This window comes from Streptomyces sp. NPDC040432 (genome assembly GCF_055595445.1).
The window spans coordinates 1-41,542 of sequence record NZ_JBVIVP010000039.1 but is presented as its reverse complement, the minus strand read 5'-3'; the positions used below and the strand labels follow the sequence as shown (position 1 = coordinate 41,542).

The following is a 41,542-nucleotide window of genomic DNA, read 5'->3' as shown; positions in this document are numbered from 1 at the left end:
AACGCCTTCGCACACTCATCGATCCGCCGCGCGAACACCACCGACGAATCCAACAGACCCGCAGCCATACCCACCCACTGCGAACCCTGACCCGGGAACACGAACGCCGTCTTCCCACCCACCACCGACCCGGTCACCACACCCGCGGCCATCACACCCGACGCCACCGCACCCACACCCGCGACATGATCACCCAGCACCACCGCCCGATGATCCAAACCCGCACGCGACGACACCAACGACCAACCCACATCAACCGGATCCACACCCGAAGCACCCGAAGCACCCGAAGCACCCGGCAACCAACCCGCCAGACGCCCCGCCTGCGCCCGCAACGCCGCCGCACTCCGACCCGACAACACCCACGGCACCACCGGCAAACCCACACCCGACCCAGGAACCCCCGGCACCCCGACCTCCGACACCCCGACCTCCGGCACCCCGACCTCCGGCGCCTGCTCCACGATCACGTGCGCATTCGTCCCACTGAACCCGAACGACGACACACCCGCACGACGCGGGTGGCCCGTCTCGGGCCACGTGGTGCGGTCCGTGAGGAGCTCGACCGCGCCGGACTCCCAGTCCACGTGGGGCGAGGGCTCGTCGACGTGCAGGGTTCGGGGCAGTACCCCGTGTCGCATCGCCAGCACCATCTTGATCACGCCGGCGACGCCCGCCGCGGCCTGGGTGTGCCCGATGTTCGACTTCACCGAGCCCAGGAGCAGCGGCTGTCCCTCGGGGCGGTCCTGGCCGTAGGTGGCGATCAGTGCCTGCGCCTCGATCGGGTCACCCAGCGAGGTTCCCGTGCCGTGGGCCTCCACCACGTCGACCTGATCGGTGGAGAGCCGTGCGTTGGTCAGGGCCTGGCGGATGACACGCTGCTGGGACGGGCCGTTCGGGGCCGTCAGACCGTTGCTCGCGCCGTCCTGGTTGATGGCGGAACCGCGGACCACCGCGAGGACCGGGCGGCCGTTCTTGCGTGCGTCGGAGAGCCGTTCCAGGAGCAGGACGCCCACTCCTTCCGCCGGGCCGAAGCCGTCGGCGTTCGCCGCGAACGCTTTGCAGCGGCCGTCCGTGGACAGCCCGCGCTGCTTGCTGAACTCGACGAAGAGCCCCGGCGTGGACATCACGTGGACGCCACCGGCGACGGCCAGCGAGCACTCCCCCGCCCGTAGGGCCTGCACCGCGAGGTGCAGCGCGACGAGGGAGGCCGAGCAGGCGGTGTCGACGGTGACGGCGGGGCCTTCGAGCCCGAAGGTGTAGGAGAGCCGGCCGGACAGCACGCTGGAGGCGTTTCCGGTGCCGAGGTGGCCCGCGTAGTCCTCGCTCGCTTCGAGCAGCGGCGTGAGGTAGTCGGAACCGTTCATCCCGACGAAGACGCCGCTTCGGCTGCCGCGCAGGGTGTGCGGGTCGATGCCGGCGCGTTCGAACGCCTCCCAGGACGTTTCCAGCAGCAGCCGCTGCTGCGGATCCATCGCCATGGCCTCGCGCGGCGAGATCCCGAAGAAGTCGGCGTCGAACGCGGAGGCACTTTCGAGGAACCCGCCCTCGCGGGTCGTCGTGGTGCCCTGGTCGTCGGGGTCGTCCGAGAAGAGGTGGTCCAGGTCCCAGCCGCGGTCGGTGGGGAATTCGGTGAGGGCGTCGCTGCCGGCGGCGAGCAGGTCCCACAGTTCCTCGGGTGAGCGGACGCCGCCGGGGAACCGGCAACTCATGGCCGTGATGGCGACGGGCTCGTGGGCCTGGCTCTCGATGTCCCGCAGACGTCCGTACGCCTCGTCGAGATCCGTCGTGACCTTCTTGAGGTATTCGCGGAGCTTTGCTTCGTTCGCCACTGGCGCTTCACCTATTCGCGTGATCGAGACCGTGGAGGGACGGCTCAGGAATTCGGGGAGTTCGGGAGGTCCGGGGAGTTCCTGGGGCTGCCGGGCAGTTCAGGGAGTTCGGGGACTTCGGGCACTTCGGAAGTTCGGAGGGGACCGGGACGTCGGGGAGCCGGCGGACCCGAGGATATTTGAGGGATATCGGGAAGCCCGTGGCCGTACCGCCGGAACAGGGGTTCCGGCGGTACGGCCTGGGGGTGGTTGGGGTTCAGCCCTGGCCGAACTTCTTGTCGATGAGCGCGAACAGCTCGTCGTCGCTCGCGTCCTCGATCTCTCCGGCGCCCGTCTCGTCGTCCGTGCCACGGGCGTCGTTCCACTGCGCCAGCAGTGTCTGGAGACGCACCGCGACCCGTGCGTGGGCGGCGTCGTCGCCGGCCGCGGAGGCCAGTTCCGTCGGGTCCATGGACGAGAAGGTGCTTTCGAGGCGGTCGAGTTCCTCCAGTACGGACAGCTTGCGGCCGCTCGTCCCTTCGGGGGCCAGCTCGGCGAGCACCTGCCGGGCCAGCGCGGCCGGCGTCGGGTAGTCGTAGATCAAGGTGGCGGGCAGTCGGAGCCCGGCGGCGGCTCCGAGCCGGTTGCGGAGTTCGACCGCGGTCAGCGAGTCGAAGCCCAGGTCCTTGAACGCCTGCTCCTCCCCGATCTGTTCGGCCGACCCGTAGCCGAGTACCGCGGCGACCTGGCCGCGCACCAGGTCCAGTACTGTCCGCTCCCGCTCGGCGGGCGACAGCCCGGCGAGTCGCTGCGCCGGCGACTGCTCCCCCGACCCCTCGGTCGTGGTCGCGCCGTCCGTGCCGTCCGTGCGGTGCGCGTCGGGCATCGATGTCGCCCGTCGCCTCTGTCGGACGGGGGTGCGCACCAGGCCCCGGAACATCGGGAGGATCCCGCCGTCCGCCGCCCGGGCCCGCAGGGTCGGCAGGTCGACGGCGACGGGCAGCAGGACCGGCTCGCCGTCCACCGCGAGAGCGGCGTCGAACAGCGCGAGCCCTTCTTCCGCCGACAGCGGTGCGACACCGCCGCGCGCGGCGCGTTCCCGCTCCGCGTCGGTGAGCCTGCCCGCCATACCGCGTTCCTCCGCCCACATGCCCCACACCAGGGACAGCGCGGCGAGGCCTCCGGCCCGGCGGTGTCGGGCGAGGGCGTCCAGGAAGACGTTCGCGGCACCGTAGTTGGCCTGACCGGCGCCACCGAGGGTGCCGGCGGCCGCGGAGAAGAGGACGAACGCCGACAGGTCGAGGTGGCGGGTCAGCTCGTGCAGGTGCAGTGCCCCGTCGACCTTGGGTCGCATCACCCGGTCGACGCGCTCGGGCGTGAGGAGGTCCACCACCCCGTCGTCGAGGACGGCCGCCGTGTGGACGACCGCCGTCAGCGGACGCTCGGCGGGTACGGACTCCAGGAGCGCGGCGAGCGCGTCCCGGTCGGCGACGTCGCACGCCGCCCATGTGACGTGGGCGCCCAACGCGGTCAACTGCGCGGTGAGCGCGGCGGCCGTGTCGGTGTCACCACCCTTGCGGCCGGTGAGCAGCAGGTGCCGTACGCCGTGTTCGGTGACGAGGTGGCGGGTGAGGAGACCGGCGAGGCCGCCGCCCGCTCCGGTGACGAGGACCGTGCCGCGGGTGTCGATACGGCCCTTCGTGTCGTCTCCGGCCGGCGCGGTGTCGACGGCGTCGACCCGTGCCAGGCGCGGAACGTACAGCATGCCGTTGCGTACGGCCAGTTCGGGCTCCTCACAGGTCAGGGCTGCCGCGAGGGCCCGTCCGGAGGCGTCGGTCCCGTCGAGGTCGACGAGTACGAACCGGTCGGGGTGCTCGGTCTGAGCGGCACGCAGCAGGCCCCATACCGAGGTGTGGGCGAGGTCGGCGGCCTCGGTGTCCGTGTGCGCGGCCACGGCGCCCCGGGTGACGACGGCCAGGCGGGTACCGGCGAAGCGGCCGTTGTCGAGCCAGCTCTGCACGGTCGCGAGCGCCCGGTGCGTCACCTCGTGCACCTCGTGCGCCGTCGGAACGACGGGGCTACCGCCGGTGTTCGTCATGAACGGCACGATCACGGTGTCAGGCGCCGGCCGGCGTCCGAGGGTGACGGCATCGTCCAGCGCCGCCAGGTCCTCGTACGTGGTGACGGGAACCCCGTTGCCGCCGAGGGCGGCGGCGAGGTACGCGGTGGCGTCCTCTGCGGTCCCGATGACCGCCGGGGACGCGGAGCGTGCCCGCACCGACGGCGTCGTCCGCACCCAGTCGAGGCGGAACAGCGAGTCGTGGACCCCGTCGGGGGCCGCCACGGCGAACCGCTCCACGTCGAGGTCCCGGGTCACCAGCGCCTCGACGGTCGCGACGGGCGCGCCTTGTGCGTCAGCAAGCTCCACGGACACGGTGTCCGCGCCGACCGGGGTGATCCGCAGGCGCAGCATGCCCGCTGCGTCCGGTGCGCCCGTCGTGCCGGGCGTGCCGGTCGTGCCCGCTCCGGGCGCGTGCAGCCGTACGCCGCGCCAGACGAACGCCTCCCGTGCCACGGCGCTGTCCCCGCCCGTGGAGGTGGGGGTGGCCGCGAGGGCCTGCAACGCCGTGTCGAGCAGGGCGGGGTGCAGGGCGAACCCGTCGGCCGAGGAGCTCAGTTCGCCGGAGAGCCCGATTTCCGCGAAGACCTCGTCGCCGCGCCTCCAGATCCGGTTCAGGGTCCTGATCTCCGCCCCGCGGTGGATCCCCGCAGCGGCGAGGCGCGCGTGCACTTCGTCGACGGAGACCTCCTCGGCGTCGGCGGGCGGCCACTCCCCCGCACCGAGGACGTCACCGGCACCGACATGGGCATCGGTGAGGAAGCCCGTGGCATGGCGGGACCAGGTCCCGCCGTGCTCGGTGTGCCCGTCCGCCGCTTCGGGCCGGCTGTGGACCTGCACGGTGCGGCGTCCCGCGTCGTCCGCTCCGCCGACGGTGAGCCGCAGTTGCACGGCCCCGTCCTCCGGCAGTACGAGCGGTGCCTCGTCGGTCAGCTCCTCCAGCAGGCCGCAGCCCGCGTCGGCCGCTGCCCGCAGGGCGAGTTCGACGAAGGTCGCGCCGGGCACGACCACCGAGTCGGCCACGACGTGCCCGGCCGTCCAGGGGTGGGTTCGGCGGGACAACCGGCCGGTGAACAGGAACCCTCCTGTATCCGGCAGTTCGACCGCCGCGCCGAGGAGCGGGTGTCCGGCCGACTCGATGCCGAGCGAGACGGCGTCCTCCAGCGCCGCGAAGGAGTCGATCCAGTAGCGCTCGCGCTGGAAGGCGTACGTCGGCAGGTCAACGCGCTGGGCGCCGGCACCTGCGTAGAAGGCGGTCCAGTCGACGGTAACGCCCCGGACGTGAGCCTGCCCGAGGCCGGTGACGATGGTCGTCGCCTCGGCGCGGGAGGCGCGGAGCAGCGGCAGGAACGTGGCCGTCCCGTCGGTGAGGCAGTCCTGGGCGAGGGCGGAGAGGATCCCGTCGGGCCCGAGTTCGAGGTACGTCGTCACCCCCGCGGCCTCCAAGGTCCGGACGCCGTCGAGGAAACGGACCGTTTCGCGGACGTGCCGCACCCAGAACTCCGCCGAACCCATCTCACCATCGGTGATCAGCGCACCGGTCAGGTTGGACACGACCGGAATGCGCGGAGCCCCGTACGACAGCCCCTCGACCACCTTGCGGAAGTCGGCGAGCATGCCGTCCATGTGCGGTGAATGGAACGCGTGACTGACCGCGAGCCGCTTGGTCTTGCGGTCCGGGAAGGCCGCCACGACCGCCGTCGCCGCGTCCTCGTCACCCGCGATGACCACCGACTGCGGACCGTTGACCGCCGCGATGCTCACCCGGTCCGTCAGCAGCGGCAGAACCTCCGCCTCCGACGCCTGAACGGCGACCATCACGCCACCCGCCGGCAGCGCCTGCATCAGGCGACCACGCGCCGCCACGAGCGTGCACGCGTCGTCCAGCGACAACACGCCCGCGACGTGCGCGGCGACGATCTCACCGATCGAATGCCCGGACACGAAGTCCGGCCGCACACCCCACGATTCGAGGAGCCGGAACAACGCCACCTCGACCGCGAACAACGCCGGCTGCGTGTACTCCGTCCGATCCAGCAACTCCGCGTCCGACCCGAACAGGATCTCCTTCAGCGGGAGGTCCAGCAGTTCGTCCGTCCGGGCGCAGACCGTGTCCAGCGCGTCGGCGAACACCGGGAAGGTTGCGTACAGTTCGCGCCCCATCCCGATCCGCTGGCTGCCCTGCCCGGTGAACAGGAAGGCCACCTTCTGTTCCGCGCTCGCCACGCCCCCGGTCAGCTCGGCGACGGAGTCGCCCGCCGCCAGCGCCGTCAGCGCCGCCCGGTAGTCCTCGCGGGCTCCCGCGAGGATCACGGCTCGGTGGTCGAGCAGGGCCCGGCCTGCCGCGAGGGAGTGGCCGACGTCCACCGGTCGCACGTCGTCGTGCCCGGCGAGGTGCCCGAGGAGTCGGGCGGCCTGGTCGCGCAGAGCCGCCTGCGTACGACCCGACAGGATCCACGGCCAGGCGCCGGAGGTCTCCGTATCCACCGGCTCGGGTGCCTCGGGTGCGTCAGGTGCCTCCTCCAGGATGGTGTGCGCGTTCGTGCCGCTCACACCGAACGACGAGACGCCGGCCCGGCGCGGTCGGCCGGTCTCCGGCCATGCCCGCTGCTCGGTGAGGATCTCGACGTCACCGGCCGTCCAGTCGACGTGCGGGGTGGGTCCGTCCACGTGCAGGGTCCGCGGAAGCGTCCCGTGGCGCATCGCCATGACCATCTTGATGACGCCGGCGACACCGGCGGCGGCCTGCGTGTGCCCGATGTTGGACTTGATCGAGCCGAGCAGCAGCGGCTGCCCCTCGGGCCGGTCCTGACCGTAGGTCGCCAGCAGGGCCTGCGCCTCGATCGGGTCCCCCAGCTTCGTGCCCGTACCGTGCGCCTCGACGGCGTCCACCTCCGCGGCCGACAAGCCGGCACCGGCCAACGCCTGCCGGATCACCCGCTGCTGCGACGGCCCGTTCGGCGCGGTGAGGCCGTTGCTCGCACCGTCCTGGTTGACGGCCGAACCACGCACCACCGCGAGCACCGGGTGGCCGTTGCGACGGGCGTCCGACAGCCGCTCCACGAGCAGCATGCCGACGCCCTCACCCCAACCCGTACCATCCGCACCCGCCGCGAACGCCTTGATCCGACCATCCGCCGCAAGGCCGCCCTGGCGGGCGAACTCGACGAAGGCACCGGGCGTCGACATGACCGTCACACCACCGGCAAGGGCGATGGAGCATTCGCCGCTGCGGAGGGCCTGCACGGCGAGGTGCAGGGCCACGAGCGACGCCGAGCAAGCGGTGTCCACGGTGACGGCAGGGCCTTCGAGGCCGAAGACGTAGGAGAGCCGGCCGGAGACGACACTCGCGGAGTTGCCGGTGCTCATGAAGCCGTCCCCGCCGTCGGCGGAGTTCAGCACGAGCGAGAGGTAGTCCTGGCCGTTGGTACCGACGAACACACCGGCCTGACTGCCGCGCAGCGACGACGGATCGATGCCGGCACGCTCGAACGCCTCCCACGACGTTTCCAGCAGCAGGCGCTGCTGCGGGTCCATGGCGAGGGCCTCGCGCGGCGAGATCCCGAAGAATCCGGGGTCGAACTGCGCCACGTCGTAGAGGAATCCGCCTTCGCGGGCGTACGGGGTCTCCTGCTCGGACCGGGGCCCGAAGAGTTCCTCCGCGTCCCAGCCCCGGTCGGCGGGGAACTCGCCGATGGCGTCGCCTCCGGCCGCCAGCAGTTGCCACAGGTCTTCGGGGGTGCGTACGCCGCCGGGGAAGCGGCAGCTCATCGCGACGATCGCGATCGGATCGTCATCGGCCGCCGTGGTCGTCGCCGTGGTCAGGGAGGACACCAAGGCGTCGGTGCCGAGGAGTTCCGCGCGCAGGTGGTCCGCCAGGTCCGCGGAGGTCGGGTAGTCGTAGATCAGCGTGGCCGGGAGCCGCAGTCCGGTGGTGGAGCCCAGCCGGTTACGGAGCTCGACAGCAGTCAGCGAGTCGAAACCGAGCTCCTTGAACGCCCTTCCGGCGCCGACGCTTTCCGCTCCGGTGTGGCCGAGGACCGCGGCGACCTCCTTGCGGACGAGGTCAAGCAGCAGCCGGTCCCGCTCGGCGACGGGGAGTCCGACCAGCCGTGACACCAGGGAGTGCCGATCCTCACCCGCTCGGCCGACGGAACCCGCGCCGGCCCCACGTGCGGCGAGCACGTGGCGGGCCTCGGGGAGTTCGGCGAGGAGGTTACCGGGGCGCGCGGCGGTGAAGCCTGCGGCGAACCGGTCCCAGTCCACGTCCACGACGGTGACGACGGTGTCGTTCGCGTGTACGGAGCGGTGGAGGGCGTCGATGGCGGACCCGGCTGCCATGGGCGGCACGCCACCCTTGCGCATGCGGACGTCCATGGCGCCGTCGGCGGCCATACCGCCGTCGGCCCAGGGGCCCCAGGCGATCGACGTCGCGGCCAGACCATCGGCTCGACGCTGCTCGGCCAGAGCATCCAAGTAGGCGTTCGCAGCTGCGTAGTTCGCCTGACCCGCCGTGCCCCACGTGCCCGTGACGGACGAGAACAGGACGAACGCCGAGAGTTCGATACCGAGCTCGACCGTCAACTCGTGCAGGTTGAACGCGGACGTGGCCTTGGCCCGCAGCACGCTCTCGAACCGCTCCGGCGTCAACGCATCCAGAACACCGTCGTCCAGAATCCCCGCGGTGTGGATCACCGCGGTCAGCGTCTCCGCCTCCGCCGCGAGCAGGGCACGCAGCGCATCCCGGTCGGCGGCATCACACGCCACCACCGAAACCTCCACACCCAACCCCGACAGCTCCGCCACCAGCTCACCGGCGCCCGGGGCATCCGCACCCCGCCGGCTGGTCAGCACCAGGCGCTCCGCACCAGCCTCGGCCAACCACCGGGCAACCCGACCACCCAGAGCACCCGTACCACCGGTCACCAAAACCGTCCCGGACGGAACCCAGGAGGAGTCGCCCTGAACGGCGGCAGCACGGACCAGACGACGCCCGAACACACCGGAGGAACGAACCGCGAGCTGGTCCTCACCGGTGGCGCCACCGGCCAGGACACCCACCAGACGGGCCATGGCCCGCTCGTCCCACACCTCGGGAAGATCAACCAGACCACCCCAACGCTCAGGGACCTCCAGGGCCGCGACCCGACCCAGACCCCACACCTGCGCCTGAACCGGCGACACGAGTCGATCCGAACGCCCCACACTCACCGCACCCCGGGTCAGGCACCACAACGGCGCCCCCACCCCGGCATCACCGAGCGCCTGGACGAGGGCGGCCGTGGCGACGACTCCGGCGGACTCGTCCCAGGCGAGCAGGGACACCACACCGGCCACAGTCCCCGCCTCGGACAACAGCCCGGCCAGAGCATCGCGACCGGTACCGGACGGCACCACCACACGCCGGACCTCGGCCCCGCGCCCGACCAGAGCGGCCACCACGGCCGTGTCGTCCACGCCCTCGGCCGGAACGACCACCAGCCAGGACCCGGAGAGGGTTCCACCCGATCCGGCATCGGCCAGCGGCTTCCATGTGACCCGGTAACGCCATCCGTCGATCTCCGAACGCGTACCCGCCCCGTCGCGTCGCACCAGCGCCGCTTCCGGCCAGTACCGGCTGCGCTGGAAGGCGTACGTCGGCAGGTCGACGCGTACGGCGCCGGTCCCGTGGACCGCCCGCCAGTCAACGTCGATCCCACGGACGTGGCTGCCGGCCAACGCGGCCAGCACCGTTTCCGACTCGGATCGTCCCTTGCGGATGACCGGCGCGAACACTGCGCCGTGTTCCGTGAGGCAGTCCTGTCCGAGGGCGGACAAGATCCCGTCGGGGCCGAGTTCGACGTACGTCGTCACCCCGGCGGCCTCCAGAGCCCGCATGCCGTCGAGGAAGCGGACGGCCTCACGGACGTGCCGGACCCAGAAGTCGGCCGAACCCATCTCACCGCCGGTGACCAGCGCACCGGTCAGGTTGGAGACGATCGGAATGCGCGGAGCGGAGAACGACAGCCCCTCCACCACCCGACGGAACTCATCGAGCATGGCATCCATGTGCGGCGAATGGAACGCATGGCTCACGGCGAGCCGTTTGCTCTTGCGGTCACCGAGAGACTCCACCACCGCGACAGCGGCATCCTCGTCACCGGCGATCACCACCGACTGCGGACCGTTCACCGCCGCGATGCTCACCCGATCCGTCAGCAGCGGCAGAACCTCCGCCTCCGACGCCTGCACCGCGATCATCACACCGCCCGCCGGCAGCGCCTGCATCAACCGGCCACGCGCCGCGACCAGCGCGCACGCGTCCTCCGGGGACAACACGCCCGCGACATGCGCGGCAGCGATCTCGCCGATCGAGTGCCCGGACAGGAAGTCCGGTCGCACACCCCACGACTCCACGAGCCGGAACAACGCCACCTCGACCGCGAACAGAGCCGGCTGCGTGAACCGCGTCTCGTCCAACAGACCCGCATCCGACCCGAACAGCACATCCTTCAAAGGCAGTTCGAGGTCGAGCCGGGCGCAGACGGCATCCAGGGCGTCCGCGAACACCGGGAACGCGTCGTACAGCTCACGCCCCATCCCCAGCCGCTGACTCCCCTGACCGGTGAACAGGAAGGCAAGCTTCCCGCCGACCGGCGAGCCCGTCACCACGCCCGCAGCCGGTTCCCCGTCCGCGAGTGCCGCGAGACCGGCCAGCAGGCCTTCGCGGTCCGTGGCGACCACGGCCGCCCGCTCGTCGAACGTCGAGCGGCCTGTCGCCAGGGTCCTGCCGACGTCGGTCAGCGACAGCTCGGGGTCCGCGTGGAGCCGGGTCCGCAGGTTGTCGGCCTGGGACCGGAGTCCCGGCACGTTCTTCGCCGAGATCACCACGGGCAGCGGCAGCGACGGGGTGCTCCGGTCCACAGATCCGGCATCGTCCGTGCCGGGTGCCGGTTGTGGAGCCTGCTCGATGATCGTGTGGGCGTTGGTACCGCTGAAGCCGAACGAGGACACGCCGGCCCGTCGCGGACGACCGGTCTCCGGCCATGCCCGCTGCTCGGTCAGCAGCTCGATGTCGCCCGCCTGCCAGTCCACCTGCGGGGAGGGTTCGTCGATGTGCAGGCTCTCCGGGAGTACTCCCTCCTGCATGGCCATCACCATCTTGATGACGCCGGCGACACCGGCGGCGGCCTGCGTGTGCCCGATGTTCGACTTGATCGAGCCGAGCAGCAGCGGCTGCCCCTCGGGCCGGTCCTGACCGTAGGTGGCCAGCAGGGCCTGCGCCTCGATCGGGTCCCCGAGCGTCGTGCCCGTACCGTGCGCCTCGACGGCGTCCACCTCCGCGGCCGTCAGACCGGCGCCGGCCAACGCCTGCCGGATCACCCGCTGCTGCGACGGCCCGTTCGGCGCGGTCAGACCGTTGCTCGCACCGTCCTGGTTGACGGCCGAACCACGCACCACCGCCAACACCGGATGCCCGTTGCGGCGCGCGTCCGACAGCCGCTCCACGAGCAGCATGCCGACACCCTCACCCCAACCCGTACCATCCGCACCCGCCGAGAACGCCTTGATCCGACCATCCGCCGCAAGCCCACGCTGACGACTGAACTCGATGAACGTGCCGGGTGTGGACATCACGGTGACACCGCCCGCCAGAGCCAGGTCGCACTCGCCCTGCCGCAGTGCCTGGATCGCCCAGTGCAGGGCGACCAGCGACGACGAGCAGGCCGTGTCGACCGTGACCGCGGGGCCTTCGAGGCCGAACACGTAGGACAGTCGGCCGGAGACGACGCTTGCGGCGTTGCCCGTCCCCAAATGCCCTTCCAGTCCTTCTGGTTCCTCCAGCAGCACGGAGAGGTAGTCCTGGCCGTTGGTCCCGACGAACACACCGGCCTGGCTGCCGCGCAACGTCTCCGGGTCGATGCCGGCGCGCTCGAACGCCTCCCACGACGTTTCCAGCAGCAGGCGCTGCTGCGGATCCATGGCGAGGGCCTCGCGCGGCGAGATCCCGAAGAAGTCGGCGTCGAAGTCGGCGACGTCGTAAAGGAATCCGCCCTCGCGGGCGTACGAGGTGCCCTGCGTGCTCGGGTCGGCGTCGTAGAGCGCGTCGAGGTCCCAGCCGCGGTCGAGGGGCAGGTCGGAGATCGCGTCGGTGCCGGACGCCAGCAGCTGCCAGAGGTCTTCGGGGGTGCGTACGCCGCCGGGGAAGCGGCAGCTCATCGCGACGATCGCGATCGGGTCGTCGTCGGCGACCTTGGCAGCCACGGAGCCGGTGGTCTCGACCTGGGTTCCGAGGAGTTCGGAACCCAGGTGTGCGGCGAGCGCGGCCGGGGTCGGGTAGTCGTAGACGAGGGTGGCCGACAGGCGCAGTTCGGTGGCGGCGCCGAGGCGGTTGCGGAGCTCGACCGCGGTGAGCGAGTCGAATCCGATCTCACGGAAAGCCCGTCCCGCCTCGACGTCCTGGGCCCCGGCATGTCCGAGGACCTCGGCCACCTGTGCGCGCACGAGGTCGAGGAGGAAGGCCTCCCCGTCGCCGGCGGGCAGGCGCCGCAGCTGCTCGGCGAGCGACGAACCCGCCCGCTCGGTGCTGTCGCCCGTCCGTTCCGCACCGCGGGTGACCGCTTCGGCCTCGGGCAGGTCGGTGAGCAGCTTGCCGGCGCGCACGGCCGTGAAGCCGGGCGCGAACCTCGTCCAGTCGAAGTCGGCGATCGTCAGCACCGCCTCGCCCGCGCCGACGGCCTGGCGGAGTGCGGTGATCGCGAGGTCGGCGTCCATGGGCGGTACGCCGCCACGGCGCATCCGGGCCTCAAGGGCCTCGTCGGCGGCCATGCCGCCATCGGCCCAGGGACCCCAGGCCAGGGACGTCGCCACCAGACCGGAAGCACGACGCTGCTCGGCCAAAGCATCCAGGTACGCGTTCGCAGCGGCGTAATTGCCCTGCCCGGCAGCACCGACGGTCCCGCTCATCGAGGAGAACAGGACGAACGCCGAGAGTTCGATACCGAGCTCGACCGTCAACTCGTGCAGGTTGAACGCGGAGACCGCCTTGGCCCGCAGCACGCTCTCGAACCGCTCAGGCGTCAACGCACCCAGAACGCCATCGTCCAGGATCCCGGCGGTGTGGATCACCGCGGTCAGCGTCTCCGCCTCCGCCGCGAGGAGGGCACGCAACGCGTCCCGGTCGGCGGCATCACACGCCACCACCGAAACCTCCACACCCAACCCCGACAACTCCGCCACCAGCTCACCGGCGCCAGGCGCATCCGCACCCCGCCGGCTCGTCAGCACCAGACGCTCCGCGCCGGCCTCGGCCAGCCACCGGGCAACCCGACCGCCCAGAGCACCCGTACCACCGGTCACCAGAACCGTCCCGGACGGGGTCCAGGAGCCCGTGATCCCGGCCACGGCGCGGACCAGGCGACGCCCGAAGACACCGGAGGTCCGGACCGCGACCTGGTCCTCACCGGTGCTGCCACCGGACAGGACACCCACCAGGCGGGCCATGGCCCGCTCGTCCCACACCTCGGGAAGATCGACCAGACCACCCCAACGCTCAGGGACCTCCAGCGCCGCAACCCGACCCAGACCCCACACCTGCGCCTGAACCGGCGAGGCCAGGACATCGGAGCGACCCACACTCACCGCACCCCGGGTGACGCACCACAACGGCGCCCCCACCCCGGCATCACCCAACGCCTGCACGAGGGCGGCCGTGTCCACCAGACCCGCCGCCCCGTCCAGGGCAAGCAGCGACACCACGCCGGCCACAGCCCCGACGTCCGACAGCAGATCGGCCAGGCCCTCCCGACCCGTGCCGACCTCGACCACGACCCGACGCACCTCGGCGCCGCGCCCGACGAGCGCACGTGTCACGGTCCCGTCATCGGTCTCGGTGGCGGGAACCACGACCAGCCAGGTACCCGACAGCCGCGCGCCGGTGCCGGCGTCCGTCAGCGGCTTCCACGTCACCCGGTAGCGCCAGCCGTCGACCGTCGACTGCTCCTGTCCCTGCCGGCGCCAGGCCGACAGGGCGGGGACGAGGTCGCTGACGCGCGCGTCGCCCGCCATGTTCAGTTCGGATGCGAGCGACGTGAGGTCGCCGCGCTCCACCGCGTCCCAGAACCTCGCGTCCACCGCGTCGACGGCCGGCGCGGGGGCGGCGGCGCCGTTCCAGAGGATGGTTTCGGGCCAGTAGCGCTGCCGCTGGAAGGCGTACGTCGGCAGTTCCATGCGCTGGGCGCCCGTACCGGCGAAGTAGGAGGCCCAGTCGACCTCCACACCTCGGACGTGTGCCTGGGCGACAGCGGTGAGGAGCGACTCCGCCTCTCCCCGGTCCGCACGCAGAACGGGGACGAAGGCGGTGTTCGCGTCGCCCGTCAGGCAGTCCTGGGCGAGGGCGGACAGGACTCCGCCGGGACCCAGCTCCACGAACGTCGTTGCACCTGCGGCTTCCAGGGCGCGTACGCCGTCGAGGAAGCGGACGGTCTCGCGGACGTGCCGGACCCAGAACTCCGCCGTACCCATCTCACCGTCGGTGACCAGGGCACCGGTCAGGTTCGACACGATCGGAATGCGCGGGGCGCCGAATTCCAGGCCCTCCACGACCCGGCGGAAGTCGTCGAGCATGGCGTCCATGTGCGGCGAGTGGAACGCGTGGCTCACCGCGAGCCGCTTGCTCTTGCGCTCACCGAGAGACTCCAACACCGCGACGACGGCATCCTCGTCACCGGCGATCACCACCGACTGCGGACCGTTGACCGCCGCGATGCTCACCCGATCGGTCAGCAGCGGCAGAACCTCCGCCTCCGACGCCTGCACCGCGATCATCACACCGCCCGCCGGCAGCGCCTGCATCAACCGGCCACGCGCCGCCACCAGCGCGCACGCGTCCTCCAGCGACAACACACCCGCGACATGCGCGGCAGCGATCTCACCAATGGAGTGCCCGGACAGGAAGTCCGGCCGCACACCCCACGACTCCACGAGCCGGAACAACGCCACCTCGACCGCGAACAACGCCGGCTGCGTGAACCGCGTCTCGTCCAACAGAGCGGCATCCGACCCGAACAGCACATCCTTCAGCGGCAGTTCGAGGTCGAGCCGGGCGCAGACGGCATCCAGGGCGTCCGCGAACACCGGGAACGCGTCGTACAGCTCACGCCCCATCCCCAGCCGCTGACTCCCCTGACCGGTGAACAGGAAGGCGAGGCCGCCGCTCGACGCCACGCCCTGTACGAGGCCCGGTACGGATTCCCCTGCGGCCAGGGCGGTCAGGCGGCCGAGGAGGGCGTCGCCGTCCGACGGCGGGGCGAGCACGACCGCGCGGTGTTCCAGGGCGGCGCGGTGTGTGGCGAGGGTGTGGCCGAGGTCGAGGGCACCGCGGGTTCCCGTGGCGGCCAGCGCGTCGGCCGCGGCCGGGCGCAGGTGCTCCGCCTGGGCGTGCAGGGCGGCCTCGGTGCGGCCGGAGACGAGCCACGGCAGCACCGGGAGGCCGGGTGCGGTCGGTGCCGTCCGCACGGGGTCGACGGCGTGGTCGGGGGCCTGCTCGATGACGGCGTGCGCGTTGGTCCCGCTGTATCCGAACGAGGAGATGCCGGCCCGGCGCGGGCGACCGGTCTCAGGCCATGCGCGCTGCTCGGTCAGGAGCTCGATGTCACCGGCCGTCCAGTCGACGTAGGGGGTCGGTTCGTCGATGTGGAGGGTCTGGGGCAGCACGCCGTGCCGCATCGCCATGACCATCTTGATGACGCCGGCGGCGCCGGCGACGGCCTGGGTGTGCCCGATGTTCGACTTGACGGAGCCGAGCAGCAGGGGTCGGTCGGTGGGCCGGTCCTGGCCGTAGGTCGCGAGGAGGGCCTGGGCCTCGATGGGGTCGCCGAGCCGGGTTCCCGTGCCGTGGGCCTCGACGGCGTCGATGTCGGTGGTGGTCAGGCCGGCGTCGGCGAGGGCTTCGCGGATGACGCGCTGCTGGGACGGGCCGTTGGGGGCGGTGAGCCCGTTCGAGGCGCCGTCCTGGTTGACGGCGGTACCGCGGACGACGGCAAGGACGGGGTGGCCGTGGCGGCGGGCGTCGGAGAGCCGCTCCAGGAGGAGCAGGCCGACGCCCTCGGACCAGATGGTGCCGTCGGCTGCGGCGGCGAACGCCTTGATGCGGCCGTTCTCGGCGAGGCCGCGTTGACGGCTGAACTCGGTGAACGCGCCGGGCGTGGACATGATGGTCACGGCGCCCGCGAGCGCCATCGCGCATTCGCCGCTGCGCAGGGCCTGCGCGGCGAGGTGCAGGGTGACGAGCGACGAGGAGCAGGCCGTGTCGACGGTGACGGCCGGGCCTTCCAGGCCGAACGTGTAGGAGATGCGGCCGGAGACGACGCTGGCGGCGTTGCCGGTGCCGAGGTGTCCTTCGAGGCCGTCACCGTCGTTCAGCCACAGCTGGAGGTAGTCCTGGGCGTTGGAGCCGATGAACACGCCGGTGCGGCTGCCGCGCAGTGCGGTCGGGTCGATGCCGGCGCGCTCGAACGTCTCCCAGGTGGTTTCCAGCAGGAGGCGCTGCTGCGGGTCCATGGCGAGGGCCTCGCGGGGTGAGATCCCGAAGAAGGCGGCGTCGAAGGCAGCCGCCTCGTGGAGGAATCCGCCCTCGCGGACGTAGCTGGTGCCTTCGCGGTCGGGGTCGTCGCTGTAGAGGGTGTCGAGGTCCCAGCCGCGGTCGGCGGGGAAGGCCGTGATGCCGTCGCGGCCCTCGGCGAGCATCCGCCACAGGTCCTCCGGGGACCGGATGCCGCCGGGGAAGCGGCAGTTCATGGCGACGACGGCGATCGGGTCGTCGTCCTCGGCGGCGGTGGCGGCCGTCCTGCGGGTCGTGGGGCCGGTCGTGCCGGCGTCGTCGGCGAGGTCGCCGACGATCTCCTGGCGGAGGTACTGGGCGAGGGCGGTGGCCGTCGGGTAGTCGAAGACGAGGGTGGCGGGCAGGCGGCGGCCGGTGGCCTCGCCGAGGAGGTTGCGGAGTTCGACGGCGGTGAGCGAGTCGAAGCCGAGCTCCTTGAACGACCGGCCCGGTTCGACGGAGGCGGCGCCCGGGTAGCCCAGCGCCGAGGCGACCTGCTTGCGTACGAGGTCGAGGAGCGTACGGTCCTGCTCGGCGGCCGGCAGGCCGGCGAGGCTCGCCCGCAGGCCGGAGGCGCCCGCCGCCGCGGACCTGCCGCCGGCGGAGCGGCGTACGGGGACCCGGACGAGTCCGCGCAGCAGCGGGGACAGGGCTCCCGCGCGGGCCTGGTTGCGCAGGCCGGCGAGGTCGACGCGCATCAGGACCGGTACGGGTTCGTCGATGCGGTGGGCGAGGTCGAAGAGGTCGAGGCCTTCCGCCGTGGTGAGCGGGGGCAGTCCGCCACGGGTCATGCGGGCGACGTCGGCGTCGGTCAGGCTGCCGGCCATGCCGGATCCGTCGGCCCACAGCGACCAGGCGAGGGAGGTGGCGGGCAGTCCCAGGGAGCGGCGGTGCTGGGCGAGGGCGTCGAGGAAGACGTTCGCGGCGGCGTAGTTGCCCTGGCCGGCGCCGCCGAGGATGCCGCCGATGGACGAGAACAGCAGGAAGGCGGACAGGTCGAGGTCGCGGGTCAGTTCGTGGAGGTTGCAGGCCGCGTCGGCCTTGGGGCGCAGTACGGCCGACAGGCGTTCGGGCGTGAGGGAGGTGACGATGCCGTCGTCGAGGACACCGGCGGTGTGGACGACCGCGCCGAGCGGGTGCTCGGCGGGTATCGCCTCCAGTACGGCGGCGAGGGCATTCCGGTCGGCGACGTCGCAGGCCGCCCAGGTCACCGACGCGCCGGCGGTGGTGAGTTCGGTGGTGAGCAGCTGCGCTTCGGGGGTGGATCCGCCGCGGCGGCCGACGAGCAGCAGGTGCCGTACCCCGTGCTCGGCGACGAGTCGGCGGGCGATCAGTCCGCCGAGGAGCCCGCCGGCGCCGGTGATCAGTACGGTCGCCTCCGGCGCGTACGTGACGCCGGCGGTGGCGGGCTGTTCCGTGTCGGTTTGCGGGGTGTCGCGGGCGACACGGGTGAAGCGGGGCACGTGGACGGTTCCGGCGCGCAGGGCGAGCTGCGGCTCGCCCGCGGTGACGGCGGTGGCGAGGGCGGCGGGCAGGGCCCGGGCCGAGTCCTCGGTGTCGTCGGTGTCGAGCAGCAGGATCCGGTCGGGGTGTTCGGCCTGCGCGGAGGACAGCAGGCCGCGAACGGCCGCGTGGACGGGGTCGGTGACCGTGCCGGTCATGGCGTCGCCGTCACTGTCGCCGTTGCCGGCCGCGACGGTGCCGCGGGTGAGGACGACGAGGCGGGTGCCGGCGAACCGGTCGCCGGCGAAGGGCTCGGCGTCGAGCCAGGCGCGGGCGAGCGAGAGGGCGTGGTGCGTGGCCCGGTGCACGGCCGCGGCGGAGACCTCCGGCGCGGTGACGTGCGGACCGTCGGCGTGTGCGCCGTCGGAGCCGACGGCGTCCGGGCCGATGGCGTCCGGGCCTTCGATGGCGGCCTGTCCGTAGGCGGAGAACACCCTGTCGGGGACGGGTGCTCCGGCGTCGACGGCGGCCGCCAGTTCGGCCAGGTCCGCGTGGACGGTGATCGTGGCGCCGGCGCCGGCGCCGCGGAGGGCGGCGGGGACCGCGCTGCCGAGGACCGCCCAACGGCTTCCCGTCGGGGCGGGGGCGGAGGCAGCGGGAAGCCGCGTCCACTCCGTGCGGAACACGGACTCGTGGTGGGTGGTGGCCGCCGCCTGGACCTGCTGGGCCGATACGGCCCGCAGGACGAGCGAGTCGACGGTCGCGACGGGCGCGCCCGTCGAGTCCGCGATCTCCAGTCGGATGCCGCCGCCCTTCCCCGTCGGGGTGAGGCGCACGCGCAGCGCGTCGGCGCCGGCGGCATGGAGGGTGACACCGCTCCACGCGAACGGGAGACGGCCTTCGCCGTCGGTACCGCCGAGGACTCCGAGGCCGAGCGTGTGGAGCGCGGCGTCGAGGAGGGCCGGATGCAGGCCGAAGTCCCCGGCCGAGCCGGCGGTCTCCTCGGGCAGGACGACATCGGTGTAGACGCTGTCGCCCTGCTGCCAGGCAGCGGTGAGACCGCGGAACACCGGGCCGTAGCCCATGCCGACCTCGGCGAGGTCCGCGTAGAGGCTCTCCGTGGGAAGGGGCTCGGCACCCGCGGGGGGCCACGGTCCGGCCGCGAACGGTGTCGGGGCGGCGGCGAGGGTTGCGGGGGCCAGTACACCGCCGGCGTGCCGCGTCCAGGGCTCGTCGGGTGCGCTGTCCTTCGCGCGGGAGGAGAGGCTGAGGGAACGGCGGCCGCTTCCGTCGGCGTCGGGCGCGCTCACGTGCATCTGGAGTTGTACGCCGCCGCGTTCGGGCAGGACGAGCGGTGCTTCGAGGGTGAGTTCCTCGACGGTTCCGCAGCCGACCTGGTCGCCGGCCCAGATCGCCAGGTCGACGAAGGCGGTGCCGGGGAGCAGGACGCTGCCCATCACGGCGTGGTCGACGAGCCAGGGGTGGGTGGTCGACGAGAGCATCGCGGTGAAGACGAGGCCCCCGGAGTCGGCGAGGGCGACCGTCGCACCGAGCAGCGGGTGCGCGGCGCCGTCCAGTCCGGCCGCGCCGAGGTCACCGATCGGGCTTCCGGGCTCGATCCAGTAGCGCTGCCGCTGGAAGGCGTAGGTGGGCAGGTCGTCGACGCGTCCGGCACCGGTGCCGGAGAAGAAGGCCTGCCAGTCGACCCGGGCGCCGTGGACGTGGACCCGTGCGAGGGCGGTGACCAGCGTCTCGGCCTCGGAGCGGCCCTTGCGCAGGACGGGTGCGAGGACCGGTCCCCGGGTGGCGGATTCCGGGTTGAGGCAGTCCTGCGCGAGTGCGGACAGGATCCCGTCGGGGCCGAGTTCGACGTACGTCGTCGCACCTGCGGCTTCCAGGGCGCGCATGCCGTCGAGGAAGCGGACGGCTTCGCGGACGTGCCGGACCCAGAACTCCGCCGTACCCATCTCACCGTCGGTGATCAGGGCGCCGGTCAGGTTGGAGACGATCGGAATGCGCGGGGCGCCGAATTCCAGGCCCTCCACGACCCGGCGGAAGTCGTCGAGCATGGCGTCCATGTGCGGCGAGTGGAACGCGTGGCTCACCGTGAGCCGCTTGCTCTTGCGGTCACCGAGAGACTCGACCACCGCGAGAGCGGCATCCTCGTCACCGGCGATCACCACCGACTGCGGACCGTTCACCGCCGCGATGCTCACCCGGTCCGTCAGCAGCGGCAGGACCTCGTCCTCGGACGCCTGCACGGCGATCATCACGCCACCCGCCGGCAGCGCCTGCATCAGGCGACCACGGGCCGCGACCAGCGTGCACGCGTCCTCCAGGGAGAACACGCCCGCGACATGCGCGGCAGCGATCTCACCGATCGAGTGCCCGGACAGGAAGTCCGGCTTCACACCCCACGACTCCACGAGCCGGAACAACGCCACCTCGACCGCGAACAACGCCGGCTGCGTGAACCGCGTCTCGTCCAACAGAGCGGCATCCGACCCGAACAGCACATCCTTCAAAGGCAGTTCGAGGTCGAGTCGGGCGCAGACGGCGTCCAGGGCGTCCGCGAACACCGGGTGGGCGTCGTAAAGCTCACGCCCCATCCCCAGCCGCTGACTGCCCTGACCGGTGAACAGGAAGGCGAGCTTCCCGCCGACCGGCGAGCCCGTTACGAGCCCCGACGTCGAGCGGCCCTCGGCCAATGCCGTGAGGCCGGCGAGGAGGCCGTCGCGGTCGGGGGCGACCACCACGCCGCGGTCCTCGAACACCGCCCGGCCGACCGCCAGCGACCCGGCGATGTCCACGGGGCTCGCCCCGGGGTGTTCCGCGGCGTGCGCGAGCAGCCGTCCTGCCTGTGCGCGCAGGGCGTCGGTGCCCTTCGCGGAGAGCAGCCACGGTACGACCGGGGCAGCCGCGGGCGCGGGCGTTCCGGCATCGGCCTCGGGGGTCCGGTCGGCCTCGGGGGCCTGCTCGATGATCGTGTGTACGTTGGTGCCGCTGACGCCGAAGGCGGAGACGCCGACGCGGTACGGGCGCCCGGTCAGTGGCCAGGGCTGCTGCTCGGTGAGCAGCTCGACCGCGCCCGCCGACCAGTCGACGTGCGAGGACGGCTCGTCGACGTGGAGGGTGCGGGGCAGCACGCCGTGCCGCATCGCCATGACCATCTTGATGACACCGGCGATTCCGGCGACGTTCTGGGTGTGGCCGAGGTTGGACTTCAGGGAGCCCAGCCACAGGGGTCGGTCCGCGGGGCGGTCCTGCCCGTAGGTGGCCAGCAGGGCCTGGGCCTCGATCGGGTCGCCCAGGGTGGTTCCCGTGCCGTGCGCCTCCACGGCGTCGATGTCGCCGGGGGTGAGGCGGGCGCTTTCGAGGGCCTGGCGGATGACGCGCTGCTGTGCGGGGCCGTTCGGTGCGGTCAGGCCGTTGGAGGCGCCGTCCTGGTTGACGGCGGAACCCCGGACGACGGCCAGGACGCGGTGGCCGTTGCGGCGGGCGTCGGAGAGGCGTTCGACGAGGAGGACGCCGACGCCCTCCGACCAGCCTGTGCCGTCGGCGGCCTCGGCGAACGACTTGCAGCGGCCGTCGGGCGACAGTCCGCGCTGGCGGCTGAACTCGACGAAGACCTCCGGGCCGGCGAGGACGGTGACACCGGCGGCCAGGGCCAGTGAGCACTCCCCCTGGCGCAGTGCCTGGACGGCCATGTGCAGGGCGACGGAAGACGACGAGCAGGCCGTGTCGACGGTGGCGGCGGGGCCCTCCAGGCCGAAGACGTAGGCGAGGCGGCCGGAGACCACGCTGGAGGCGGTACCGGTGAGGAGGTGCCCCTCGACGCCGTCGGGCAGTTCGCCCGAACCGGCTCCGTAGGCGTTGGCGGACGCGCCGACGAACACCCCGGCCCGGCTGCCGCGCAGGGTCGCCGGGTCGATGCCGGCCCGTTCGAAGGCTTCCCACGAGGTTTCCAGCAGCAGGCGTTGCTGCGGGTCCATGGCGAGGGCCTCGCGCGGGGAGATCCCGAAGAAGGAGGCGTCGAAGTCGGGTGCCTCGTGGAGGAATCCGCCGTGGCGGGCGTACGTGGTGCCGGCGTGGTCGGGGTCGGGGTCGTACAGCGATTCGATGTCCCAGCCGCGGTCGGTGGGGAAGCCGGAGATGGCGTCGCCGCCGCTCTCGACGAGCTTCCACAGGTCCTCGGGGGATCCGATCCCGCCGGGGAAGCGGCAGCTCATGCCGACGATCGCGATGGGTTCGCGGGAGGCGTCGGTGAGCTCCTGGTTCCGGCGGCGCAGCCGTTCGGTTTCCTTGAGGGAGGCCCGCAGCGCTTCAACGACTTTTTCGTTCGGGGTGGTCATCAGTTACTCCGCACTTCGGGCAGGTCAGAAGTTGCTGTTGCTGGTGGTGTCGCCGGTGGGGCCGTCGTCGTCGGGCCCGCCACCGTCGAGGGCGAGGTCGAGGAGGTCCTGGAGGTCCATCGTGTCGATGGACCCTGCGGCGTCGGCGGCTTCCGGACCGGGGCCGGAGGCCGTGGTGTCGGGGGCGGCGAGCCTGAGGAGGGTGTCCAGGAGTCCCGCTTCGCGGATCCGGCCGATGGGGATACCGGCCAGGGTGCGGCGCAGTTCCGCGTCCTGCGGGTCGCTGTCCAGGTCCGTGACGGACGGAACACCCGTGGCGCCGTTGTCCCCGGGGAAGAGGGTGTGCAGCAGGTGGCGGGTGAGGGACTGCGGGTTGGGATGGTCGAAGACCAGGCTGGAGGGCAGTCGCAGGCCGCAGGCGACGCCGAGGCGGGTGCGCAGTTCGACCGCGGTGAGCGAGTCGAAGCCCAGGTCCTTGAAGGCCCGGTCGGGTGCGACGGCGTCCGCGGAGGGGTGGCCGAGGGCCGCGGCCGCGTGCTCGCGCACGAGGTCGAGGAGGGCCGTCTCCCGGTCGCCGCCGGACAGGTCCGTGAGGGTGCGCAGGAGGGCCGCAGCGGTGTCGGCCGCCGTGGCACCGGAGTCGGGGGCCGCTCCGCCGGGTGCGTCGCCGCGCAGTGCGTCGCGTACCTCGGGCAGGTCGCCGATGAGGGGGCGGGGGCGTGCCGCGGCGAACACCGGGGCGAACCGTGCCCAGTCGACGTCGGCGACGGTGACAGTCGCGTCCCCGCCGGTCAGGGCGCGTTCCAGGGCGGTCAGGTTGGTGGCGGGGGCGACGGGCGGCAGCCCGCGCCGGGTGAGCTGTTCCTCGGCGTCGCCCTCGGCGGCCATGCCGCCGTCCGCCCAGGGCCCCCAGGCGACCGCGGTGGCGGCGAGCCCGCGGGTGGCGCGGCGCTCGGCGAGCGCGTCGAGGAAGGTGTTGGCGGCTGCGTACGCCGATTGTCCGCCGCTGCCCCAGGTGCCGGCGATGGACGAGAAGAGGACGAACGCGTCGAGGGAGTCAGGCGTGTCGAACAGGGCGTCGAGGTGGACGGCGCCCGCGGTCTTGGCGGTGACGACCCGGGCGAAGCCGGGCAGGTCGGTGCCGGTACCGGGCGGCTGCGAGATGCCGGCCGCGTGGACGACGGCGCGTACGGGAGTGCCGTCGGCCGCCAGGCCCGCGACGAGCGTCCGCAGGGCGTCCCGGTCGGTGACGTCGCAGGCGGCCAGGGTGACGGCCGCTCCGAGCGCTTCGAGTTCCGAGCGGACCTCGCCTGCGCCGGGTGCGTCGGCGCCGGCCCGGCTGACGAGGACGAGGTGTCGCGCGCCGCGTTCGGCGAGGCGTCGGGCCACATGGCGGCCCAGGGCGCCCGTGCCGCCCGTGATGAGCACGGTGCCGTCCGGGGTCCAGCGGCCGTCGGTCGTGTCCGCCGGGACGGCGGCGCGTACGAGGCGTCGCACGAACGGGCCGGCTGCGCGCAGGGCGAGCTGGTCCTCGTCGCCGGCGGCGGTGAGGGCGGCGGGCAGCCGGGTCAGTACGCGTTCGTCACAGACCGCGGGCAGGTCGAGGAGTCCGCCCCAACGCTCGGGGTGCTCCAGCGCGAACACCCGGCCCAGGCCCCAGATCTGTGCCTGGGTGGCGCCTCCGAGGGTGTCGCCGGGGGCGGCGGCGACGGCGTCGCGGGTGACGCACCACAGGGGTGCGTCGGCGCAGCCGCTGTCGCGTGCCTCCGCGGTGGAGGTGAACTCCTCCGACGTGAGTACGGAGGTCAGGGCGTTGGTGAGGGCGAGCCCGACGGGGACTCCCGGGTGTTCGGGGTGCGGTCGTTCGTCCAGTGCCAGGAGCGACAGGACTGCGGTGACCGGTCCGGTGACGGGGTCCGCCGCGGCCTCGCGGAGCCGCTCGTCGAGGTGGGTGCGCAGGACCGTCGGGTCACCGTGGGCCATGTCGAGCGGGAGCGGCAGGATCGTGGCGCCTTGACCGCTCAGCCGGTCGGTCAGGGTGCGGACCCACGGGTCCGTGGCCTGCGGCGCGGATACGGCGACGAGCCAGGTGCCGGTGGTCGGCGTACCCCTGTCCCGGCCTTGGCCGGTCCACGGCTGCCAGGTGACGCGGTAGAGGAGCGAGTCGGCTTCCGCCTGCGCCTGCCGGTTCCGCCGCCAGGCGGAGAGGGCGGGCAGTACGGCGCTGAACGGCCTGTCGCCGTCGACGTCGAACTCGTCGGCGAGCGCCGTCAGGTCGGCCTGCTCGATGACGTCCCAGAACCGGGCGTCGGCCCCGTTCCCGTCGGCGGGCCCGGCCTGCGCCACCGCACCGGGGTGCGCGGCGGTGGGCTCGGGCCAGTGGCGCCGGGACTGGAAGGGGTAGGTGGGCAGGTCGACGCGCCGCGCGTGGTGCGCGATGGCGGCGAAGTGGGCCCGCCAGTCGAGGGCGACACCGCGGGTGTGGGCGTGGGCGAGGGCTGTCGTGACGGTGCCGGTTTCGCCCTCGGGGCGGCCGGCGCGCAGGACGGGCACGAGTGCGGCGTCCGCAGGGTTGGTGAGGCAGTCCTGGGCGAGGGCGGAGAGGATCCCGTCGGGCCCGAGTTCGAGGTACGTCGTCACCCCCGCGGCCTCCAGGGCGCGGACGCCGTCGAGGAAGCGGACCGTTTCGCGGACGTGCCGGACCCAGAACTCCGCCGAACCCATCTCACCGTCGGTGATCAGCGCGCCGGTCAGGTTGGAGACGACCGGGATGCGCGGAGCCCCGTACGACAGGCCCTCGACCACCTTGCGGAAGTCGTCGAGCATGCCGTCCATGTGCGGCGAGTGGAACGCGTGACTGACCGTGAGCCGCTTGGTCTTGCGGTCCGGGAAGGCCGCCACGACCGCCGTCGCCGCGTCCTCGTCACCCGCGATGACCACCGACTGCGGACCGTTGACCGCCGCGATGCTCACCCGGTCCGTCAGCAGCGGCAGAACCTCCGCCTCCGACGCCTGCACCGCGATCATCACGCCACCCGCCGGCAGCGCCTGCATCAACCGACCACGCGCCGCCACCAGCGTGCACGCGTCGTCCAGCGACAACACGCCCGCGACGTGCGCGGCGACGATCTCACCGATCGAATGCCCGGACACGAAGTCCGGCCGCACACCCCACGATTCGAGGAGCCGGAACAACGCCACCTCGACCGCGAACAACGCCGGCTGCGTGTACTCCGTCCGATCCAGCAACTCCGCGTCCGACCCGAACAGGATCTCCTTCAGCGGGAGTTCATGGGCGATCCGCTCGCACACCGCGTCCAGGGCGGCGGCGAAAACGGGATGCGCCTCGTACAGTTCCCGGCCCATGCCGAGGCGTTGGCTGCCCTGACCGGTGAACAGGAAGGCGGATGATCCGCCGGACACCGTCCCGAGGACCGTCCCCGGGGCGGGGTCGTCGGCCGCGAGGGCCGTGAGCATGCGGAGGAGGTCGTCGCGGTCACCGGCGGCGAACACCGCGCGGTGTTCCAGGCCTGCGCGGCCGGTGGCGAGGGAGTACGCGAGGTCGACGGGCTCGGCGCCGGACCCGTCAGCGGTGCGGGCTTCGGCCACGGGGAGCAACCGGGCGGCCTGGTCGCGGAGCGCCTGGGGCGTCCTGGCCGACAGGACGAAGGGCACCGGTCCGGTGGTCGGGTTCGTCGGTGCGGGAAGGTCGGTGTCCTGCGGTGCCTCCTCGATGATCGTGTGCGCGTTGGTGCCGCTGATGCCGAACGAGGACACCGCGGCTCGGCGCGGCCTCCGGTTCGCCGGCCAGGCCGTGGCCTCGGTCAGCAGGGAGATGTCGCCGGCCGTCCAGTCGACGTGCGGGGTCGGCTCGTCGACGTGGAGGGTGCGGGGAAGCGTCCCGTGGCGCATCGCCATGACCATCTTGATGACGCCCGCCACGCCCGCGGCGGCCTGGGTGTGGCCGATGTTCGACTTGACGGTGCCGAGCAGCAGGGGCTGTCCGTCGGGCCGGTCCTGGCCGTACGTGGCGAGCAGCGCCTGGGCCTCGATCGGGTCGCCGAGGCGGGTGCCCGTGCCATGGGCCTCGACGGCGTCGACGTCTGCGGCCGACAGGCCCGCGTTGGCGAGGGCGGCACGGATGACCCGCTGCTGCGAGGGCCCGTTCGGGGCGGTGAGGCCGTTGCTCGCACCGTCCTGGTTGACGGCGGAACCACGGACCACCGCGAGGACGGGGTGGCCGTTGCGGCGGGCGTCCGACAGCCGCTCCACGAGCAGCATTCCGACACCCTCACCCCAGCCCGTACCGTCGGCTGCCGCGGCGAAGGCCTTGCAGCGGCCGTCGGGCGAGAGTCCGCCCTGGTGGCTGAACTCGGTGAAGGTGCCCGGCGTCGACATGACGGTGACACCGCCCGCGAGGGCGAGGGTGCATTCGCCGGCGCGCAGGGCCTGGATCGCCCAGTGCAGGGCGACCAGCGACGACGAGCAGGCCGTGTCGACGGTGACGGCCGGGCCCTCCAGGCCCAGGACGTACGAGACGCGGCCGGACATGACACTGCCCGCGTTGCCGGTCATCACGTGGCCGAGGACGGCGTCCTCGTCGGCGGAGCCTTCCAGTTGGGCGTCGTAGCCGGTGTAGGCGGCGCCGACGAACACGCCGGCGCGGGTGCCGCGCAGCGACGACGGGTCGATGCCCGCCCGTTCGACCGCCTCCCAGGATGCTTCCAGGAGCAGGCGCTGCTGCGGGTCCATGGCGAGGGCCTCGCGCGGGGAGATCCCGAAGAAGTCGGCGTCGAACGAGTCGGCTTCGTACAGGAATCCGCCCTCGAAGGCCCGCCCCCGACCGGTCCGGCCGTCCTGACGGTCCTGGCCGGCGTACAGCTCGGCGGTGTCCCAACCCCGGTTTCCGGGGAGGCCGGCGATGGCGTCGCCGCCGGTCTCGACGAGCCGCCACAGGTCCTCGGGGTTGCCGACCCCGCCCGGGTACCGGCAGCTCATGGCGACGATCGCGATGGGGTCGTCGGCGTCGGCGGCCCGCCCGTGACCTTGGGCCGGGTGTCCGTCCCGCTCACCGGTGTCCGCTTCCTCGCCGAGCAGTTCGACGAGGAGGTGTCGTGCGAGCGCGGTGGGCGACGGGTGGTCGAAGACGAGGGTGGTGGCCAGGCGCAGTCCGGTGGCGGCGCCGAGGCCGTTGCGCAGTTCGACTGCGGTCAGCGAGTCGAAGCCGAGGTCCTTGAACGCTTTGGCGGGTTCGATGCGTTCGGCCGAGGCGTGGCCGAGTACGGAGGCGACCTGTGCCCGTACGAGTTCCAGCAGGGCCCGGTCCTGTTCGGGGCGGGTGAGGCCGGTCAGTCGTGCGGTGAGCGAGGTGCCGGCGTCGTCGCGGGTGTGCGCGGTGCGGCGTCCCGCCGGGCCCAGGAGGTCCCGGAACACGGGGGCCACGGGGCCGGGTGCGGCGGAGGCGCGCAGGGCGGCCGGGTTCAGTCGGGCGGGGACGAGGACGGGGCGGCCGGAGGCCAGTGCCGCGTCGAGGAGGGTCATGCCGTCGGCGGCGGAGAGGGCTCCCATGCCGTGCTGCTCCATGCGGCGCAGCTGGGTCTCGTCGAGTCCGCCGATCATGCCGCCGGGTTCGGCCCACAGGCCCCAGGCGAGGGAGGTGGCGGGCAGGCCCTGGTGGTGGCGGTGTTCGGCGAGAGCGTCCAGGTGGACGTTGGCGCAGGCGTAGTTGGCCTGGCCCGCGGCGCCGAGCGTGCCGGCGATGGCCGAGTAGAGGACGAACGCCGTGACGGGCAGGTCACGGGTCAGTTCGTGGAGGTGGAGTGCGGCGACGGCCTTCGGCCGCAGGACGGCGTCCAGGCGTTCGGGGGTGAGGGAGGCGATGACGCCGTCCTCAAGTACGCCCGCCGTGTGGACCACCGTGGTGAGGGGGTGTTCGGTGGGGATCTCCGCCAGGACGGCGGCGAGGGCGTCGCGGTCGGCGGCGTCGCAGGCGGCCCAGGTGACCTCGGCGCCCAACGCGGCGAGTTCGGCGGTGCGTTCGGCGGCTCCGGGGGCGTCGGCGCCGCGCCGGCTGAGCAGCAGCAGGTGGCGTACGCCGTGGGCGGCGGCCAGGTGGCGGGCGACGATCCCGGCGAGGCTGCCGGTGCCGCCGGTGATCAGGGCGGTGCCGTTCGGGTCGATGCGGACGCCGTCCGCAGGGCCCGCAGGGGCGGGGGGCGGGGTGCGGCGCAGGCGCGGCACGTGGACGGTCTCGTCGCGGAGCAGCAGCTCCGGCTCGCCGGAGTCGAGGGCGGCGGCGAGCAGGGCCGCGCCGGCCGGCTCGGTGAGGTCGGCGAGGTCGGTGACGTCGGCGAGGACGAATCGGCCGGGGTTCTCCGTCTCCGCGGACCGCAGCAGTCCGCGGATGGCGGCGTGCGGCAGGTCTGCGACGCCTTCGCCGGGCCCGGCGACCGCGCCGGCGGTCACGACGACCAGGCGGGACGTCTCGAACCGGTCGTCCGCCAGCCAGTCACGGGCCAGGCCGAGGGCCCGGTGCGCGGCCAGGTGCAGGGTTTCCGGCGTGGAGCCGTCGGCCTGTCGGTGGAAGGGAGCCAGGACGTACGCCGGTACGGGCGTGCCCGCGTCGATCGCGTCGGCGAGCTCCGCGAGGTCGGCGTAGCCGGGGGCCGGTCCGGTGCCGGTGGTGCCGAGGACCGCCCAGCGGCCTGCGGGTTCGGCCGCGGTCGGGGCGGCGGGAGCGGGCAGCGGCGTCCAGTCGAGTTGGAACAGCGCGTCGCGGACGACGGCCGGGCCGGGGGCCGTGCCACCGGTGTCGGTGGTCGCGGCGGTGAAGGGGTTCGGCGCGAGCCGGCCGATGGTGGCCACCGGGTCGCCGAGGTCGTCGGCGAGGTCGAGGGCGTACGTCCCGTCGCCGGCCGGCCGGACGCGTACGCGCAGGGCGCCCGCGCCGACGGCGTGCAGGGTCACGTCGGACCAGGTGCTTCCCGGTCCGACGCCGACGCCGTCGGATCCGTCGCCTGTCGCGGCACCGGTCAGGGCCACCGCGGCGTGCGCGGCGGCGTCCAGGAGGACGGGGTGCAGGCCGAACCCGGCCCCCTGCGGGGCGTCTTCGGGGAGGCGTACCTGTGCGAACCACTCGCCGTCGAGGTGCCAGGCGGCCTCCACGGCCCGGAACACCGGGCCGCGTGCGGGGGCGTGGGCGCCGTGACGCCCGTCGGTGGCGTAGAGGTCATCGGTGTCGACGGTTTCGGCGCCGGCGGGCGGCCACGGTCCGCGGGCGGCTGCCGGGGCGGTACCGGCCCCGGGGGTGAGGACGCCCCGGGCGTGGCCGGTCCAGCCGCTGTCGCCGACCGTCGCTCCGGCCTCGTCGTCCGGGCGGGAGGACACGGTGAAGGCGCGATGGCCGTCCTCGTCGGGAGTGTCGACGAGGACCTGGATACGGACGCCGCCGTCGGCGGGCAGCGCGAGCGGCGCGTCGAGCACGAGTTCCCGGACGGTTCCGCAGCCGGCCAGGTCACCGGCGCGTACGGCGAGTTCGACGAACGCCGCACCCGGCAGCACCGCCGTACCGGCCACGGTGTGCCCGGTGAGCCAGGGGTGGGTGCGGGCCGAGAGCCGGCCGGTGCACAGCACCCGGTCGGAGCCGGCCAGGGTGACGGCGGCGCCGAGCAGCGGGTGCGCCGCGGGGTCGAGTCCGGCGACGGCGACGTCGCCGGCCGTGCCGGTGGCGGGCTCCAGCCAATACCGTTCGTGCTGGAAGGCGTAGGTGGGGAGGTCGACGCGGCGGGCGCCGGTGCCCGCGTAGTACGCCGTCCAGTCGACGGCGGCGCCGTGCGCGTGGGCGCCGGCGAGCGCGGACAGGGCCGTCTCGGGCTCGGGCCGGCCACCGCGCAGCGTGGGGAGGAAAACGGCTCCGTCGCCGGTGACGCAGTCCTGGGCGAGGGCGGACAGGACGCCGTCGGGGCCGATCTCCACGTAGGTCGTCACGCCGGCGGCTTCCAGGGCGCGGACACCGTCGACGAACCGGACCGCTTCGCGGACGTGGCGGACCCAGAACTGTGCCGAGGCCATCTCGTCGGAGACGAGGGCGCCGGTCAGGTTGGAGACGACGGGGATGCGCGGGGCGGCGTACGTGAGTCCTTCCGCGACCTGACGGAAGGCGTCGAGCATGCCGTCCATGAGCGGCGAGTGGGAGGCGTGGCTGACCGCGAGCCGCTTGGTCTTGCGGCCCCGCGCCCGGAAGTCGGCCTCGATGCGGGCGGCGGCGTCCTCGTGTCCGGCGATGACGACCGACCGCGGTCCGTTGACGGCGGCGATGTCGACCCGGTCCGTCAGCAGCGGCAGGACCTCGTCCGGTGTCGCCTGGACGGCGATCATGGCGCCGCCGGGCATCTCCTGCATCAGCCGTGCCCGTGCGGCGACGAGCCGGCAGGCGTCGTCGAGCGGGAGGACCCCCGCGGCGTGCGCGGCGGAGATCTCACCGATGGAGTGACCGCAGAGGTAGTCCGGGCGCAGGCCCCAGCTCTCCACGAGCCGGAACAGGGCCGCTTCCACGGCGAACAGTGCGGGCTGCGTGTACTCCGTGCGGTTCAGGAGTTCCGCGTCGGCGGCGAACAGCACGTCCTTCAGGGGATGTTCGAGGTAGGCGTCCATGTGGCCGCAGACGTCGTCCAGGGCGGCGGCGAACACCGGGAAGGTTTCGTACAGTTCGCGACCCATGCCGAGACGCTGGCTGCCCTGCCCGGTGAACAGGAACGCGGTCCGGCCCTCGGTGGCGGTGCCCGTGATCAGGCCCTGCGCCGTCTCGCCCGCGGCGAGCGCCGCCAGTACCGTGTCGAGACCGGCGTCCGTACGGGCGAGGAGGACCGCGCGGTGCTCCAACGCGGCGCGGGTGGTCGCGAGCGAATGCCCGACGTCGAGCGCCGGGACGTCGGCGGCCCCGCCGGCGCGGGCGGCGATCAGTCGTGCGGCCTGGGCGCGCAGCGCGGTGATGCTGCGGCCGGACAGGGTCCAGGTCAGGAGCGCCGGCCGTACCGGACCGGTGGCGGGCTCCGCGCCGGCCGGGGCGTCGGCCTGCGCCGGCTCCTCCTGGGGGGCTTCCTCGATGATGGTGTGGGCGTTGGTGCCGCTCACGCCGAACGCGGAAACGGCCGCGCGGCGGGGTGCGCCGGTCTCGGGCCAGGCCATCGGTTCGGTGAGCAGCGACACCGCTCCGGCCGTCCAGTCGACGTCGGGGGTCGGCTCGTCGACATGGAGGGTCTGCGGCAGGACGCCGTGGCGGATCGCCATGACCGTCTTGATGATGCCGGCGACACCGGCCGCGGCCTGGGTGTGTCCGAGGTTCGACTTCAGGGAACCCAGGCGCAGCGGCCGGCCGGCCGGGCGGTCCTGCCCGTACGTGGCGAGGAGCGCCTGCGCCTCGATGGGGTCGCCGAGACGGGTGCCCGTGCCGTGCGCCTCGACGGTGTCGATCTCGGCGGCGGAGAGCCGGGCGTTCTCCAGGGCCTGGCGGATGACGCGCTGCTGGGCGGGGCCGTTGGGGGCGGTGAGCCCGTTGCTGGCGCCGTCCTGGTTGACGGCGGAACCGCGGACCACGGCGAGGACGGGATGGCCGTTGCGGCGGGCGTCCGACAGTCGTTCGACGAGGAGTACGCCGACGCCTTCGGACCAGCCGGTGCCGTCGGCGGCGGCTGCGAAGGACTTGCAGCGGCCGTCGGCGGCGAGACCGCGCTGGCGGCTGAACTCGACGAACACGTCGGGGGTGGGCATCACGCACACGCCGCCGACGAGGGCGAGCGAGCACTCGCGCTGGCGCAGGGCCTGACCGGCCAGGTGCAGGGCCACGAGCGACGACGAGCAGGCCGTGTCGATGGTGGCGGCGGGGCCCTCCAGGCCCAGGACGTAGCTGACGCGGCCCGACAGCACGCTCGTCGCGCCCCCCGTCAGCAGCAGCCCCTCCAAGCCCTCGGGGACCTCTTTGAGGTCGGCCCCGTATCCCATGGCGCCCGCGCCGATGTAGACACCCGTGCGGCTGCCGCGTACGGACGCGGGGTCGATCCCGGCGCGTTCGAAGACCTCCCAGGAGGTTTCCAGGATCTGGCGTTGCTGCGGGTCCATGGCGAGGGCCTCGCGCGGCGATATGCCGAAGAATCCGGGGTCGAACGCGGTGGCGTCGGCGAGGAAGCCACCGCCGGTGTTGTAGAAGGTGCCCTTGCGGTCGGGGTCCGGGTCGGCGAGGGAGGTGATGTCCCAGCCGCGGTCCTCGGGGAACCCGGTGATGGCGTCGCCGCCTTCGGACACCAACCGCCACAGGTCCTCGGGCGACCGCACCCCGCCGGGAAAGCGGCAGCTCATCGCGACGATCGCGAGGGGTTCGTGGGCGTCCTGCTCGACCTCCTGGAGACGGCGGCGGGCCCGCCGCAGCTCCGTGGTCATCCACTTCAGGTTTTCGAGAAGCTTTTCTTCGTTCACGCCGGCCACTGGAACGTCACCTCCTGGAGAAATGCGGATTGCATGCGGACTGCGGCTGAGAATTCAACGAACGCGTCGATTCCACAGCCCGTCGAATACGGCAGGTTCGGCATATTCGACGGATTCGACGGATTCGACGGGTTCGATGGGGGCATCGGATCGGGCATCAAGGTCAGGCTTTTCCGAATTCGTTGTTGATGATGTCGAAGAGGTCCTCGGCGGATGCCGATTCGATGACCGTTTCCTCGTCCTCCTGTGCGAGCGCGGCCCGTTCCGTCCTGTTCCAGTTCGCCAGGAGCGCTTCGAGCCGTGCCGTGACGCGGGCCCGTTCGCCTGCGTCCTCCTCGGGTACCGAGGAGAGGGCGAACTCCAACTTGTCGATCTCGGCGAGCGCCGGGAGGACGGGCTCCGTGTCCCCGCCGAGGAGTTCCGCGTGGATGTGCGCGGCCAGGGCGGCGGGCGTCGGGTGGTCGAAGACGAGGGCGGCGGGCAGTCGCAGTCCGGTCGCCGCCCCGAGGCGGGTCCGCAGTTCGACGGCGGTCAGGGAGTCGAAGCCCAGCTCCTTGAAGGCGCGTCCCGCCTCGACCGTGCCGGCCCCGTCGTGCCCGAGGACCGCCGCGACGTGCGTACGGACCAGGGTGAGCAGGATCCGTTCGGCCTCGTCCGGGCTCGCGCCCCGCAGTTCGGCCGCCAACCCGTCGACGGCGGCCGCGGTGCCGTCGTCGCCACCACCGGCGTGCTCCTCGGCATCGCGTACCCGGCGCACCTCGGGAAGGTCGGCGATGAGCGGCCGCGGCCGGGCGGCCGTGAAGGCCGGGACGAACAGGTCCCAGTCGACGTCGGCGACCGTCACGGTCGTGTCGTCCGCGTCCAGCGCCTGCTGGAGCGCGGCGACGGACCGGGCGGGGGCCATCACCGGCAGGCCGCGACGCCGGAGTTGCCCGGCCGCCTCGTCGTCGGCGACCAGCCCGCCCTCGCCCCACGGTCCCCAGGCGACGGCCGTGGCCGTCAGCCCGCGGTCGCGGCGCCGCTGCGCCAGGGCGTCGAGGTGGGCGTTGGCCGCCGCGTAGGCGCCCTGCCCGCCGCTGCCCCACACACCGGCGATGGAGGAGAAGAGCACGAAGGCGTCCAGCTCCGTGTCGCCGAGCAGCTCGTCGAGGTGCTCGGCCCCCGACACCTTGGCGGCGAGGACCGCGGCGACCTCGTCCGGCGCCGTCGTGGCGAGCGGCGTCAGCTGACCGACGCCTGCCGTGTGGAAGACGGCGCTGAGAGCCGGCGTCGAGGTGTCGTCCCGCAGCGTGGTGAGGAGCTCGGCCACGGACCGCCGGTCGGTCACGTCGCATGCGACGGCCGTGGCGCGGGCACCCAGTTCGGCGAGTTCCGCGACGAGCGCCCCGGCGCCGGGCGCCTGCGGTCCGCGCCGCCCGACGAGCACCAGGTGCTCGGCGCCGTGCGCGGCGAGCCAGCGGGCGACGTGCGCACCGAGCGCACCCGTACCGCCGGTGACCAGGACGGTCCCGCGGGTCCGCCACGGAGCCCGCGCCGCGGTGGCGGGCGAGGGGGCGGCGGTCGAAGCGCCCGCCGGCGCCGCGGTGTCCGGCGACGCGGCGTGCTCGATGCGGCGCACGAGGAGACCCGCGGACCGTACCGCGATCTGGTCCTCGTGGGTCCGCCCGGCAGCCCCGCCCAGTACGGACAGCAGCCGGTCGAGCGTCCGCCCGTCCACGCCGACCGGCAGGTCCACCAGACCACCCCAACGCTCGGGGTGTTCGAGGGCGACGACCCGGCCGAGCCCCCAGACCTGCGCCTGGGCGGCGCTGCGCACCCGGTCGACGGGGCCGGTGGCCACGGCACCGGAGGTCACGCACCACAGCGGCGCGTCGATGTCGGCGTCACCGAGAGCCTGTACCAGGGTTCCGGTCAGCAGCAGGCCCGCCGACGCCGCAGTGTGCGTCGCGTGGGGGGCTTCGGCGAGTGCCAGCAGCGACACCACACCGTCGGCCCGGTTCCCCGCCAGCGCCGAACGCAGCCGGTCGGCGGCGGCGGCCCGGCCCGTGTCCGCGGGGTCGAGGGCGACGTCCCGAACGTCCACGCCCCGCGCCCGCAGGGCGTCCGCGATCCCGGGGAGCCCGGCCCCGTCGCCGGTCGCCGCGGTGACGACCAGCCACGTTCCGGCGGGCCGGGCGGCGGTGTCCGGAGCGGCCAGGGCCTTCCAGATGACCCCGTACCGCCACGTGTCGACGACGGACCGCTCCGCGCGCTGCCGCCGCCAGGCGGACAGGGCCGGCAGCAGGGCGCTCAGCGGCTGGTCGGCGTCGATGTCCAGGGCCGCCGTGAGGGCGGCGAGGTCATCGTTCTCGACGGCCTCCCAGAACGGGGCGTCGACCACACCACCACCGGCGACGCCGGGCCCGTCCGCCGCGGGGCGGGGAGCCTCCTCCAGCCAGTACCGCTTGCGCTGGAAGGCGTACGTCGGCAGGTCGACGCGTCGGGCACCCGTACCGGAGAAGTACGCCGACCAGTCCACGGAGACACCGTGGGCGTGAGCGCGCGCCAGAGCCGCGAGGATCGCCTCGGCATCGGCGCGGGCCTTGCGGAGCGCGGGCACGAACGTGGCCGTGGACCCGGCGGTGACGCATTCCTGGGCGAGGGCGGAGAGGACGCCGTCGGGGCCGAGTTCGACGTAGGTGGTCACGCCGGCGGCTTCCAGGGCGCGGATACCGTCGAGGAAGCGAACGGCTTCACGGACGTGCCGGACCCAGAAGTCGGCCGAACCCATCGCACCGTCGGTGACCAGGGCGCCCGTCAGGTTCGAGACGACCGGGATGCTCGGCGGGGTGAAGGTCAGGCCGTCGACCACCTTGCGGAAGTCGGCGAGCATGCCGTCCATGTGCGGCGAGTGGAACGCGTGGCTCACCGTGAGCCGCTTGGTCTTCCGGTCCGGGAGGGCCGCCACGACCGCAGCCGCCGCGTCCTCGTCACCCGCGATCACGACCGACTGCGGACCGTTGACCGCAGCGATGCTCACCCGCTCGGTCAGCAGCGGCAGGACCTCGTCCTCCGACGCCTGAACGGCGATCATCACGCCACCGGCCGGCAGCGCCTGCATCAACCGGCCGCGAGCCGCCACGAGCACGCAGGCGTCGTCCAACGACAGAACACCCGCCGCGTGCGCGGCGGAGATCTCACCGATCGAATGCCCGGACAGGTAGCCCGGCCGCACACCCCACGATTCGAGGAGACGGAACAGCGCGACCTCGATCGCGAACAACGCCGGCTGGGTGAACCGCGTCTCGTCCAGCAGTGCGGCATCCGACCCGAACAGCACCTCCTTCAAAGGCAGTTCGAGGAGTCCGTCCATGCGGGCGCAGACGGCGTCCAACGCGTCCGCGAACACCGGGTGGGCGTCATACAGCTCCCGCCCCATCCCCAACCGCTGACTCCCCTGCCCCGTGAACAGGAAGGCCACATCGCCACCACCGGTGGCCGTTCCACGCACCGATCCCGCCGACTGCGCACCGGCCGCGAGGGCCTTCAGCGCTGCCTGGAACTCTTCCCGCTCCTGCGCCACGACGACGGCCCGGTGTTCGAGCGTCGACCTTGACGTGGCCAAGGAGTAGGCCACATCGACGGGTTCGAGGTGTTCGTCGGACGCGATCCACGCCGCCAGCCGCTCGGCCTGCACGCGCAGAGCCGCGTCGCTCTTCGCCGACAGAACCCACGGCAGGCCCCCCGAACGGCCCTGCGGCAGAGGCGATGCCTCGGCCTCACCCTGGACGTCCGGCGCCTGCTCGATGATCGTGTGGGCGTTGGTCCCGCTGAAACCGAACGAGGAAATACCCGCCCGCCGCGGACGACCGGTCTCCGGCCACTCCCGCCGCTCCGTCAGCAACCGCACCTCACCCGCGGTCCAGTCGACGTGCGGGGTCGGCTCATCCACATGCAGCGTCTGCGGCAACACCCCGTGCTGCATCGCCAGAACCATCTTCATCACACCCGCCACACCGGCCGCGGCCTGCGTGTGCCCGATGTTCGACTTGATCGACCCGAGCAACAACGGCTGCCCCTCGGCCCGCTCCTGGCCATACGTGGCAAGAAGCGCCTGCGCCTCGATCGGGTCCCCCAGCGTCGTGCCCGTACCGTGCGCCTCGACGGCGTCCACGTCGGCGGCCGACAGGCCGGCACCGGCCAACGCCGCACGGATCACCCGCTGCTGCGACGGCCCGTTCGGCGCGGTCAGACCATTGCTCGCACCGTCCTGATTGATCGCCGAACCACGCACCACCGCGAGGACGGGGTGCCCGTTGCGGCGCGCGTCCGACAGCCGCTCCACGAGCAGCATGCCGACACCCTCACCCCAACCCGTACCATCCGCACCCGCCGCGAACGCCTTGATCCGACCATCGGCCGCAAGGCCACGCTGACGGCTGAAATCGATGTACGCACCCGGCGACGACATCACCGTCACACCACCGGCCAGGGCGAGCGAGCACTCACCATTGCGCAGCGCCTGCACCGCCCAGTGCAACGCCACCAACGAAGCCGAGCACGCGGTATCCACCGTCACCGCCGGACCCTCAAGCCCGAACGCATACGAAAGACGCCCCGACACGACACTCGCCGCGTTGCCGGTACCGAGGAAACCCTCGATGCCGTCCGGCACGGATTGCAGCATGGATCCGTAGTCCTGGCCGTTGGTGCCGACGAAGACACCCGCCTGGGTTCCACGCACCGCGGCCGGGTCGATACCGGCCCGCTCGAACGCCTCCCACGAGGTTTCCAGCAGCAGGCGCTGTTGCGGATCCATCGCAAGAGCCTCACGCGGCGAAATACCGAAGAAGTCCGCATCGAACTCCGCAGCGTCATACAGGAACCCGCCCTCACGGGCATAGAACGTCCCCTGCTGATCAGGATCCGCACTGTAAAGACGATCCAGATCCCAACCACGGTCGACGGGGAACTCACCGATGGCGTCACCACCACTCGACAACAACCGCCAAAGATCCTCCGGAGTACGCACCCCACCCGGGAAACGGCAACTCATCGCCACGATCGCGATCGGATCATCGTCGACAACCTTGCCCACGACAGCCACGGGACCCGCGATGTCCACCTGAGAACCGAGGAGTTCGTCCCGCAGGAACCGGGTCAGGGCCGAAGCCGTCGGATAGTCGAAGATCAGTGTCGCGGGGAGCGTCACGCCCGTCGCCGCACCCAGACGGTTGCGCAGTTCGACAGCGGTCAGCGAGTCGAAGCCCAGTTCCTTGAAGGCCCGCTCCGCACCCACCGCCTCCGAACCGTCGTGTCCCAGGACTGCCGCTACTTGCGTACGGACCAGCCCGAGCAACTCACGCTCCAGCTCCACCGCACCAAGACCGGCCAGCCGATCGACCGGTGAACCGGCCGCCCCGGACCGGTCGGCGGTGGAGCCGCCGGCACGGGTCTCCACCAGTTCGGCGAAGAGGGCGCTGGGACGCACGATGGTGAACGCCGGCCCGAAGCGGTCCCAGTCCACGTCCGCGACCAGCAGAGCCGCGTCGGTCGAACCGGACACGCTCTGTCGCAGCACGGCCATGGCCGTCTCCGGCGCCATCGGCGGCAGACCCTCCCGCCGCATCCGGGCGTCCATCGCGTCATCCGCCGCCATACCGCCCTCCGCCCAGGGACCCCAGGCCAGGGAAGTCGCAGCCAGGCCGGCGGCACGCCGCTGCTCGGCCAGGGCATCCAAGTACGCGTTGGCAGCGGCATAGTTGCCCTGCCCGGCGGAGCCGGTCATACCGCTCATCGAGGAGAACAGGACGAACGCCGAGAGTTCGATACCGAGCTCGACGGTCAACTCGTGCAGGTTGAGCGCGGACGTGGCCTTGGCCCGCAGTACGCTCTCGAACCGCTCCGGCGTCAACGCGTCCAGAACGCCATCGTCCAGGATCCCCGCGGTGTGGATCACCGCGGTCAGCGTCTCCGCCTCCGCCGCGAGGAGGGCACGCAGCGCGTCCCGGTCGGCGGCATCACACGCCACCACCGAAACCTCCACACCCAACGCCGACAGCTCCGCCACCAGCTCACCGGCACCCGGGGCATCCGCACCCCGCCGGCTGGTCAGCACCAGGCGCTCCGCACCCGCGTCGGCCAGCCACCGAGCGACCCGGCCACCCAGAGCACCCGTACCACCGGTCACCAAAACCGTCCCGGACGGAACCCAGGAGGGGTCGCCCTGAACGGCGGCGGCACGGACCAGACGACGCCCGAACACACCGGAGGAACGAACCGCGACCTGATCCTCACCGGTGGCGCCACCAGCCAGGACACCCACCAGACGGGCCATGGCCCGCTCGTCCCACACCTCGGGAAGATCGACCAGACCACCCCAACGCTCGGGCGCCTCCAGGGCCGCGACCCGACCCAGACCCCACACCTGCGCCTGAACCGGCGACACGAGTCGATCCGAACGACCCACACTCACCGCGCCCCGGGTCAGGCACCACAGCGGCGCCTCCACCCCGGCATCACCGAGCGCCTGGACGAGGGCCGCAGTGGAGATCACCCCGGTGGCATCGTCCAGGGCGAGGAGCGACAGCACGCCACCCACCGAACCGACGGCCTCGGCGGCCTCCGCAAGCTGTCCGGCCAGCGCAGTCCGGTCCGCACCGGCCTCGACCACGACCCGACGCACCTCGGCGCCACGCCCTGCCAGTGCGCCTGCCACAGCGGAGTCGTCCATGCCCACGCCGGGGACCAGGAGCAGCCACACGCCCGACAGGCCGGCGCCGGTTGCGGAGTCCGCCAGCGGCTTCCACGACACCCGGTAGCGCCAGGCGTCCACCTCGGAACGGGTCCGCAGCCCGCGGCGCCAAGCCGACAGGGCGGGCAGAGCCGGCAGGACCGTGCCCCAGGCGTTCTCGTCGTCCAGGTCCAGGTCCAGTGCGGCGGCGAGCGAGTCCATGTCCTCGCGCTCCACCGCGTCCCAGAAGCGGGAGTCCACGTCATCGGCTGCGCCCCTGCGGGACGCCGACGGCATCTCCAGCCAGTAGCGCTGTCGCTGGAACGCGTACGTCGGCAGCTCCACGCTCCGGGCATCCGTACCGGCGTAGAACTTCGACCAGGCCACCTCGACACCACGCACGTGTGCCCGAGCGATGGCGGTGACGAGCGTCTCCGCCTCACGGCGCGTCGCCCGCAGAGCGGGAACGAGGACGGCGTCGGCCTCGCCGGTGAGGCATTCCTGTCCGAGTGCGGACAGGATCCCGTCGGGGCCGAGTTCGACGTACGTCGTCACCCCGGCGGCCTCCAGGGCCCGCATGCCGTCGAGGAAGCGGACGGCCTCGCGGACGTGCCGGACCCAGAACTCCGCCGTACCCATCTCACCGTCGGTGACCAGGGCGCCGGTCAGGTTCGAGACGACCGGAATGCTCGGGGCGGCGAACGACAGCCCCTCCACCACCCGGCGGAACTCGTCGAGCATGCCGTCCATGTGCGGCGAGTGGAACGCGTGGCTCACCGTAAGTTGCTTGCTCTTGCGGTCCGGGAGGGCCGCCACGACCGCAGCCGCCGCGTCCTCGTCACCGGCAATCACCACCGACTGCGGACCGTTGACCGCCGCAATGCTCACCCGCTCGGTCAGCAGCGGCAGGACCTCATCCTCCGACGCCTGAACGGCGATCATCACGCCGCCCGCGGGCAGCGCCTGCATCAACCGGCCACGCGCTGCGACGAGCGTGCACGCGTCCTCCAGGGAGAACACGCCCGCGACGTGCGCGGCGGCGATCTCGCCGATCGAGTGCCCGGACAGGACGTCCGGCTTCACGCCCCACGATTCGAGGAGCCGGAACAGCGCCACCTCGACCGCGAACAGCGCCGGCTGCGTGAACCGCGTCTCGTCCAACAGACCCGCATCAGACCCGAACAGCACATCCCTCAGCGGCAGTTCGAGATCCATCCCCGCACACACCGCATCCAACGCGGCTGCGAACACCGGGTAGGCGTCATACAGCTCACGCCCCATCCCCAGCCGCTGGCTGCCCTGACCGGTGAACAGGAAGGCGAGCTTCCCGCCGACCGGCGAGCCCGTTACGAGCCCCGACGTCGAGCGACCCTCGGCCAGTGCTTCGAGGCCGGACAGGAGTTCTTCACGGTCCGTGGCGACGATGGCGGCGCGGTCCTCGAAGGAGGCCCGGCCCGCCGTCAGCGACCACGCGACATCGGCCGGACGCACGTCCGGCGTCGACAGGACGTACGACCGGAGCCGGCCCGCCTGCTCCTGGAGCGCCTCCGCGCCCTTCGCCGACAGAATCCACGGCGTCACCGGAAGCGAAAGCGGCTTGTCCGTCTCGGACTTGGGCTCCACCTCGACCACGGACGGTTGTTCGATGATGGTGTGGGCGTTGGTGCCGCTGATGCCGAACGAGGAAATACCCGCACGACGCGGACGGCCCGTCTCCGGCCACTCCACCGCATCCGTCAGGAGACTGACATCGCCGGCCTCCCAATCGATGTGCGAGGACGGCGCGTCCACATGCAGCGACCTGGGCAGAACCCCGTGTCGCATCGCCATCACCATCTTGATCACACCCGCCACACCCGCCGCGGCCTGCGTGTGCCCGATGTTCGACTTGATCGAACCCAGCAGCAACGGCTGTCCCTCGGCACGCCCCTGCCCATAGGTGGCAAGAAGTGCCTGCGCCTCGATCGGGTCCCCGAGCCGGGTTCCCGTACCGTGCGCCTCCACCGCGTCCACATCGGCCGTCGACAGACCCGCACTCGCCAACGC

General features: G+C 72.7%; 4 protein-coding genes. All 4 read right to left on the bottom strand.

Annotated features, from left to right (window positions below):
- Positions 1–1,832, bottom strand: a 1,832-nt coding sequence (locus ACZ58N_RS37735) for a type I polyketide synthase (protein WP_471169816.1), incomplete at its 3' end; no start/stop codon positions are given.
- Between the two features lie 256 nt (positions 1,833–2,088).
- Positions 2,089–22,305: a type I polyketide synthase gene (locus ACZ58N_RS37730; RefSeq protein ID WP_471169813.1), complete on the bottom strand. Its 20,217-nt coding sequence runs from the start codon at positions 22,303–22,305 to the stop codon at positions 2,089–2,091.
- 24 nt (positions 22,306–22,329) lie between these two features.
- On the bottom strand, positions 22,330–32,784 hold the full coding sequence (locus ACZ58N_RS37725) for a type I polyketide synthase (RefSeq protein ID WP_471169811.1): 10,455 nt from the start codon (positions 32,782–32,784) through the stop codon (positions 22,330–22,332).
- A gap of 163 nt (positions 32,785–32,947) precedes the next feature.
- A partial coding sequence (locus tag ACZ58N_RS37720) for a type I polyketide synthase (RefSeq protein WP_471169808.1) occupies positions 32,948–41,542 on the bottom strand: 8,595 nt, incomplete at its 5' end.

Excerpts from the sequence above, each read along its gene's own strand:
- ACZ58N_RS37730 (WP_471169813.1), bottom strand. The coding sequence starts at position 22,305 with ATGACCACCCCGAACGAAAAAGTCGTTGAAGCGCTGCGGGCCTCCCTC.